The organism is Streptomyces sp. NK08204 (genome assembly GCF_020400585.1).
Lineage (GTDB): Bacteria > Actinomycetota > Actinomycetes > Streptomycetales > Streptomycetaceae > Streptomyces.
On sequence record NZ_JAINVF010000007.1, the window covers coordinates 167,891 to 224,408 of the forward strand.

Annotated in this window: 50 protein-coding genes and 3 pseudogenes (1 of these 53 only partly in view); 31 read left to right on the forward strand and 22 right to left on the reverse strand. The window is 72.5% G+C overall.

Annotation, left to right across the window (positions count from 1 at the left end; genetic code table 11):
• Positions 1–644, forward strand: partial view of an NCS2 family permease gene (locus K7G59_RS14180; RefSeq protein ID WP_225834058.1) — the final stretch only. The gene continues 808 nt to the left of window position 1, outside the view; only the last 644 of its 1,452 coding nucleotides appear in the window; its start codon lies off the left edge, out of view; it ends in the stop codon at positions 642–644.
• A 16-nt stretch (positions 645–660) separates the two neighbouring features.
• On the opposite strand, the gene K7G59_RS14185 is transcribed toward K7G59_RS14180, so the two are convergent.
• A complete protein-coding gene (locus tag K7G59_RS14185; RefSeq protein WP_225834059.1) occupies positions 661–843 on the reverse strand; it encodes a BrnA antitoxin family protein in 183 nt (60 codons plus the stop codon).
• A 153-nt stretch (positions 844–996) separates the two neighbouring features.
• Between K7G59_RS14185 and K7G59_RS14190 the strand changes: the two genes are divergently transcribed.
• Positions 997–1,434 (forward strand): MarR family winged helix-turn-helix transcriptional regulator, encoded by a 438-nt coding sequence (locus K7G59_RS14190; RefSeq protein ID WP_225834060.1) that lies wholly within the window; start codon positions 997–999, stop codon positions 1,432–1,434.
• A gap of 28 nt (positions 1,435–1,462) precedes the next feature.
• Positions 1,463–2,833, forward strand: coding sequence for an MFS transporter (locus tag K7G59_RS14195; RefSeq protein ID WP_225834061.1), 1,371 nt, complete (start codon positions 1,463–1,465; stop codon positions 2,831–2,833).
• 54 nt (positions 2,834–2,887) lie between these two features.
• Here K7G59_RS14195 and K7G59_RS14200 read toward each other — a convergent pair whose 3' ends face one another.
• On the reverse strand, positions 2,888–3,403 hold the full coding sequence (locus tag K7G59_RS14200) for a GNAT family N-acetyltransferase (RefSeq protein WP_225834062.1): 516 nt from the start codon (positions 3,401–3,403) through the stop codon (positions 2,888–2,890).
• Positions 3,404–3,443: 40 nt separating this feature from the next.
• On the opposite strand from K7G59_RS14200, the gene thpR reads away from it, so the two are divergent.
• The gene (gene thpR, locus K7G59_RS14205; RefSeq protein ID WP_225834063.1) at positions 3,444–4,016 is read left to right on the forward strand and encodes an RNA 2',3'-cyclic phosphodiesterase; all 573 of its coding nucleotides are present in this window, start codon (positions 3,444–3,446) and stop codon (positions 4,014–4,016) included.
• A gap of 197 nt (positions 4,017–4,213) precedes the next feature.
• On the opposite strand, the gene K7G59_RS14210 is transcribed toward thpR, so the two are convergent.
• Together K7G59_RS14210 and K7G59_RS14215 are read right to left on the reverse strand one after the other, a co-directional pair.
• Entirely contained in the window at positions 4,214–5,209 is a 996-nt protein-coding gene (locus tag K7G59_RS14210) for an aldo/keto reductase (RefSeq protein WP_225834064.1), read from the reverse strand.
• 292 nt (positions 5,210–5,501) lie between these two features.
• Positions 5,502–6,185 carry a GDSL-type esterase/lipase family protein gene (locus tag K7G59_RS14215; RefSeq protein WP_225834065.1) on the reverse strand — a complete coding sequence of 228 codons (684 nt, stop codon included), beginning with the start codon at positions 6,183–6,185 and terminating at the stop codon, positions 5,502–5,504.
• Positions 6,186–6,273: 88 nt separating this feature from the next.
• On the opposite strand from K7G59_RS14215, the gene K7G59_RS14220 reads away from it, so the two are divergent.
• Entirely contained in the window at positions 6,274–7,254 is a 981-nt protein-coding gene (locus K7G59_RS14220) for a WD40 repeat domain-containing protein (RefSeq protein ID WP_225834066.1), read from the forward strand.
• Positions 7,255–7,270: 16 nt separating this feature from the next.
• Here the strand turns inward: K7G59_RS14220 and K7G59_RS14225 are convergent, their stop codons facing one another.
• On the reverse strand, positions 7,271–8,791 hold the full coding sequence (locus tag K7G59_RS14225; RefSeq protein ID WP_225834068.1) for a metallophosphoesterase family protein: 1,521 nt from the start codon (positions 8,789–8,791) through the stop codon (positions 7,271–7,273).
• A gap of 320 nt (positions 8,792–9,111) precedes the next feature.
• Here K7G59_RS14225 and K7G59_RS14230 point away from each other — a divergent pair, with 320 nt between their 5' ends.
• A complete protein-coding gene (locus K7G59_RS14230; RefSeq protein WP_225834069.1) occupies positions 9,112–10,389 on the forward strand; it encodes a glycosyltransferase in 1,278 nt (425 codons plus the stop codon).
• Here the strand turns inward: K7G59_RS14230 and K7G59_RS14235 are convergent.
• Entirely contained in the window at positions 10,362–11,276 is a 915-nt protein-coding gene (locus tag K7G59_RS14235) for an NAD(P)-dependent oxidoreductase (protein ID WP_225834070.1), read from the reverse strand. The genes K7G59_RS14230 and K7G59_RS14235 overlap by 28 nt on opposite strands.
• Positions 11,277–11,489: 213 nt before the next feature.
• The gene (gene serC / locus K7G59_RS14240; protein ID WP_225834071.1) at positions 11,490–12,608 is read right to left on the reverse strand and encodes a phosphoserine transaminase; all 1,119 of its coding nucleotides are present in this window, start codon (positions 12,606–12,608) and stop codon (positions 11,490–11,492) included.
• Between the two features lie 157 nt (positions 12,609–12,765).
• Here serC and K7G59_RS14245 point away from each other — a divergent pair, with 157 nt between their 5' ends.
• Entirely contained in the window at positions 12,766–15,762 is a 2,997-nt protein-coding gene (locus K7G59_RS14245) for an FAD-binding and (Fe-S)-binding domain-containing protein (protein ID WP_225834072.1), read from the forward strand.
• A gap of 130 nt (positions 15,763–15,892) precedes the next feature.
• Positions 15,893–16,822, forward strand: coding sequence for a DMT family transporter (locus tag K7G59_RS14250; protein WP_225834073.1), 930 nt, complete (start codon positions 15,893–15,895; stop codon positions 16,820–16,822).
• A 15-nt stretch (positions 16,823–16,837) separates the two neighbouring features.
• Here the strand turns inward: K7G59_RS14250 and K7G59_RS14255 are convergent, their stop codons facing one another.
• The gene (locus K7G59_RS14255) at positions 16,838–17,596 is read right to left on the reverse strand and encodes a class I SAM-dependent methyltransferase (RefSeq protein WP_225834074.1); all 759 of its coding nucleotides are present in this window, start codon (positions 17,594–17,596) and stop codon (positions 16,838–16,840) included.
• Between the two features lie 125 nt (positions 17,597–17,721).
• Here K7G59_RS14255 and K7G59_RS14260 point away from each other — a divergent pair, with 125 nt between their 5' ends.
• The 9 genes from K7G59_RS14260 (at position 17,722) to K7G59_RS14300 (ending at position 29,282) form a co-directional block, all read left to right on the forward strand.
• Positions 17,722–18,516: a TIGR03084 family metal-binding protein gene (locus K7G59_RS14260; protein ID WP_225834075.1), complete on the forward strand. Its 795-nt coding sequence runs from the start codon at positions 17,722–17,724 to the stop codon at positions 18,514–18,516.
• Complete coding sequence (locus tag K7G59_RS14265; RefSeq protein WP_225834077.1) at positions 18,513–20,273, forward strand: acyclic terpene utilization AtuA family protein; 1,761 nt, start codon at positions 18,513–18,515, stop codon at positions 20,271–20,273. Before K7G59_RS14260 ends, K7G59_RS14265 begins: the two co-directional genes overlap by 4 nt.
• Entirely contained in the window at positions 20,270–21,868 is a 1,599-nt protein-coding gene (locus tag K7G59_RS14270) for a carboxyl transferase domain-containing protein (protein WP_225834079.1), read from the forward strand. The genes K7G59_RS14265 and K7G59_RS14270 overlap by 4 nt, the downstream gene beginning before the upstream one ends.
• Positions 21,869–21,894: 26 nt before the next feature.
• Positions 21,895–23,802 (forward strand): biotin carboxylase N-terminal domain-containing protein, encoded by a 1,908-nt coding sequence (locus tag K7G59_RS14275; RefSeq protein WP_225834080.1) that lies wholly within the window; start codon positions 21,895–21,897, stop codon positions 23,800–23,802.
• 7 nt (positions 23,803–23,809) lie between these two features.
• Complete coding sequence (locus tag K7G59_RS14280; RefSeq protein WP_225834081.1) at positions 23,810–24,970, forward strand: acyl-CoA dehydrogenase family protein; 1,161 nt, start codon at positions 23,810–23,812, stop codon at positions 24,968–24,970.
• Positions 24,971–25,073: 103 nt separating this feature from the next.
• Complete coding sequence (locus tag K7G59_RS14285) at positions 25,074–26,639, forward strand: 4-coumarate--CoA ligase family protein (protein WP_225834082.1); 1,566 nt, start codon at positions 25,074–25,076, stop codon at positions 26,637–26,639.
• On the forward strand, positions 26,636–27,373 hold the full coding sequence (locus K7G59_RS14290; protein ID WP_225834083.1) for an enoyl-CoA hydratase family protein: 738 nt from the start codon (positions 26,636–26,638) through the stop codon (positions 27,371–27,373). Before K7G59_RS14285 ends, K7G59_RS14290 begins: the two co-directional genes overlap by 4 nt.
• A 22-nt stretch (positions 27,374–27,395) precedes the next feature.
• Positions 27,396–28,001 (forward strand): TetR/AcrR family transcriptional regulator, encoded by a 606-nt coding sequence (locus K7G59_RS14295; RefSeq protein WP_225834084.1) that lies wholly within the window; start codon positions 27,396–27,398, stop codon positions 27,999–28,001.
• 249 nt (positions 28,002–28,250) lie between these two features.
• On the forward strand, positions 28,251–29,282 hold the full coding sequence (locus K7G59_RS14300; protein WP_225834085.1) for an isopenicillin N synthase family oxygenase: 1,032 nt from the start codon (positions 28,251–28,253) through the stop codon (positions 29,280–29,282).
• Positions 29,283–29,304: 22 nt separating this feature from the next.
• On the opposite strand, the gene pdxH is transcribed toward K7G59_RS14300, so the two are convergent.
• Positions 29,305–29,991: a pyridoxamine 5'-phosphate oxidase gene (pdxH, locus tag K7G59_RS14305; RefSeq protein WP_225834086.1), complete on the reverse strand. Its 687-nt coding sequence runs from the start codon at positions 29,989–29,991 to the stop codon at positions 29,305–29,307.
• Positions 29,992–30,151: 160 nt separating this feature from the next.
• On the opposite strand from pdxH, the gene K7G59_RS14310 reads away from it, so the two are divergent.
• A complete protein-coding gene (locus tag K7G59_RS14310; RefSeq protein WP_225834088.1) occupies positions 30,152–31,252 on the forward strand; it encodes a citrate synthase 2 in 1,101 nt (366 codons plus the stop codon).
• Between the two features lie 448 nt (positions 31,253–31,700).
• Entirely contained in the window at positions 31,701–32,456 is a 756-nt protein-coding gene (locus tag K7G59_RS14315) for an SIS domain-containing protein (protein ID WP_225834091.1), read from the forward strand.
• Between the two features lie 3 nt (positions 32,457–32,459).
• On the opposite strand, the gene K7G59_RS14320 is transcribed toward K7G59_RS14315, so the two are convergent.
• On the reverse strand, positions 32,460–33,881 hold the full coding sequence (locus tag K7G59_RS14320; RefSeq protein WP_225834093.1) for a PAS domain-containing protein: 1,422 nt from the start codon (positions 33,879–33,881) through the stop codon (positions 32,460–32,462).
• Positions 33,882–34,024: 143 nt separating this feature from the next.
• Complete coding sequence (locus K7G59_RS14325) at positions 34,025–34,486, reverse strand: GNAT family N-acetyltransferase (RefSeq protein WP_225834095.1); 462 nt, start codon at positions 34,484–34,486, stop codon at positions 34,025–34,027.
• A gap of 219 nt (positions 34,487–34,705) precedes the next feature.
• Between K7G59_RS14325 and K7G59_RS14330 the strand changes: the two genes are divergently transcribed.
• A complete protein-coding gene (locus tag K7G59_RS14330; RefSeq protein WP_225834097.1) occupies positions 34,706–35,398 on the forward strand; it encodes a metal-dependent transcriptional regulator in 693 nt (230 codons plus the stop codon).
• Positions 35,399–35,687: 289 nt separating this feature from the next.
• Positions 35,688–36,593 (forward strand): alpha/beta fold hydrolase, encoded by a 906-nt coding sequence (locus K7G59_RS14335; protein WP_225834099.1) that lies wholly within the window; start codon positions 35,688–35,690, stop codon positions 36,591–36,593.
• A gap of 3 nt (positions 36,594–36,596) precedes the next feature.
• On the opposite strand, the gene K7G59_RS14340 is transcribed toward K7G59_RS14335, so the two are convergent.
• Positions 36,597–37,262, reverse strand: a complete 666-nt coding sequence (locus K7G59_RS14340) for a bifunctional DNA primase/polymerase (protein WP_225834101.1) — start codon at positions 37,260–37,262, stop codon at positions 36,597–36,599.
• A 329-nt stretch (positions 37,263–37,591) separates the two neighbouring features.
• Here K7G59_RS14340 and K7G59_RS14345 point away from each other — a divergent pair, with 329 nt between their 5' ends.
• Positions 37,592–38,974 (forward strand): transcriptional regulator, encoded by a 1,383-nt coding sequence (locus K7G59_RS14345; RefSeq protein ID WP_225834103.1) that lies wholly within the window; start codon positions 37,592–37,594, stop codon positions 38,972–38,974.
• 231 nt (positions 38,975–39,205) lie between these two features.
• Positions 39,206–40,837, forward strand: a complete 1,632-nt coding sequence (locus tag K7G59_RS14350; protein WP_225834105.1) for a hypothetical protein — start codon at positions 39,206–39,208, stop codon at positions 40,835–40,837.
• 21 nt (positions 40,838–40,858) lie between these two features.
• On the opposite strand, the gene K7G59_RS14355 is transcribed toward K7G59_RS14350, so the two are convergent.
• A complete protein-coding gene (locus tag K7G59_RS14355) occupies positions 40,859–42,181 on the reverse strand; it encodes an ABC transporter substrate-binding protein (protein WP_225834107.1) in 1,323 nt (440 codons plus the stop codon).
• 117 nt (positions 42,182–42,298) lie between these two features.
• Between K7G59_RS14355 and K7G59_RS14360 the strand changes: the two genes are divergently transcribed.
• Both K7G59_RS14360 and purU read left to right on the forward strand, forming a co-directional pair.
• A complete protein-coding gene (locus K7G59_RS14360; RefSeq protein ID WP_225834108.1) occupies positions 42,299–42,799 on the forward strand; it encodes a hypothetical protein in 501 nt (166 codons plus the stop codon).
• A 46-nt stretch (positions 42,800–42,845) separates the two neighbouring features.
• Positions 42,846–43,727, forward strand: coding sequence for a formyltetrahydrofolate deformylase (gene purU / locus K7G59_RS14365; RefSeq protein ID WP_225834109.1), 882 nt, complete (start codon positions 42,846–42,848; stop codon positions 43,725–43,727).
• Positions 43,728–43,820: 93 nt separating this feature from the next.
• Here the strand turns inward: purU and K7G59_RS14370 are convergent, their stop codons facing one another.
• Together K7G59_RS14370 and K7G59_RS14375 are read right to left on the reverse strand one after the other, a co-directional pair.
• The gene (locus K7G59_RS14370; protein ID WP_225834110.1) at positions 43,821–45,200 is read right to left on the reverse strand and encodes a zf-HC2 domain-containing protein; all 1,380 of its coding nucleotides are present in this window, start codon (positions 45,198–45,200) and stop codon (positions 43,821–43,823) included.
• Positions 45,197–45,787: a sigma-70 family RNA polymerase sigma factor gene (locus K7G59_RS14375; protein ID WP_225834111.1), complete on the reverse strand. Its 591-nt coding sequence runs from the start codon at positions 45,785–45,787 to the stop codon at positions 45,197–45,199. Before K7G59_RS14375 ends, K7G59_RS14370 begins: the two co-directional genes overlap by 4 nt.
• A 347-nt stretch (positions 45,788–46,134) precedes the next feature.
• On the opposite strand from K7G59_RS14375, the gene K7G59_RS14380 reads away from it, so the two are divergent.
• From K7G59_RS14380 to K7G59_RS14395, 4 genes and pseudogenes are all read left to right on the forward strand, one after another.
• Positions 46,135–46,527: an STAS domain-containing protein gene (locus K7G59_RS14380; protein WP_225834112.1), complete on the forward strand. Its 393-nt coding sequence runs from the start codon at positions 46,135–46,137 to the stop codon at positions 46,525–46,527.
• A gap of 165 nt (positions 46,528–46,692) precedes the next feature.
• Entirely contained in the window at positions 46,693–47,205 is a 513-nt protein-coding gene (locus tag K7G59_RS14385) for an EF-hand domain-containing protein (RefSeq protein ID WP_225834113.1), read from the forward strand.
• A 67-nt stretch (positions 47,206–47,272) separates the two neighbouring features.
• Positions 47,273–47,597 (forward strand): annotated as a pseudogene (locus tag K7G59_RS14390) (acyl-CoA dehydrogenase family protein); the annotation flags it as partial.
• Positions 47,598–48,063: 466 nt separating this feature from the next.
• Positions 48,064–48,537: an ATP-binding protein gene (locus tag K7G59_RS14395; RefSeq protein ID WP_225834114.1), complete on the forward strand. Its 474-nt coding sequence runs from the start codon at positions 48,064–48,066 to the stop codon at positions 48,535–48,537.
• 322 nt (positions 48,538–48,859) lie between these two features.
• On the opposite strand, the gene K7G59_RS14400 is transcribed toward K7G59_RS14395, so the two are convergent.
• Positions 48,860–49,861 carry a GlxA family transcriptional regulator gene (locus tag K7G59_RS14400; protein WP_225834115.1) on the reverse strand — a complete coding sequence of 334 codons (1,002 nt, stop codon included), beginning with the start codon at positions 49,859–49,861 and terminating at the stop codon, positions 48,860–48,862.
• A 71-nt stretch (positions 49,862–49,932) separates the two neighbouring features.
• Between K7G59_RS14400 and K7G59_RS14405 the strand changes: the two genes are divergently transcribed.
• Positions 49,933–51,234: an MFS transporter gene (locus K7G59_RS14405; protein ID WP_225834117.1), complete on the forward strand. Its 1,302-nt coding sequence runs from the start codon at positions 49,933–49,935 to the stop codon at positions 51,232–51,234.
• Between the two features lie 29 nt (positions 51,235–51,263).
• Here K7G59_RS14405 and K7G59_RS14410 read toward each other — a convergent pair.
• Both K7G59_RS14410 and K7G59_RS14415 read right to left on the reverse strand, forming a co-directional pair.
• Positions 51,264–51,524 (reverse strand): annotated as a pseudogene (locus K7G59_RS14410) (flavin reductase family protein); the annotation flags it as partial.
• A 15-nt stretch (positions 51,525–51,539) separates the two neighbouring features.
• Positions 51,540–52,739, reverse strand: a complete 1,200-nt coding sequence (locus K7G59_RS14415; protein ID WP_225834119.1) for an NAD(P)/FAD-dependent oxidoreductase — start codon at positions 52,737–52,739, stop codon at positions 51,540–51,542.
• A 278-nt stretch (positions 52,740–53,017) separates the two neighbouring features.
• Between K7G59_RS14415 and K7G59_RS14420 the strand changes: the two genes are divergently transcribed.
• On the forward strand, positions 53,018–53,893 hold the full coding sequence (locus K7G59_RS14420) for a GNAT family N-acetyltransferase (protein ID WP_225834121.1): 876 nt from the start codon (positions 53,018–53,020) through the stop codon (positions 53,891–53,893).
• Here the strand turns inward: K7G59_RS14420 and K7G59_RS14425 are convergent.
• From K7G59_RS14425 to K7G59_RS14440, 4 genes and pseudogenes are all read right to left on the reverse strand, one after another.
• Positions 53,888–54,580 carry a hypothetical protein gene (locus K7G59_RS14425; protein ID WP_225834123.1) on the reverse strand — a complete coding sequence of 231 codons (693 nt, stop codon included), beginning with the start codon at positions 54,578–54,580 and terminating at the stop codon, positions 53,888–53,890. The genes K7G59_RS14420 and K7G59_RS14425 overlap by 6 nt on opposite strands.
• A 55-nt stretch (positions 54,581–54,635) precedes the next feature.
• On the reverse strand, positions 54,636–55,304 hold the full coding sequence (locus tag K7G59_RS14430) for a pyridoxal 5'-phosphate synthase (RefSeq protein ID WP_225834125.1): 669 nt from the start codon (positions 55,302–55,304) through the stop codon (positions 54,636–54,638).
• Between the two features lie 27 nt (positions 55,305–55,331).
• A pseudogene (locus tag K7G59_RS35330) lies at positions 55,332–55,580 on the reverse strand (acetyl-CoA acetyltransferase); the annotation flags it as partial.
• Positions 55,581–55,856: 276 nt separating this feature from the next.
• Positions 55,857–56,477 carry a LysE family translocator gene (locus K7G59_RS14440; RefSeq protein WP_225834127.1) on the reverse strand — a complete coding sequence of 207 codons (621 nt, stop codon included), beginning with the start codon at positions 56,475–56,477 and terminating at the stop codon, positions 55,857–55,859.
• Between the last annotated feature and the right edge of the window lie 41 nt (positions 56,478–56,518).

Below are 56,518 nucleotides of genomic sequence, written 5' to 3' on the forward strand. Positions count from 1 at the left end.
TGATCGGCAAGGTCAGCCTCTTCGGCGGCTTCTCCAAGGTCGGTGTGCTGACCGGGATCCTCTTCGTCTTCACGGTCCTGCTGTCGTGCTTCTTCGACGCGATGGGCACGATCATGGGCATCAGTGACGAGGCCAAGCTGACCGACGCCGAGGGCTACATGCCGGGCATCAACAAGGTGCTCTTCATCGACGGCTTCGCGGTCGCGGCGGGCGGCGCCAGCTCCTCCTCGGCGACCACCGCGTTCGTGGAGTCCACGGCGGGCGTCGGCGAGGGCGCCCGCACCGGCCTCGCGAACGTCGTCACGGGCGGCCTCTTCACGGCGGCGCTCTTCCTCACCCCGGTCGCCACGATGGTGCCGTCCCAGGCGGCCACCCCGGCCCTGGTCGCGGTGGGCTTCCTGATCCTCTCGAACTCCGTCAAGGAGATCGACTGGGCGGACTACACCATCGCGGTCCCGGCGTTCGTGACGATGCTGATGATGCCGTTCACGTACTCGATCACGAACGGCATCGGCATGGGCTTCATCACCTTCGTGGTGCTGCGCCTGGCTGCCGGGCGGCCCCGGGAGATCCCGGTGCCGATGTACGTCGTGTCGGCGGTGTTCGCCTTCTTCTACCTGATGCCGGCCCTGGGCCTGACCTGACCGGGTCGCTACGGCCTCACGTGAGGCCGTAGAACTTCTCCGTCTCCTCGACGGCGGTGTGGAACCGTTCGTCGAAGTCGTCCCGAATGAGCGTGCGGACCACATAGTCCTGCACGCTCATTCCTCTTTTCGCCGCGTGGTGCCGGAGCCTTTCGAGCAGCTCCCCGTCCATCCGCAGGCTGAGCACGGTGGTCGCCATGCCTACGAGGTTGGCCACATCCGGCCATTCCTCGCGTCACTTTCCGGAACCTCCTCACCCGTATGGGTGACCTGATGGTTCAGTGACGACCGTCACGGAGTTCGGGCGCGCTCCGGTGGTCTTTAGAGAGGGTAATGAGTTACTCTAAAGAACATGCCGGACCTTACCCATGGCGACGACGAAGCCGCCGTGAACGCTCTTCGTTCCGCAGTGATGCGGCTGTCCCGTCGGCTCAAGCACCAGCGGGTCGACGAGTCGCTGAGCCCCACCGAGATGTCGGTGCTCGGCACCCTCTCCCGCTGCGGCTCCGCCACCCCAGGCGAACTCGCGCGCAAGGAGCACGTCCAGCCCCCGTCGATGACCCGTATCGTCGCGCTGCTCGAAGCCAAGGGGCTGGTCAGGCTCGAGCCGCACCCCGAGGACCGGCGCCAGAAGGTCGTCACCCAGACCGAGCAGGCCGAGGCGATGCTCGAGGAGAGCCGCCGCAAGCGCAACGCGTTCCTGGCGCGCCTGGTCGAGGGCCTCGACGAGGACGAGTGGGTGACCCTGCGCGCCGCCGCCCCGGTACTGGAGAAACTCGCGCACCTGTAAAGGCCCTGACCCAAGGAGGCGAACCCTTTTGAGTACGGGATCCGGAGCACCTTCCGCCCCCGCACCGACCACCCCTACGACCCCCGCTTCCACCCCCGCTTCCACCTCTGTGTCCCGCACGTCCTCGATGTTCGGTTCGCTGAGGATCCGGAACTACCGCCTGTTCTTCATGGGCCAGGTGGTCTCCAACACCGGCACCTGGATGCAGCGCATCGCCCAGGACTGGCTCGTCCTCAGCCTCACCGGATCCTCCGCGGCCGTCGGTGTCACGACGGCCCTGCAGTTCCTGCCGATGCTGCTGTTCGGCCTCTACGGCGGCGTCCTCGTGGACCGCCTCCCCAAGCGCCCCACGCTGCTGGTCACCCAGACGGCCATGGCCGTCACCGGCCTGGTGCTCGCCGCGCTGACGCTCACCGGTCACGTCCAGGTCTGGCACGTCTATGTCGCGGCGTTCGCCGTCGGCCTCGCCACCGTGGTCGACAACCCCGCCCGCCAGTCCTTCGTCTCCGAGATGGTCGGCCCCGAGCAGCTGCAGAACGCGGTCAGCCTGAACTCCGCGAACTTCCAGTCCGCCCGCCTGGTCGGCCCCGCCGTCGCCGGTCTCCTGATCACCAGTGTGGGCACCGGCTGGGCGTTCCTCGCCAACGGCCTGTCCTTCGCCGCCCCCCTCGCCGGCCTGCTGCTCATGCGCACCCGCGAGCTGCACGTGGTGGAGCGCGCCCCGCGTGGCAAGGGGCAGCTGCGGGAGGGCCTGCGCCACGTCGCCGGCCGCCCCGAGCTGCTCTGGCCGATCGTGCTGGTCGGGTTCATCGGCACCTTCGGCTTCAACTTCCCGGTCTGGCTGTCCGCCTACGCCGACGACGTCTTCCACGCCGGTGCCGGCACCTACAGCCTCTTCAACACCCTGATCGCCGTCGGCTCCCTGGGCGGCGCGCTGCTCGCCGCCCGCCGGGGCACGGCCCGGCTCCGGGTGCTGATCGCCGCCGCGACGGCGTTCGGCGCGCTGGAGACCATGGCCGCGCTCGCGCCGTCGTACTGGCTGTTCGCGCTGCTCATGGTCCCGATCGGGGTGTGCGGGCTCACGGTCAACGTCACCGCGAACACGGCCGTCCAGATGGCCACCGACCCGGCCATGCGCGGCCGGGTGATGGCCCTGTTCATGATGGTCTTCATGGGCGGTACGCCGCTCGGCGCGCCCGTCGTCGGCTGGATCACCGACACCTACGGCCCCCGGGTCGGCTTCGCCGCCGGTGGCGCGGTGTCGGCCGCCGCTGCCGCCACCATCGGACTCGTCCTGGCCCGCGTCGGCGGCCTGCGCCTGTCCGTGGCCTGGCACGACGGCCGCCCACGGGTCCGCTTCGTGCCGCGCGAGCGGGAGCAGCTGGCCACGGCGGCGTGAGCGTGCGGTCGGGAGGGTGCCCGGGCGCGGGGGACGGCCACCGGCAGGGGAGAGCTACAGCACCCTGCGGGCCAGCACCTGCCCCGGCCACGCCTCCGGGCCGTGGGTGAAGGACTCCGTCGGGATGAAACCGTTCTTCTCGTAGAAGGCGACCAGCTTGCCGTCGTCGCCCGCGTAGCAGTCCACGCGCAGCAGGGAGATCCCCGCCTGCCGGGTCACCTCGGCCGCATGGGCGAGCAGCGCGGCACCGGCGCCGTGGCCCTTGAAGCGGCGGTCGGAGGCCAGCAGGTGGATGTACCGCTCGGGCTCGTCGGCGGGCTCCAGGTAGGGGCCGGGCGCGCTGCTCAGGGTGAGCGTGGCGGCCGGGACGCCGTCCACCTCGGCTATGTAAGGGGTGCCCCGGGAGACGTACCCCTCGACCATCTCCACGAACTTCGGGTTCGGTGACAGGGGCTCGCTGCCCCACTGCCGGGTCCGTCCCTGGGAGACCAGCCAGGCGACGGAGCTGTCGAACATGCCGATGATGAGAGGAACGTCGTCGAGGCTTCCTTCGCGGATGCTGATCGTCATGCCCTCAGCATGCCCCGCACGTGTCTGCGATGGTGAGCACATGAGACTCTTCGCCGCGGTGCTGCCCCCGGAGCAGGTCGTCCACGAACTCGCCGCCGCCGTCGCCGGGTTGAAGAAGCTGCCCGGCACGGAGCGGCTGCGCTGGACCAACCGGCCCGGCTGGCACTTCACGCTCGCCTTCTACGGCGAGGTCGGCGAGGACGTCGTACCCGAGCTGTCGGCCCGCCTGCAGCGGGCGGCCCGGCACACCGACCCCTTCCCGCTGGCCCTCCGGGGCGGCGGCCAGTTCGGGCGCGGTCAGGTGCTGTGGGTGGGCGCCGACGGGGACCTGCCGGTGATGCGGCAGCTGGCCGGCCGTGCGGAGGCCGCGGGCCGCAAGTGCGGGCTTGCGATGGAGGAGCACCGCCGCTACCTGGCCCACCTGACGGTGGCCCGGAGCCGGCATCCGGTGCAGGTGCGGCCGTACGTCGCCGCGCTCGCCGAGTTCACCAGCCGGAGCTGGACCGTGGCCGACCTCGTGCTGATGCGCAGCAACCTGCCGACGTCGGGGGTGGCGGGGGAGCAGCCGCGGTACGAGGCGGTTGCCCGCTGGCAACTCGGCGGGGTTGGTTAGGCTCGGTTACGTGGACCCGAAAACCCGGAACCGGATCATGGCCGGTGTGCTTGTGCTGTTGTTCGTGGTGGTGGCTTTGTCCTCCGCGATCAAGTAGGGGCCGGAGGCCGGGGAACTGCCGGCGGCCTTCGGCCGCGAACCGTGTGTGGCCGGCCGCGCAGTTCCCCGCGCCTCCGGGGTGATTCACTCCTGCGCTGTCACCAGGCGAAGGCCTCCGGGGAGGCTCCCGGACCCGGGAACGTCTCTTCCAGGGTGAGGAGCACGTCCTCGCCCAGCTCGAGCTCCACGGCCCGCAGGGCGGACTCCAGCTGCTCGGCCGTGCGCGGACCGACGATGGGCCCGGTCACACCCGGCCGGGTCAGCAGCCAGGCCAGGGCGACCTCGCCGGGCGCCAGGCCGTGCTTGTCGCACAGGTCCTCGTAGGACTGGATCCGGGCGCGGGCGGCGGGGTCGGCGAGGGCGTCGGCGGCCCGGCCGGTGGCGCGGCGACTGCCCCGCACCTCCTTCTGGATCACCCCGCCCAGCAGGCCGCCGTGCAGCGGCGACCAGGGGATGACTCCGAGGCCGTACTCCCGCGCGGCCGGAATGATCTCCATCTCGGCGCGGCGCTCGAAGAGGTTGTACAGGCACTGCTCGCTGACCAGGCCGATCGTGCCGCCGCGCCGGGCGGCGGTCTCGTTGGCCTGGGCGATCTTGTAGCCGGGGAAGTTCGACGAGCCGACGTAGAGGATCTTGCCCTGCTGGACCAGGACGTCGACGGCCTGCCAGATCTCGTCGAAGGGTGTGTTCCGGTCGACGTGGTGGAACTGGTAGACGTCGATGTAGTCGGTCTGCAGCCGCTTGAGGCTGGCGTCCACCGCGCGCCGGATGTTGAGGGCGGACAACCTGTCGTGGTTGGGCCAGGCCGACCCGCCGTCGGGGGCCATGTTGCCGTACACCTTGGTGGCGAGGACGACCTTGTCCCGCCGCTCACCGCCCTGGGCGAACCAGTTGCCGATGATCCTCTCGGTGCGGCCCTTGTTCTCGCCCCAGCCGTACACGTTGGCGGTGTCGAAGAAGTTGACGCCCGCGTCCAGCGCCGCGTCCATGATGGCGTGGCTGACGGCCTCGTCGGTCTGCGGACCGAAGTTCATGGTGCCGAGGACGAGTCGGCTGACCTTGAGTCCGGTGCGTCCTAGCTGCGTGTACTCCATGGTCGACCAGCCAACGGCTTGGAGTGGGCTCTAGGCAAGCGACTGGGTTCTAGGGCGTGTTTCGGAAGTTCCGTCTGGCCCGCGACGCCTGGCACGGCACCTCGCCGCGTTGTCGGGATCGTCCGTGTACGCCCAGTACGCGGACGACCCTCCGCCTTGCGGTGCACCGCACCAGACGCCGCGGGCCCCGCCCTTCGGGCGGACGACATCGTGGCGCTCCTCCCCGGCTGACCCGTCGGAGAATGCAGCCGCGCGGTTCAACGATGCGTGACCAGGAGACGGCGGAATTCGGTCAATCTGTTCCGGCCGCGTACGCCTGTCCGATTCCCCACGACTCCCACATCGCCCCCGCGAACGCCCCCGCGATCCGGTGCTCCCCGCTCACGCCCGGATGGGTGCCGTCGTAGGTGTCGACGTGGATGTCGTACGCCTCGGGCGGCGAGGCCAGCAGGATCGGCGAGCGGGGCTCGTCCAGGTCGGCGACCGCCTCGGCGAGCAGGTCGTTGAAGCGGTCCACCTGCTCGGCGAAGGGCGCGTCCACCTCGGCCCGGATGTTCGGTATCACCGGCAGCAGCACCATGCGGATGCGCGGCGCGGCCTCCCGGGCCTGTGCGACGAAGGCGCGCACGTTCTGCGCCGTCTGCTCGGCGTTCGTGTAGAAGCCGAGGTCGATCAGTCCGAGGGAGACCAGCAGCACGTCGGCCCCGTACGTGCGCACCGCCTCCCCGACCAGCGGGGCCATGTGCAGCCAGCCCTCGCCCCAGCCGGCCAGGTGGGCGCGCGGGAAGTCGGGGTCGGCGTACTCGTACGACGTCGGTGCTTCGGTGGTCTTGTCGTACAGCGTTTCGCGGGGGCCGACGAAGGTGAACGGACCGCCGTACGTCCGGCACAGGTGTTGCCACAGCCGGTAGCGCCACGTGTGTTCGCCCGCGCTGCCGATCGTCATGGAGTCGCCTACGGGCATGAACCTGAGCATCCGCTCATCATCGTAGATCAGGTGCCCGGCTGGCGTGTGAGGCCCGCCACCCCGGGTGAGTCACCGGCGGGGATGGCAGTCTTGGGGCATGCGTCGATCGTTCGCCCTCCTCGCCGGGGCCCTCCTCGTGGGCGCCCTCGCCGTGGCCGCCTCCGCCACGGACGGTGACGGCACCGGTGACCGGGGTTTCACGATCAAGGACCCACGGATCACCGAGTCCAGCGGCCTGGCCGCCTCCCACCTGCACCCCGGCATCTACTGGACGCACAACGACAGCGACGACGGCCCGTACATCTACGCCGTCGACAGCGCGACCGGTGAGACCGTCGCCACGGTGACGCTGCGCGGCATCGGCTCCCCGCGCGACGTCGAGGCCATCTCCATCGGCCCGGGCAACCAGATCTACGTCGGCGACATCGGTGACAACCTCGGCGGCAAGTGGCCGTTCGTGTGGATCTACAGGCTGCCCGAGCCGAAGGTGCTCAAGGACCAGACGATCACGGCCACGCAGTACGTCGTGAAGTACGCGGACGGGCCGAGGGACGCCGAGTCGCTCCTCGTCCACCCGAAGACCGGGCGCGTGTACATCGTCGACAAGAAGGAGAACGGAGGGCACCTCTACGAGGGCCCCGCGACGCTCTCCACCTCCGGCGCGAACGTGTTCAGACCGGTCGCCGCCGTCGACCTCTGGGCCACCGATGCCGCCTTCTCGCCGGACGGGCGACAACTCGCCGTACGCGGCTACTTCGGCGGTATCTCCTACGCCTGGAACGGCGGCCGGATCACGCGCGAGGGCCAGCTCGACGTACCCCTCCAGGGACAGGGGGAGTCCCTCACCTACTCGGCCGACGGTACGAAGCTGCTGTACGGCAGCGAGGGCGAGGACAGCCCGGTGCAGGTGCAGGACGCGCCGGGGGGACACGACGGCAGGACCCCGGCCGGCGGCCGGGGTCCTGCCGCGGCCGGGGGCGGTGCCGGCTCCGTCGGCGGCAGCGTGAAGGTCGGTGTCGCCCTGGTCGCCGGGATCCTGGCCCTGCTCGGGCTGCGGCGGCTGCGGCGCAGGGGCTGAGTGCCGTGCGCCCGCCTCACCGCCTCCCTTGGTGCCGGGCGTCGGTGCGGGGGCGTTCGAGGGTGAAGGTGTCCACCGGGGTGAGGTCCGCGTAGGGGCCGTCGAAGGTGTAGTAGGTGACGTGTATCCGGGTGCGGCCGGTGCGGCGGTCGCCGGGGTCGACGTCGAAGGCGGCGAAGCCGTGGGTGTGGACGCGATCCTGGACGGCGCGCCAGGGGGCGTCTTCGGTGACGAAGATCCCTTTGCGGTGGCGGCCCTGCATGTCCGAGCTCAGGTCGACGACGACGCGGCCCTTGGGTTCGTCGAACAGGTCGTCCTGGTTGGTGGCGAAGTTGCCGCCGCCCCCGATGATCATGTGGACGGTGCCCTTGCTGGTGTCGATGACATCGGTGCTGGTGGAGACCGGGATCGGGGTGAGGGCCTCGTTCGGCAGGGCACCGCGGACCGGCAGTGACCGCTCGTAGTAGTGCTCGTGCCCGCAGAGCACCAGGTCCACCTCGTACATGTCGAAGAGCGGGCCCCATGCCTTGCGGATCCCGAGGTCGCTGCCGCTGCCGCTGCGGCTGCTGGAGATCATCGGGTGGTGCATGAAGACGACGATCCAGTCGATCCCGTCGTTCCCGCGCGCCGCCTTCAGTTCCCTTTCGAGCCAACGGCGTTGTTCCCCGGCGGAGTATCCGTTCACGTAGGTGTCGCCGCTGTCCTGGATCGCCACGTCGTCGTTGGCCAGGCTGATGAAGCGGACGGCGCCGACGGTGAAGGCGTACCACAGGCCCTGGGTCTCGGGATCGGCGGCGGCCGTCGACTCGGGCAGGGTGAAGTAGGTCTGGTAACCACTCACCCCCAAGGGGCCGTTGCCCTTCTCGTTCTCGCCGTTGCCGACGCAGGGCATCCACGGACGCAGCCGCGTCGAACGGCTGTTGCTGATGAACCAGTCCGCCCAGGTGGCGACGCGGTCCTCACCGATGACGCCGGCCGCACCGGCGTAGCACAGGTCGCCGTTCACCAGGTTGAACAGCGGATCGACCCGTTCCACCGCGGCCACGATGTCGGCGGAGGCCGGAGTGCCGGCCTGGGTGCTGGTGTAGAGCGGGAAGCGTCCTGCCGGCGAAGGGTAAGGGGTGTCGCCGGTGGGCCACTTGACGACCCGCCGCAGATTGGGCGTGCCCTGGTCGCCGAAGCTGGTGAAGGTGAACGCGGTGCGACGGCGTGGCGCCGTGGTGAACGAACCGCTCTCCGGCGCGGCCCCGTCGTGCCCGGCCGAGTACAGGTAGGTGGTTTCCGGCCGCAGCCTGCTGAGGCGGGCGTGGTGGACGTACACCTCCTGCCCGGAGAGCCCGTCGCGGTAGGTGCGGGTCTCGGCGTCGATCACCTGCCCGTCGCCTCCGTCCGGGGAGCCGAGGCGCACCTGCGGACGGCGTACGGACCGGGGGCTGATCCAGGAGACGGTCATCTCGGTGGCGGGGTCGGCGCCGAACTGAAGGTGCAGCCCTGTCACGCCGGGCACGCCGAGGCTGCCCGGCGTGCGCTGGAGCAAGGGGAGCGGAGCGGACTGTGAACGGCTGGAGGCTTCAGCGCTCCCCGAGGTGCCGAATGCGGTGGTGGCCGCGGCAACCGTCGAGCCGGTCAGTAACGATCTGCGTGCGATCGGCATGTAACGCCCTTGTCGTACGACGAAGTTGGTGCCAGGCACCCTACTCGCGCACATTTCACGACACACAGCAAAGGCAAGGAGCTCGTCCACTCCTTGCCACTCTCAACGTATAGCGCACAGGGGGCCTTGCGGCAAGGCCCCCTGGGTGTCCCAGAATCGTCGGCCGAGGCGAGGAAGCCGTGGGAAATAGGGGAGTTGGGAAAATGCGCGTGCTGTTGTCCACGTATGGGTCACGTGGGGACGTCGAGCCGATGGCGGGGCTCGCCGTGCAGTTGCGGGAACTCGGCGCCGAGGTGCGGGTGTGCGCGCCGCCGGACGAGGACTTCGCCCAGCGGCTGGCCGGGGTCGGCGTGCCCATGGTGCCGGTCGGCCCGTCGGCCCGTGCGCTGACGAAGGCGGCGCTGCCCGCGTCGTCCATCTCCCAGCGCGCGGCGGCGATCATCGCCGGCCTGCTGGACGCGGTGACCGCGGCGGCCGAGGGGTGCGACGTGCTGGTGGCGACCGGCATGCTGCCGGCCACGGCCGGTGCGCTGTCGGTGGCCGAGAAACTCGGCATTCCCTCCGTGTCGGTGACCTTCCAGCAGGTCACCCTGCCGTCGCCGCACCGCCCGCCGCTTGCCTATCCGGGCCGCCCGCTCCCGCCGGAGGTGACCGACAACAGGGTGCTGTGGGACCTGGACGCCCGGACCGTCGACGAGTTGTTCGGGGAGGCGCTCAACATCAACCGGGCGTCGATCGGCCTGCCCCCGGTGGACCACGTCCGCGACTACGTCATCGGCGCCCGGCCGTGGCTGGCCACCGACCCGGCCCTCGATCCGTGGCAGGGGATGGCCGACCTCGACGTCGTGCAGACCGGCGCGTGGATCGTCCCGGACGAACGCCCCCTGCCGGACGATCTGGTGGCGTTCCTGGACGCCGGCGATCCGCCGGTGTACGTCGGCTTCGGCAGCATGCCCATGCACGCGTCGGCGGACGTCGCCCAGGTCGCCGTCGACGCGGTGCGCGCGCAGGGCCGCCGGGCCGTGGTGTCCCGCGGCTGGGCCGACCTGACCCTGATCGACGACCGGGACGACTGTTTCGTCGTCGGCGAGGCCAACCACCAGGCGCTGTTCGGGCGGGTGGCAGCCGTCGTGCATCACGGCGGCGCGGGTACCACGACGACGGCCGCCCGGGCCGGCGCGCCCCAGGTGGTGGTACCCCAGCTGGCGGACCAGCCGTACTGGGCCGGCCGGGTGGCCGGGCTGGGGATCGGCGTGGCGCACGACGGGCCGACTCCGACCTTCGAGTCCCTGTCGGCCGCGCTCAAGACCGTCCTGACCCCCGAGACCCGCGACCGGGCAAGGGCCGTGTCCGGCACGGTCCGCGCCGACGGGGCGACGGTGGCCGCCGAGCTGCTGCTCGAGGGCGTCCGGCGCGAAGACGGTCTTCCGGGGCGCTCGCGAGCAGCAGCAGTTCAGGCCAGCTCTTCGCGGAAGCCCTGACGCCACGACGGGTACCGCGGTTCCCAGCCCAGCTCCCGCCTGGCCTTGGCGTTGGAGAAGCCACGCCCCTCGGCCATCATGCCCACCAGCATCTCGCCGGCCAGCAGCCGGGCCAGCCACGCGGGGAGCCGCCGCGGTGGCTTGGCCCCGGCGCACCGCGCGAGATGGGGAAGCCAATCGCTGACCGGTGCCGGCTCGTCATCGACGATGTTGAACACACCCTGCGCCCGCTGTTCCACCGCCAGGACGGTGGCACTCGCCGCGTCGTCGAGATGTACCCAGGAGAAGTAGCCGGTGCCGCCCCCGACGATCGGGAACATCCGCTTGCGCACCATCCTGACCTGGTCGTCGTTGGCGCCCGGCCCGTAGAACGCGCCGTAGCGCAGGGCCGCGCCACCAGCCCTGACGACCGCGGCCTCCAGGTGGCCGAGGGCCTTCGTCCCCTCCACCACCTGGAGCGGGTCGTCCTCGGTCTTGACCCATCCGCCCTCGCGGATTCCGTTGGAACTGGCGTGGCTCTGCGTGACGACGTGCGAGACGCCGGTCGCCTCGGCAGCGGACAGCAGATGGTCCATCCCCTTGGTGCGGAGCTGGTTGGTGGGCGCGAAGTAACGGTCGGCGTTGCGCAGGTTGAGCTTGCCGGCGTGCGCCTCGGAAAGGCCCGTCATCTGGTTCACGATCGCGTCCGGCCGGGCCGCGGCCACCGCCTCGCCGACCGAGACCGCGTTCAGCCCGTCCATCACGACGCCTTCGGCGCCGAGCTGCGCCAGCAGGTCCAGCTTGGCCGGACTCGTCGTTGTGGCTGTCACCTGGTGGCCCCGGGCCACCAGCTGCATCACCAGCCGCCGGCCCAGGACCCCGCTCCCGCCTGCCACGAATACGTGCATGACCATCACCCTTGATCCGGAAGTCTGTCTCCGAGACCTGAGACGAGACAGCCGGGCTGCCTGTGACACGGGGGAGAAGGCCAGGCGGGAGCAGCCCCCGACTCCTCGGCGCCCCGCGGTGATTACTCCGCAGGGCGCCCTTCCCGGTCGGTCATACCGGGAGAGTGGTCAGAGCCCCTCGGGTCAGAGCCCCTCGGGTCAGAGCCCCTCGGGTCAGAGCTTCTCGATCACGTAGTCGATGCACTTCGTCAGGGCCTCGACGTCCGCCGGGTCGACCGCCGGGAACATCGCGATGCGCAGCTGGTTGCGGCCGAGCTTGCGGTACGGCTCGGTGTCCACGATGCCGTTGGCGCGCAGCGCCTTGGCGACGGCCGCCGCGTCGATCTCGTCGGAGAAGTCGATCGTGCCGATGACCTGGGAACGCTTGGCCGGGTCCGAGACGAACGGGGTGGCGTACTTGCTCTCCTCCGCCCAGGAGTACAGGCGGGTCGAGGAGTCCTTCGTACGGGCCGTGGACCAGGCCAGGCCGCCCTGTCCGTTGAGCCACTCCAGCTGCTGGTTCAGCAGGAAGAGGGTGGCGAGGGCCGGGGTGTTGTACGTCTGGTTCTTGCGGGAGTTGTCGATCGCCGTCGGCAGCGAGAAGAACTCCGGGACATGCCGCCCGCTCGCGTGGACGCGCTCGGCGCGCTCGATCGCGGCCGGGGAGAAGAGGGCGATCCACAGGCCGCCGTCGGCGGCGAAGGACTTCTGCGGGGCGAAGTAGTAGACGTCGGTCTCGGCGATGTCGACCGGGAGGCCGCCCGCGCCGGAGGTGGCGTCCACGAGGACGAGCGCACCCTCGTCGGCGCCGGTCACGCGCTTGATCGGCATGGCGACACCGGTGGAGGTCTCGTTGTGGGTGAAGGCGTAGACGTCCACGCCCGCCTCGGCCTGCGCCTCGGGGTGGGTGCCCGGGTCGGTGGCGATGACGGTCGGCTCGGCCAGCCAGGGGGCGAGCTTGGCGGCCTTGGCGAACTTCGAGGAGAACTCGCCGAAGTTGAGGTGCTGGGACTTGTTCTCGATCAGACCGTGGGTGGCGATGTCCCAGAAGGCGGTGGAGCCGCCGTTGCCGAGGACGACCTCGTAGCCGTCGGGCAGGGAGAACAGGGAGCTGATGCCTTCGCGGACCTGGCCCACCAGGTTCTTGACGGGCGCCTGGCGGTGGGAGGTGCCCATGAGGGAGGTACCGGTGGCGGCGAGGGCGTCCAGCGCCTCGGTCCGCACCTTGGAGGGGCCAGCGCCGAAGCGTCCGTCGGCGGGCTTGATGTCAGCGGGGATCTGGATGTCGGCCACGAGTCGGAGGGTATCCGCTGGGCGAAACGGGACGGAAACCGTGTCCGTCCGATGAGACGAGACCGACGCGCCGCGAACCTGTGACTTCATACGACGATATGCGTGCGGCTGTGGACAAGTCGCGGTGACTGTGTGTGATCGGATGCATCCTGGACGCATGACGGATCTCTCGGGCCTTGAAGCGGAACTGCGCAGCGCCGTCCGGGGCGAGGTCGGGTTCGACACGACGTCCCGGGCGCTGGTCACCATGGACGCGTCCAACTACCGGCGTGTGCCGCTGGGCGTGGTGACGCCCAGAGACGAGGACGACGTGGCCGCCGCCCTGGAGGTGTGCCGGACGCACGGGGTGCCGGTGGTCGCGCGCGGCGGTGGTACGTCGATCGCCGGGCAGGCGACCGGTACCGGTGTCGTACTGGATTTCACCCGGCACATGAACGGGCTGCTGGAACTGGACCCCGGCACCCGCACCGCCCTCGTCCAGCCGGGTCTCGTCCTCGACCGGCTCCAGGAGGCCGCGGCCCCGCACGGCCTGCGCTTCGGCCCCGACCCGTCCACGCACAGCCGGTGCACGCTCGGCGGGATGATCGGCAACAACTCCTGCGGGTCCCACTCGGTCGCCTGGGGGACCACCGCGGACAGCGTCCGGGAGCTGTCGGTGATCACCGTGCGCGGGCGGCGGCTGCGGCTCGGGCGGGGCTGGGCGGGCGCCCCGGACGGGCTGCGCACCCTGGTCGAGGGCGACCTGGCCCGGCTGCGCACCGGTTTCCCCGAACTGCCCCGCCGTATCTCCGGGTACGCGCTGGATGCGCTGCTGCCCGAGAAGGGAGCCGACATCGCCCGTTCCTTCTGCGGCTCCGAAGGCACTCTGGGCATTCTCACGCAGGCGGTCGTAGGGCTGGTGGAGATGCCCCGCGCGCGTGCCCTCGCCGTGCTGGGGTACGGCGAGGAGAGCGCCGCCGCCGAGGCCGCTGTGGGTCTGCTCCCCCGCTCGAGCGGAGCCGAGAGCGGGGGAGGGCCGCTGACCGTGGAGGGCATGGCGGCCGACCTGGTGCCCTCGACCGCCGGGCTGCCCCGGGGCGGCGCGTGGCTGTTCGTGGAGACCGGTGGGGATTCGCCGGCCGCGGCACACGCGCGTGCGCAGGAGATCGTCCGCGCGGCCGATGCCGTCGACTCCCTCGTGGTGACGGACCCGGCGGTCCAGCGGGCCCTGTGGCGCATCCGCGAGGACGCGAGCGGCACGGCGACACGGATGCCGGACGGCACCGAAGCCTGGCCCGGCTGGGAGGACTGCGCGGTGCCGCCCGCCCGGCTCGGCGCCTACCTGCGGGACTTCCGCGCCCTGCTCGCCGCCCACGGGCTGCGGGGCACTCCGTACGGCCACTTCGGCGACGGCTGCATCCACGTCCGCATCGACTTCGACCTGCTCACCGGGCCTGGTGTCGCCCGCTTCCGGCGCTTCTCGGAGGAAGTGGCCGACCTGGTGGTGTCCCACGGCGGCTCGCTCTCCGGGGAGCACGGCGACGGGCAGGCGCGGGCCGAGCTGCTGCCGAGGATGTACGGCGAGGAGATGGTGCGGCTCTTCGAGCGGGTCAAGGGGATCTGGGACCCCGACGACCTCCTCAACCCGGGCATCCTGGTCCGCCCGGCCCCGCTGGACTCCGGTCTCCGCTTCGCCGCCCTGCCCCGCGAGCCGGTACCGGTGGCCTTCGGCTACCCGGCCGACGGCGGTGACTTCCGCGCCGCCGTCCGCCGCTGCGTCGGCGTGGCGAAATGCCGTACGACGACGGTGTCCGGCCCCGCCGTCATGTGCCCGTCCTTCCGCGCGACCGGGGAGGAGGAGCACTCGACGCGCGGGCGGGCCCGGCTGCTGCACGAGATGCTCGCCGGTGAGCTGGTCACCGACGGCTGGCGGTCCACGGAGGTCCGGGACGCCCTCGACCTGTGCCTGTCCTGCAAGGCCTGCCGCTCGGACTGCCCGGTCGGCGTCGACATGGCCACCTACAAGGCGGAGTTCCTGCACCACCACTACGCGGGCCGCCGCCGCCCCGCCGCGCACGTGGTCATGGGCCGCCTGCCGCAGTGGCTGGGCCGGGTGTCGCTGACCCGCACGGCCCCCCTGCTCAACGTGCTCACCTCGGCACGGCCCTGGGCGTGGGCGGGGAAGCGGCTCGGCGGGATCGCACCGGAGCGGGAGATCCCCCGCCTGGCGTCGCAGACGTTCACCCGCTGGTGGCGCCGCGAGGGACGGCCGGGAGGCGACGGCCACGGCGACCTGGTCGTGCTGTGGCCGGACACCTTCACCGAGCATCTCTCCCCGTCCGTCGGCCGGGCGGCCGTCCGCGTCCTGCGGGCGGCGGGGCTGCGGGTGGCACTGCCGCCGACCGTGCGGCTGCGCGGTCGCGGGATCGCGGACGGCGGACCACGGACCCGCCCGAGACCGGCGGTCGCGCTGCAGGCGGTCCGCCGCAGCCGGGTCTGCTGCGGCCTGACGTACGTCTCCACCGGTCAGCTCGACCGCGCCCGTAAGGTGATGCGCCGCACCCTGGACCTGATGGAACCGGTGCTGGAGGCCGGGGTCCCGGTGGTCGTCCTGGAGCCCAGCTGCGCGGCGGCCCTGCGCACCGACCTCCCGGAACTCCTGCCGGACGACCCGCGCGCGGCGCGTCTGGCAGCGGCGGTCCGCACCTTCGCCGAGACCCTGCAACAGCACGCCCCGCACTGGACGCCGCCCCCCGTGAACCGCCCGGTCGCCGGGCAGACCCACTGCCACCAGCACGCGGTTCTCGGCGATGCCCCTGACCGCGCGCTGCGCTCGGCAGCCGGCCTGACCGGTGAACTCTCCGGCGGCTGCTGCGGCCTGGCGGGAAACTTCGGTTTCGAGAAAGGCCACTTCGAGGTGTCCCGCAGCTGTGCGGAGGAACACCTCCTGCCGTCCGTACGGCAGGCCCCCGAGGGAGCGGTGATCCTGGCGGACGGCTTCTCGTGCCGCACCCAGCTGGAGCACCTGGCCGGGGCGCGGGGGCGGCACCTGGCGGAGGTGCTGGCGCAGGCGCTGGAGGAGGCGGTGGAGGAGGGGGTGGAGCAGGCGGTGGAGCAAGCGGTCGAGCAGGCGGTGGAGGAGGAGAGGCCGAACGGCGGGCGAACAGAAACCTAGGCTGCACGCGGGACGGCACCCACCAGCCAGGACAGCTCCATACCTGGTTCATGCACCTGACCAGGTCTATTACCCTGGACCTGGTAGTACATCGTGATGAACGAACCCGATCAAGCACCTGGAACCGCCCGTGACCACCTCGACCGCCACCACGCCGACCCCGGTCGCCCCCGCAGGAACACCGCGCCGGTTCGGCCCACCCGGCTCGCTCGGGCCGGTCGGGCTGGTGCTGGCAGGGGGCGTCTCGGTGCAGTTCGGCGGGGCGCTCGCGGTGACGCTGATGCCGCGGGCCGGTGCCCTCGGCGTCGTCACCCTGCGGCTGCTCGCGGCGGCCGTCGTGCTCCTTGTCGTCTGCCGTCCCCGGCTGCGTGGCCACTCGCGTACCGACTGGGGCACGGTGATCGCCTTCGGGACGGCCATGGGTGCGATGAACGGCCTCTTCTACGAGGCGGTCGCCCGTGTCCCGCTGGGCCTCGCCGTCACCCTCGAAGTGCTCGGCCCGCTGGCCCTGTCCGTGCTGGCCTCCCGCCGGGCGATCAACGCCCTCTGGGCGGCACTGGCCCTCGCCGGTGTCTTCCTTCTGGGCGGTGGGGGCTTCGGTGATCTCGACACCGTGGGTGTCGCCTTCGCCCTAGGCGCGGGCGCCATGTGGGCGGCCTACATAGTCTTCAGCGCCCGCACGGGACGCCGCTTTCCGCAGGCGGACGGACTGGCGCTCGCCATGGCGGTCGCGGCCCTGCTCTGCCTCCCCGTGGGCATCGCCGACGCCGGCACCCGGCTGCTCGACCCGACGACCGTGGCCCTCGGCTCCGCGGTGGCCATCCTCTCCTCGGTCCTGCCCTACACCCTGGAGCTCCTGGCCCTGCGCCGCCTGCCCGCCTCCACCTTCGCCATCCTCATGAGCCTGGAACCGGCCCTCGCGGCCTGCGCCGGCTTCCTGATCCTCGGACAGTCCCTGTCCGTGACCCAGGCCGCGGCGATCGCCCTGGTCATCGCGGCGAGCGTCGGCGCCGTGCGGACGCAGGTCGGCCGGGGTAAGGCGGCCGTGGGGGAGGCATGAGGAGGGGGTGCACGGTCAGTCGGCCGGTTTCTCCCAGACCGACACATGGCCGCTGCTCTCGCTGGTGAAGGGCCGCCGCGTCCAGTCCTCCCAGCGGTCGCACAGCCGCATCCCGGCCAGCCGCGCCATCAGGTCCAGCTCCGCGGGCCACACGTACCGGAACGGGATCGACAGGTAGGAGCCGCGGCCGTCGGTGACCCTGACATGGTGCGAACTCATCGACTGGGTCGCGACGTCGTAGACGTCGAAGCCCAGCCGGTCGCCGCCCACATGGAACGGCACCGCGGTCTGCCCGGGCGGAAGCCGGCGCAGATCGGGGACCATCACCTCGACGACGAACCGGCCGCCGGGCTGCAGATGGTCCGCGACATTGCGGAAGCAGTCCACCTGGGCGTCCTGTGACGTCAGATTCATGACGGTGTTGAAGACCAGGTAGGCCACGGAGAATTCGCCGTCCACCCGGGTCGTGGCGAAGTCGCCGATCGTCACCCCGACCGCTTCGCCGCCCGGCTTGGCCCGCAGCCGGGCCACCATCGCCCGGGACAGGTCGATGCCCTGCACCTCGATGCCGCGCCGCGCCAGGGGCAGTGCGATGCGCCCGGTGCCGATGCCCAGTTCCAGCGCCCGGCCGTCACCGGCCAGCTCCGCCAGCAGATCGACCGCCGGTTCCACGACCTGCGCGTCGAACATGTCCGCCGCCGACTCGTCGTACGTCCCCGCGACGGACTCCCCGAAGTAGCCGTCGCCCTCTGCGTCTTCTTCGTCATGGAGCATCCGACGACCGTACGGCCTGCGGCCCGTCCGGCGCGCCCGGTTTTCCGGTGGGCCGCCGGGGCCTCCCCGGCCAAATTCATGCAAGCATGCTTGATTGTTTCTCGGGTCGCTGCCATGCTCCCCCCATGTCTGAGCCGACGCCCGTCTTCGACGACCTGCGTGAGGAAAGTGGAGAACTCGACCGCCTGGTGGCCGGGTTGAGCGAGGAGGAGTGGGCGCTCGCGACACCCGCCGCTCGCTGGAGCATCGCCCACCAGATCGCCCACCTGCACTGGACGGACCGGGCCGCGCTGCTCGCCGTCACGGACGAGGAGGGCTTCCAGGAGGTCCTGAAGCGGGCGCTGGCGGCCCCCGACTCCTTCGTGGACGAGGCAGCCGACGAAGGCGCCCGGATCCCGCCCGCGGAACTGCTGTCCCGCTGGCGGGAGGGCCGGGCCGCGCTGGACCGGGCGCTCCGGTCCGCCCCGCACGGCGCCCGCTTCCCCTGGTTCGGGCCACCCATGTCGGCCGCCTCTATGGCCACCGGACGTCTTATGGAGACCTGGGCCCACGGCCAGGATGTGGCGGACGCCCTCGGCGTGGTGCGCACACCCACCGACCGGCTCAGGCATGTGGTCCGCATCGGGGTACGCGCACGAAACTTCGCCTTCGGGGTGCACGGGCTTCCGGTACCCGGGGAGGAGTTCCGCGTCGAGCTGACGGCCCCCTCCGGAGCCCTGTGGACGTACGGCCCCGAGGACGCGCCCCAGCGGGTCACCGGCCCCGCCCTCGACTTCTGTCTCCTCGTCACCCAGCGCGCGCACCGCGCCGACCTCGCCGTCCGGGCCGAGGGCCCGGACGCCGACCGCTGGCTCGGCATCGCCCAGGCCTTCGCCGGTCCGGCCGGCACCGGCCGCCCGCCCAAGGAGGCCGGACGGTGACGGCGGGCGCCGGCCCCCTGCGCATCGGCAACTTCTCCGGCTTCTACGGCGACCGCTTCGACGCCCTGCGCGAGATGCTCACCGGCGGCGAGGTCGACGTCCTCACCGGCGACTACCTCGCCGAACTCACCATGCTCATCCTGGGCCGGGACCGGCTGAAGGACCCGGCCGCCGGATACGCCCGCACCTTCCTGCGCCAGCTGGAAGACTGCCTCGGCCTCGCCCACGAGCGCGGCGTACGGCTCGTCACCAACGCCGGCGGACTCAACCCGGCCGGACTCGCCGACGCCGTGCGGGAGCTGGCCGGCCGGCTCGGCATCCCCGTCCGGGTCGCGCACGTCGAGGGCGACGACCTCACCGCCGACCACCCCCACACCCTCGCCGCCCACGCCTACCTCGGCGGCTTCGGTATCGCCGAGTGCCTGCGGGCGGGCGCGGACGTGGTGATCACCGGCCGGGTGACCGACGCGGCGCTCGTCACCGGGCCCGCCGCAGCCCGCTTCGGCTGGCGCCCCGGGGAGTACGACCGTCTCGCGGGCGCCGTCGCCGCCGGGCACGTGCTGGAGTGCGGGCCACAGGCCACCGGCGGCAACTACGCCTTCTTCGCGGAGCGCGGGCAGGGGGCCGTACGCCGTCCCGGCTTCCCGATCGCCGAGATCCACGCCGACGGCAGCAGCGTCATCACCAAGCACCCCGGCACCGGAGGATTCATCGACGTCGGCACCGTCACCGCACAGCTGCTGTACGAGACCGGCGGCGCCCGGTACCCCGGGCCCGACGTCACCACCCGGCTGGACACCGTACGGCTGAGCCAGGAGGGGCCCGACCGGGTGCGGATCGAGGGGGTGCGCGGGGAGGCGCCGCCGCCCACGCTCAAGGTCGGCCTGAACCGGCTCGGCGGCTTCCGCAACGAGGTCGTCTTCGTCCTCACCGGGCTCGACATCGAGGCCAAGGCGGCGCTCGTGCGCGAGCAGCTCACCGACGCGCTCGCCGAGTCACCGCCCGCCGAGGTCCGTTGGGACCTCGTGCGCACCGACCGTGCCGACGCCGACACCGAGGAGACGGCCAGCGCCCTGCTGCGGCTCGTCGTACGGGACCCGGACGAGCGGACCGTGGGGCGGGCACTGAGCGGGGCAGCGATCGAACTGGCGCTGGCCAGCTACCCCGGCTTCCATGTACTGGCGCCACCCGGGAAGGGCACCCCGTATGGGGTCTTCGAGGATGTGTATGTCCCCCATGGTGCCGTCGACCATGTGGCCGTCCTTCACGATGGACGCCGGGTGCCTGTGCTCTCCGCCCGGGACACCCTCGTACCTGACACCCCTGACACCCCTGACACCCCCGACACCCCCGACGTCCCCGACACCCCCGGCGACCTGCCCCACCCGCCGCTCCCCGAGCCGCTCCCGCCCGCCCCCACCCGCCGCGCCCCCCTCGGCCTGGTCGCCGGGGCCCGCAGCGGGGACAAGGGCGGCAACGCCAACGTGGGGGTGTGGGTGCGCTCCTGCGCGTCCGACGCGGCCTGGCGGTGGCTCGTGCACGAACTGACCGCCGACCGGCTGCGGGAACTGCTCCCGGAGACCCGGCACCTGCCCGTCACCCGGCACGTACTGCCGAACCTGCGCGCCCTCAACTTCGTGATCGAGGGGATCCTCGGTACCGGCGTCGCCTCCCAGCACCGCTTCGATCCGCAGGCCAAGGCCCTCGGCGAATGGCTGCGCTCCCGCCACCTGGACATCCCGGAGGCCCTCCTGTGACCGTCCTGACCTCCGCCCTCGACACCACCGGCCCCGACTACCGGTCCCACCGCGAGGCCATGCTCGCCAAGCTCGCCGACCTGGAGGCCGAGCACGCCAAGGCCCTCGCGGGCGGCGGCGAGAAGTACGTCGCACGGCACCGTGGACGCGGCAAGCTGCTCGCCCGCGAGCGCATCGAGCTGCTGGTCGACCCCGACACCCCCTTCCTGGAACTGTCCCCGCTGGCCGCCTGGGGCAGCGACCACCCCGTCGGCGCCTCCGTGGTCACCGGCATCGGCGTGGTCGAGGGCGTGGAATGCCTGATCACCGCCAACGACCCGACCGTGCGCGGCGGCGCCAGCAACCCCTGGACCCTGAAGAAGTCCCTGCGCGCCAACGAGATCGCCCTCGCCAACCGGCTGCCCTGCATCAGCCTGGTGGAGTCCGGCGGCGCCGACCTGCCCTCGCAGAAGGAGATCTTCATCCCCGGCGGCGCCGTCTTCCGGGACCTCACCCGCCTGTCCGCCGCCGGTATCCCCACCGTGGCCGTCGTCTTCGGCAACTCCACGGCGGGCGGGGCGTACATCCCCGGCATGTCCGACCACGTGATCATGGTCAAGGAGCGGGCGAAGGTGTTCCTCGGCGGGCCGCCGCTGGTGAAGATGGCGACCGGCGAGGAGAGCGACGACGAGTCCCTGGGCGGCGCCGAGATGCACGCGCGCGTGTCCGGCCTCGCCGACTACTTCGCCGTGGACGAGCAGGACGCGCTGCGCCAGGCCCGCCGCGTGATCGCCCGCCTGAACCACCGCAAGGCCTACCGCGATCCCGGCCCGGCGGCCCCGCCCGTGCACGACCCGGAGGAACTGCTCGGCATCGTCCCCGGCGACCTGAAGACCCCGTTCGACCCGCGAGAGGTCATCGCCCGCCTGGTCGACGGCTCCGACTTCGACGAGTTCAAACCCCTGTACGGGACGAGCCTGGCGACCGGCTGGGCGAGCCTGCACGGCTACCCGGTCGGCATCCTGGCCAACGCGCAGGGCGTGCTGTTCAGCGAGGAGTCGCAGAAGGCAGCCCAGTTCATCCAGCTCGCCAACCAGCGCGACATCCCGCTGCTCTTCCTGCACAACACCACCGGCTACATGGTCGGCAAGGAGTACGAACAGGGCGGGATCATCAAGCACGGCTCGATGATGATCAACGCGGTCAGCAACTCGAAGGTCCCTCACCTGTCGGTGCTCATGGGGGCGTCGTACGGCGCCGGGCACTACGGCATGTGCGGGCGCGCCTACGACCCGCGCTTCCTGTTCGCCTGGCCCAGCGCCAAGTCGGCCGTCATGGGCCCGCAGCAGCTCGCGGGCGTGCTGTCGATCGTCGCCCGGCAGTCGGCGGCGGCGAAGGGGCAGCCGTACGACGAGGACGCCGACGCCGCCCTGCGCGCCATGGTGGAACAGCAGATCGAGTCCGAGTCACTGCCGATGTTCCTGTCCGGGCGGCTGTACGACGACGGCGTCATCGACCCGCGCGACACCCGCACCGTCCTCGGCCTGTGCCTGTCCGCCCTCCACACCGCCCCTTACGAGGGTGCGCGCGGCGGCTTCGGCGTCTTCCGGATGTGACGGTCATGACGGATGTGAGGGACCACGTGATTTCGACTCTGCTGGTGGCCAACCGGGGCGAGATCGCCTGCCGGATCTTCCGCACCTGCGCCGAGCTGGGCATCCGGACGGTCGCCGTGCACTCGGACGCCGACGGCCACGCGCTCCACGCCCGCGTGGCCGACATGGCCGTACGGCTGCCGGGGGCGGCGCCCGCCGAGACCTATCTGCGCGGCGACCTGATCGTGAAGGCTGCCCTGGCCGCCGGCGCGGACGCCGTGCACCCCGGCTACGGCTTCCTGTCCGAGAACCCCGACTTCGCCCGTGCCGTCCGCGACGCCGGCCTGGTCTGGATCGGGCCGCCGCCGGAGGCGATCGAGGCGATGGCGTCCAAGACGCGCGCCAAGCATCTGATGGGCCTCACGCCCCTGGATGCGGCCGACGTCACCGAGGCCGACCTGCCGGTCCTGGTGAAGGCGGCGGCGGGCGGCGGCGGGCGCGGCATGCGCATCGTGCGCCGCCTGGACGAGCTGCACGCCGCCCTGGAGGCCGCGCGCGCCGAGGCCGTGAGCGCCTTCGGCAACGGCGAGGTCTTCGTGGAGCCGTACATCGAGCACGGCCGCCACGTCGAGGTGCAGATCCTCGCCGACGCCCACGGCACGGTGTGGCCGCTCGGCACCCGCGACTGCTCCCTCCAGCGCCGCCACCAGAAGGTGATCGAGGAGGCCCCGGCGCCCGGGCTGTCCGATGCGCTCACGGTGGAGCTGCACGCGCTGGCCGTACGCGCCGCCCGCGCCGTCGACTACGTCGGCGCGGGCACGGTCGAGTTCCTGGTCGCAGCAGGCCGCGCCCACTTCCTGGAGATGAACACCCGGCTCCAGGTCGAACACCCCGTCACCGAGGCCGTGTTCGGCATCGACCTGGTCGCCGAACAGATCCGCGTCGCCGAGGGCCGGCCCCTGGACACCGCCCCGCCGAGCGCGCGCGGGCACGCCGTCGAGGCCCGCCTGTACGCCGAGGACCCGGCCCGCGACTGGGCCCCGCAGACCGGCACCCTGCACCGCCTCGCCGTACCCGATGGAGTCCGCCTCGACACGGGGTACACCGACGGTGACACCATCGGCGTCCACTACGACCCGATGCTCGCCAAGGTCGTCGCCCACGCCCCCACCCGCGCGGAGGCGATCCGCAAGCTCGCCGGAGCCCTGGAACGGGCGGCGGTGCACGGGCCGGTCACCAACCGCGACCTGCTCGTACGCTCCCTGCGCCATCCGGAGTTCGCCGCCGGCCGCATGGACACCGGCTTCTACGACCGCCACCTCACCGAACTGACCGAGCCCGCCCCCGACCCGTACGCCCACCCGTCTGCCACCACCGCCCTCAACGGAGTCGCTGCGCGACCACCTCTGGTCGCGCTGGCCGCCGCGCTGGCCGACGCGCACGGCCGCTCCCGGTTCGGCGGCTGGCGCAACGTGCCCTCGCAGCCGCAGGTCAAGCGGTACGAGATGGCCGGAGTGGAACACGAGGTCCACTACCGGCACACCCGGCAGGGACCGGCGGCCGACGGGGTCCGCGTCGTCCACGCCGACGCGCGTCTGGTCATCCTCGAAGCGGACGGCGTACAGCGCCGGTTCGAGGTGGCGCGGTACGGCGACCGGGTGTACGTGGGCGCGACCGCCCTCACCGCGCTGCCCCGCTTCCCCGACCCCGCCGCCCAGCTCGCCCCCGGCTCCCTGCTCGCCCCGATGCCCGGCACGGTCGTCCGCATCGCCGAGGGCCTGACGGAGGGAGCCGCCGTGCAGGCAGGTCAGCCGCTGATCTGGCTGGAGGCGATGAAGATGCAACACCGGATCTCGGCACCGGCCACGGGCACACTGACGTCCCTGCGGGTCGAGCCGGGACAACAGGTGGAGCCAGGAACGCTGCTCGCCGTAGTGCAGGAAACCCCGTCCTAGGAGTCCCATGACCCCCGTCATCGAATCCGAAGAGCACAAGGCCCTCCGCGCCGCCGTCGCCGCCCTCGGCAAGCGCTACGGACGCGACTACATCACCCGCACCGTCGCGGAAGGCCGCCACCCCGCCGAACTGTGGTCCGAGGCCGGCAAGCTCGGCTACCTCGGCGTCAACCTCCCCGAGGAGTACGGCGGCGGTGGCGGTGGCATCACCGAACTGTCCATCGTGCTGGAGGAGCTGGGCGCCGCGGGTTCCCCGCTGCTCATGCTGGTCGTGTCGCCCGCCATCTGCGGCACGGTCATCTCCCGCTTCGGCACCGAGGAACAGAAGCGGGCCTGGCTGCCCGGCCTCGCCGACGGCACCCGGCTCATGGCCTTCGGCATCACCGAACCCGACGCCGGCTCCAACTCCCACCGCATCACCACCACGGCACGCAAGGACGGCACCGACTGGCTGCTCACCGGCCGGAAGGTCTTCATCTCCGGGGTCGACATGGCCGACGCCGTGCTGATCGTCGGCCGCACCGAGGACGCCCGCACCGGACGTCTCAAGCCCTGCCTGTTCATCGTCCCGACGGACGCCGAGGGCTTCGAGAAGCGGCCCATCGACATGGAGATCAACGCCGCCGAGAAGCAGTTCGAGCTGGTCCTGGACGATGTACGGCTGCCCGCGGAGGCGCTCGTCGGCGACGAGGACGCGGGCCTGCTGCAACTGTTCGCCGGACTCAACCCCGAGCGGATCATGACGGCCGCGTTCGCGATCGGCATGGGCCGCTACGCGGTCGCCAAGGCCGTCGAGTACGCCCGCGACCGCAGCGTCTGGAAGACCCCGATCGGCGCCCACCAGGCCATCGCCCACCCCCTCGCCCAGGCGCACATCGACCTCGAACTGGCCCGCCTGATGATGCAGAAGGCCGCCCACCTCTACGACGCCGGGGACGACATCGGCGCGGGCGAGGCCGCCAACATGGCCAAGTACGCGGCCGGGGAAGCCTGTGTGAAGGCGGTCGACCAGGCCGTGCACACCCTCGGCGGCAACGGCCTGACGCGCGAGTTCGGGCTCGCCTCGCTGATAACTGGCGCGCGCGTGGCTCGTATCGCCCCGGTGAGCCGCGAGATGATTCTCAACTACGTGTCCCACCAGACCCTGGGCCTGCCCAAGTCGTACTAGGGCGCGTTTCGAAAGTAGCGTGGCGGGCCAGACGGGACTCTCGAAACACGCCCTGGGCCGCCGCACAGTCGCCCGCAGCCGCCAGCCGCCGCTTGGAGGAACCATGTTCCGCAGCGCGTACGCAGACGTCCCGCCCGTAGAACTCCCCATCCACGAAGCCGTCCTGGGCCATGCCGCCGATTTCGGTGACCAGCCGGCCCTCGTCGACGGCACGGACGGCACCACCCTCACGTACGAGCAAGTGGACCGGTTCCACCGGCGGCTGGCCGCCGCGTTCGCCGACGCGGGCGTCCGCAAGGGCGACGTCCTCGCCCTGCACAGTCCCAACACCATCGCCTTCCCGACCGCCTTCTACGCCGCCACCCGCGCCGGTGCCTGTGTCACCACCGTGCACCCGCTCGCCACACCCGAGGAGTTCGCGAAGCAGCTCCGCGACAGCGCCGCCCGCTGGATCGTCACCGTCTCCCCGCTGCTGCAGACCGCCCGCCGGGCCGCCGAACTCGCCGGCGGAGTAGGGGAGATCTTCGTCTGCGACAGCGCACCCGGACACCGGTCGCTGATCGACATGCTCGCCACGACCGCGCCCGAACCCGAGATCGCCTTCGACCCGGCCGAGGACATCGCCGCACTGCCGTACTCCTCCGGCACCACCGGCACCCCCAAGGGCGTGATGCTCACCCACCGGCAGATCGCCACCAACCTCGCGCAGCTGGAGCCCGCGATCCCGGCCGGCCCGGGCGACCGTGTGCTGGCCGTGCTGCCGCTCTTCCACATCTACGGCCTGACCTCGCTGATGAACGCCCCGCTGCGCAAGGGCGCGACGGTCGTCGTCCTGCCCCGCTTCGACCTGGAGACCTTCCTCGCGGCCATCGAGAACCACCGCATCACCAGCCTCTACGTCGCCCCGCCGATCGTGCTCGCCCTGGCCAAGCACCCGGCGGTCGCCCGCTACGACCTCTCCTGCGTCGAACACGTCATCAGCGCCGCCGCCCCCCTGGACGCGGAGCTCGCCACCGCCTGCGCCGCCCGCCTCGGCCTGCCCCCCATCGGCCAGGGCTACGGCATGACCGAACTCTCCCCCGCCACCCACGTCGTCCCCCTGGACGCCCTGCACCAGGCGCCCCCCGGAACGGTCGGCAAGCTCGTCGCCGGCACCGAGATGCGGATCGTCTCCCTGGACGACCCCGGCAAGGACCTCGGCCCCGAGGAGGCCGGGGAGATCCTCATCCGCGGTCCGCAGGTGATGAAGGGCTACCTGGGCCGCCCCGACGCCACCGCCGCCATGATCGACACCGAGGGCTGGCTGCACACCGGGGACGTCGGCCGGGTCGACGAGGACGGCTGGCTGTTCGTCGTCGACCGGGTGAAGGAACTGATCAAGTACAAGGGCTTCCAGGTGGCCCCCGCCGAACTCGAGGCCCTGCTCCTCACCCACCCCGACATAGCCGATGCCGCCGTGATCGGCACCTACAACGACGACGGCAACGAGATCCCGCACGCCTTCGTCGTCCCCCGGCCCGCCACCGACCTGAGCGAGAACGAGATCATGCTGTACGTCGCCGAACGCGTCGCCCCCTACAAACGCATCCGCAAGGTCACCTTCGTCGCGGACGTGCCCCGCGCCGCCTCCGGGAAGATCCTGCGCCGACAGCTCCGGGAGCGCGCATGACCGCACTGATCGGGCGCACGCGCGCGCGTGCCGTCGAGACCCTCAGCCTGGACGCCACCGACACCCGCAACGCCCTGTCGGCGGCCCTCGTCGGTGAACTCGCCAGGGGCCTCGCCGAGTGCGGCAAGGACCCGGACATCCGTGCCGTCGTCCTCACCCACACCGGCAACACCTTCTGCGCGGGCGCCGACCTGCGCGACCCGCCCGACCCGGACGCGCTCGTCGGACTGCTCCGGCAGATCCTCGACCTGCGCAAACCCGTGATCGCCCGGGTCACCGGGCACGTCCGCGCGGGCGGACTCGGCCTGCTGGCCGCCTGCGACATCAGCGCCGCCGGGCCCGCCGCCACCTTCGCCTTCACCGAGGTCCGCATCGGTGTCGCCCCCGCGGTGATCTCCCTGCCGGTGATCCCGCGCGCCGACCCGCGCGCCCTGGCCCGCTACTACCTCACCGGCGAACGCTTCGACGCGCGCGAGGCCGTACGCGTCGGGCTGCTCACCGTCACCGCCGACGACGTCGACGAGGCCCTCGCCCCCGTCCTCGACGGCCTGCGCCGCTCCTCGCCGCAAGGCCTGGCCGAGACGAAACAGCTGCTCACGACTAGGGTGCTGGAGACATTCGACCGGGACGCGGCGGACCTGACCGCGCTCTCGGCCCGGCTGTTCACCTCCGCCCAGGCCCGGGAGGGGATGACGGCCTTCCTCCAGAGACGGGATGCGGCATGGGTGGTGTGAGCAGATGGGCGGTGCGAGCGGCATGGCCGGCGTGAGTACGGCCGAACGCGACCGCGTGCCCAAGCAGGACCGCAGCCGGGCCACCCGGCAGCGGCTCCTGGAAGCCGCCGTGGCCTGCCTCGCCGAGCACGGCTGGGCCGGCTCCACCGTCGCCGTCGTCGCCGAACGGGCGGGCGTCTCCCGGGGCGCCGCCCAGCACCACTTCCCGACCCGGGAGGACCTGTTCACGGCCGCCGTCGAGTACGTCGCCGAGGAACGCTCCACCGCCCTGCGCGCCCTGTTCCCGGAGGGCGCCGCCGACCGCCCGGCCGTCGTCCGCGCCCTGGTCGACCTCTACACCGGCCCCCTCTTCCGCGCCGCCCTGCACCTGTGGGTCGCCGCCTCCGACGAGGAGCAGCTGCGGCTGCGGGTGACCGAGCTGGAGGCCCGCGTCGGCCGAGAGACCCACCGCATCGCCGTCGAACTCCTCGGCGCCGACGAAACCCGCCCCGGCGTCCGCGAGACCGTGCAGGGCTTGCTGGACATGGCCCGGGGCCTGGGCCTCGCCAACCTCCTCACCGACGACACCGCCCGCCGCGAACGGGTCGTGGCCCAGTGGGCGTCCCTGATGGAGGACGCCCTCGGCTGAGGGAGGGCCGTGTCACGTACGGTGCGGGACAGCCGACGTGGCAGTTGAAGGAGCAACCATCCGGGCGCGTTACCCTTGGCGCATGCTTCCGATGCTCGTTCGCCGCCGCCACGTGGACTACGTGCGCGTCACGAGCATGGGCTGTCGGCGTTCCGCCTGACCCAGCCCCCACTTCCTTTTCCGGCACCCGGGGGACGGCCACACCCCTCGGCGGCCCCCTGTGCCCCGTACACCCAGCGGACGCACCACATGACGACCCACACTGCGACGAGCCCGTCGTACGACCAGCTCCCGATCATCGACCTGTCGGCCGCCGACCGCGGACCCCAGGCCCGCGCCCTGCTCCACACGCAGCTGCACAGCGCCGCACACGACGTCGGCTTCTTCCAGCTCGTCGGCCACGGGGTGACCCGGGCGGAGACGGACGCACTCCTCACCGCCATGCGCGCCTTCTTCGCCCTGCCCGAGGCCGACCGGCTCGCCCTGGACAACATCAACTCGCCCCACTTCCGCGGCTACACCCGCACCGGCGACGAACGCACCGCCGGCGCCCGCGACTGGCGCGACCAGCTCGACATAGGCGCTGAGCGCCCCGCCCGTGCCCCCGCCCCGGGTGAGCCGCCGTACTGGTGGCTGCAGGGTCCCAACCAGTGGCCGGCCGCTCTCCCCGAGCTGCGCACCGCGGCCCTGGCCTGGATCGACAGGCTGAGCACGGTCGCCGAGCGCCTCCTGCACGAACTGCTGACCGCGATCGGCGCGCCCGCCGACTTCTACGACCCGGTCTTCGGCGCACACGCCCACCCGCACCTCAAGCTCGTGCGCTACCCCGGCAGCGCGGGTGACGGCACCGACCAGGGCGTCGGCGCGCACAAGGACTACGGCTTCCTCACCCTGCTCCTGCAGGACACCGTCGGGGGCCTCCAGGTCCAGCGCGAGGACGGCCGCTTCCACGACGTCCCGCCCATCGAGGGTGCCTTCGTCGTCAACCTGGGCGAACTGCTGGAGGTGGCGACCAACGGCTACCTGCTGGCCACCAACCACCGCGTGGTCAGCCCGCCCGGTGCCACCGAGCGCTTCTCGGTGCCGTTCTTCTACAACCCGCGCCTGGACGCGAAGGTCGAACCGCTGCCCTTCCCGCACGCCTCGACGGCCCCGGGCATCACGAGCGACCCGGCGAACCCGCTGTTCGCCGAGTACGGCTACAACGAGCTGAAGGGCAAGCTGAGGGCCCACCCGCTGGTGGCCGAACGGCACCACGCGAATCTGCTGACGCCGGCCTGACGGGCCCGCTCACCGGCGGGTCTCAGGGGCTGAGCCGCTCCACGGTCCAGCCGCCGTCCGGCTGGGCCGTGTACCGCAGACGGTCGTGCAGGCGGTTCTCCCGGCCCTGCCAGAACTCGACCGTCTCCGGAGCGATCCGGAAGCCGCCCCAGTGCGGCGGCAACGGGACCGACTCGCCCTCCGGGTAGCGCGCTCCCAGCTCGGCATAGGCGTCGTCCAGCTCGGTGCGGGAGGCGATCACGGACGACTGGGCGCTGGCCCAGGCGCCGATCTGGGAGCCGTGCGGACGGCTGCGGAAGTACTCGGCGGTCTCCTCCCGGCCGGTGCGGCGGGCGACACCGGTGACGATGACCTGGCGGGCGATCGGATGCCAGGGGAAGAGCAGCGAGGCGTGCGGGTTGACGGCCAGCTCGCGCGCCTTGCGGGAGTCGTAGTTGGTGTAGAAGACGAAGCCGTCCGTGTCGAACTGCTTCATCAGGACCGTGCGGGAGCTGGGCCGTCCCCGGTCGTCCGCCGTCGAGACGACCATCGCGTTGGGCTCGTACAGCGTGCCGTGGACGGCGGCCCGCGCGGCGTCCTCGAACCAGCGCGTGAACTGGTCCATCGGATGCGCCGCGAGGTCCGTCTTTTCGAGTCCCGCGGCCTGGTACTGCTTGCGCATGGCGGCGGGGTCGAGGGCCGGGTCGAGGAAGCGGTCGCGGTCGGTCACGCGGTCATCTTGCCGTATCGACGCATGGCACTCAGTGCCGCATGGTCTCCCCAATCATGGCACCCGGGGTTATCGTGCTGGTCCGCACGCGGTTGGGTGACCACTGGCCGATCGGGGCATCACCGGGGTGACCGCCGCCGACACTGACGAGGAGCCGCTGATGTCCGACTTCGTACCCGGACTCGAAGGAGTCGTCGCGTTCGAGACGGAGATCGCCGAACCGGACAAGGAGGGCGGCGCCCTGCGCTACCGGGGCGTCGACATCGAGGACCTGGTCGGCCACGTCTCCTTCGGGAACGTGTGGGGGCTGCTGGTCGACGGCGCCTTCAACCCCGGCCTGCCGCCCGCCGAGCCCTTCCCGATCCCCGTCCACTCCGGTGACATCCGGGTGGACGTGCAGTCGGCGCTCGCCATGCTCGCGCCGGTGTGGGGCCTGCGGCCCCTTCTGGACATCGATGTGGAGCAGGCCCGCGACGACCTCGCCCGCGCCGCCGTCATGGCCCTGTCCTACGTCGCCCAGTCCGCACGCGGCCAGGGCCTGCCGATGGTGCCGCAGCGCGAGATCGACAAGGCCGGCTCGGTCGTGGAGCGGTTCATGATCCGCTGGCGGGGTGAGCCGGACCCCAAGCACATCGCGGCCGTCGACGCCTACTGGACGTCCGCCGCCGAGCACGGCATGAACGCCTCCACCTTCACGGCGCGGGTGATCGCGTCGACGGGGGCGGACGTGGCCGCGGCCCTGTCGGGAGCGGTGGGCGCGATGTCCGGCCCCCTGCACGGCGGAGCACCTTCCCGCGTCCTCGGCATGATCGAGGAGATCGAGCGCACGGGCGACGCCGAGGGGTACGTCAAGAGGGCCCTGGACCGCGGCGAGCGCCTGATGGGCTTCGGCCACCGCGTCTACCGTGCGGAGGATCCCCGCGCCCGCGTCCTGCGCCGCACCGCGCGGGAGCTCGGAGCGCCGAGGTTCGAGATCGCCGAGGCGTTGGAGAGGGCCGCCCTGGAGGAGCTGCACAACCGCCGCCCCGACCGCGTCCTGGCCACGAACGTGGAGTTCTGGGCCGCCATCATGCTGGACTTCGCCGAGGTCCCGGCCCACATGTTCACGTCGATGTTCACCTGCGCCAGGACGGCCGGCTGGTCGGCACACATCCTGGAGCAGAAGCGGACGGGCCGACTCGTACGGCCGTCCGCCCGGTATGTGGGCCCGGGGCCCCGCAGGCCGCAGGAGATCGAGGGGTATGCGGACATCGCCCGCTGATCTGCTGATCGCCTGCTGACCGCCCACCGAAACAGGTCCGGTGAACGCAGACGACCCGCGGGCCTGGTCCTCGAAGGAGGAGCCGGTCGGACGTACCGGCAGCCCGCGGGTCGGGTGACTGCGTTGGATTAGGCCGGCTGCATGTGTCTCGCACACGCTGGTCCGGCACCGCACTCGGTGTGGTGGCAGGCCGTCAGCCCGCAGCCACCTCGCGCGTCCGGGTTTCACTCATGTACCCGATCACCTCCTCTCTCACGTGAGAGACACACTAAGAAGCGTCCGGGCACGGCTCAACTGTTTTTTTGAAGATGCGGCGCAGGCGAAGGACGTTCATCCGGTCGGCCGGGGTCCGCGCGCCCCCCGCACACTGCCGTGACGGTCGTATTGACACCGCATTGGTCCAGACCGCAGGGTGATCCGCGACACAGACGCTGCGAAGGGGCACCGCATGAGCGACGGCACGCCTGCCGACCTGTTCTTCGACGCCGCCATCGGCCTGCTGCAACGGGTCCGCGAGGAGGAGGCCGAGGCGATCGCCGCGGCCGGCGGCCTCCTCGCCGACACCGTGGCGGCCGGTGGCCGCCTGTTCGCCTTCGGCGCCGGGCACTCCTCCCTGGCCGCCCAGGACGTCGTCTACCGCGCGGGCGGACTCGCCCTGATGAACCTGCTCGCCGTCCCCGGAGTCGTCGGCGTCGACGTCACCCCGGCGACCCTCGGCTCCGCCCTCGAGCGCGTCGACGGGCTCGCGAGCGCCGTCCTCGACACCTCCCCGCTCCGTGCCGGCGACGCCCTGGTGATCATCTCCCTGTCCGGGCGCAATGCCCTGCCCGTGGAGATGGCGGTGCACGCCCGCGCTCTCGGTGTGCGGGTCATCGGCGTGACATCGGTGGCCTACGCCGCGCAGACGAGTTCCCGGCACGCCTCGGGCACCTTCCTGAAGGACCACTGCGACGTCGTCCTCGACTCGAAGATCGCGGTCGGCGACGCGGAACTCACCCTCGACACCATCCCGGCCCCCTTCGCCCCCGCCTCCACGGTCGTCACCACCGCCCTGATGCAGGCCGTCCTGGCCACCACGGCCGCCGTCCTCGCCGACCGCGGCATCGAGCCCCCGCTGCTGCGCTCCGGCAACGTGGACGGCGGCCACGAGTGGAACGGCCGTGTCATGGAGGAGTACGCGGACCGGATCTTCTACCGGAACTGATCCCTACGGTTTCACCGTCTGCGCCAGGTCCAGGGCCGTGGCGATGCGGGCCGCCACGTCCTCCGCATAGGCCGCGTCCGCGCGCTCGAAGCGGCTGCGGGCCGCGCCGCGCAGGAAGGTGACCACGCCCACCGTCCGGCCCCGGCTGCGCAGCACCGCGCACAGGGCGTGTACCGCGTCCGCGGGCCACTGGCGGGCCAGCGCCCACTCCCGGGCCTGCTCGGGCGGCACCGAACCGGCGTCGGCCCGCACGGTTCCGGCCCGCTCGACGCAGCTCAGCGCCGGGTGCCCCGGCTCGTACCGCAGCGGCAGCCCGGCCGCGCCCGTGAACCGGCTGGGGCCCGGCGCCCCGGCGGGCGTGGCAGCGAGCCGTACCAGCCGTACCGGAGCCGTCTCGTCGACGTCCGCGCGCGGGGCGCCCGCCACGCGGTCGAGCAGGGCGTGGTCGGCGAAGCCGGCGAGGGCGAAGTCCAGGTGGACGGTGGCCGCCTCGGCCGGGTCCTCGCACTCGGCGGCGGCGCGCGCCGCGCGGTGCAGCTGGTTGGTGCGGAAGCGCAGTACGTCAGCCTCCTGCTCGCCCTGCTTGGCCTCGGTGACGTCCTGGAAGAGCCAGCCGACCCCGAGCGGCACCGGTTCCTCGGCGAGCGGCGAGGCCAGCCGCAGGAATCCGCTGCGCCAGCAGCGCCGCTTCTCGCCCTCGGGCGCGCGCACGGTCACCCACATCTCGGCGGGCGCGGGCGGGGCGCCCTCGGCCAGCACATGGGTGAGGGCGCTCTCCAGCTCCTCCACGCCCTGGGCGAGCAGTTCGCCGAGCGGCCGGCCCAGCGCCGAGGTGCGGCCGGTGCCGAGCGCGCGGGCCGCGTGCGCGTTCACCACGGCGGGCCGCAGGTCGGCGTCGACGAGCACGACACCCCAGGACGCGTCGTCCAGCAGGGCCTCGCTCAGGGCGATGGAGCGCTCCAGGTCGATCTGCGCGTGCACCTCGCTGAAGGCGCAGTACACGCCCGCGGGGCTGCCGTCGGGCCCGCGCACCGCGGCGGACTGGGTCCGCACCAGCACCCGGCCGCCGTCCTTGGTGACCAGGGCGAACTCGTGCACCTGGCGGCCCGGGGCGTGCATGACGGACATCAGCCGCGCCTCGACCTCCTCGGCGTCGGCACTGCGCACCGCCCAGCCGGCGAACCCGGTCCTGCCCACCGCCTCCGCGGCGCTCCACCCCAGAATGCGTTCGGCCTCGCGGTTCCAGTGGGTGACGACCCCTTCGGCGTCGAAGGCGCACAAGGCCGCGTCCATGCCGTCCAGCAGTGCGGCGAGCAGGTCGGAGCCGCCGGACTCGTCCGGACCGTGCGGGTCGCCGGGGCCGCGTGGCTCGGGCTCGTCCGGCCCCAGCTCATCGGTGGTCCCACTCCGCCGGGAAGCACTCACCTGGACCCCCTGGAGGCTGCGTCGGCGCGCCTGCGGCGCTCGATTCGCTCACTGGCCTTCACAGGCCTTCACTGGTCATCATTCAACTGGAACGTGACGCAGCACACATCCTGTTCCGCCAATATTCAAGGAAACCGAAGGAATCATCCGGCGCTGTCCGTGGCCTTTCCCCAGCGCAGATCCACCCATTCGTCACACTCGCCGTCCAGCACGTACCGGTCGGTCTCCACGAACCCGTTCCGCACGGCGAACCTCAGTCCGTCCTCGTTCACCGCCAGTACACACGTCTCGATCTCCCCGGCGCCGAGCGCCCGCGCGTGGGCGAGCCCGTCCGCGTACAGGGCGGTGCCGAAGCCGCGCCGCCGGTACGCGGGCAGCACCCGCGCGATGACGGTCGCCACGGCCTGCTCCCCGGCCGGCGGGCGGACGGTGGAGCAGCCGACGAGCACGTCACCGAGGTAGGCGTTGGCCAGCCGGTAGCGCTGCTGCCGCTCGCGGGCCTCGGCGAGGGACATGGCGGCGGGCGGGACGATCGCGTTGTGCACGTGCCGCCACTGTTCGAGCGCCGGGTCACCGGCGACGGGGACGATCCGCAGGTCGGTCATGCGACGGCAACGTACGGGCGACGGGGGCACCCCGTCCACCGCATTCGGCGCCGGGTGCCGGGGCCCGCCCCGCTGCGTCGCCCTACGGCGAGCAAGGGGCGGCGCAGCTGCGCGGGTTTGTGCGGCGGCGCCCGCTTGTCAGTGGGATCCGGCAGAATTGGGGCCAGGGCCAGCGCACGCGCCGGGCGACCTTCCGGCAGAGGTAATCGAGGGGCACGTATGTCCGGACTGATCGACACCACGGAGATGTATCTCCGCACCATCCTCGAGCTCGAAGAGGAAGGCGTTGTCCCCATGCGCGCCCGCATCGCGGAGCGGCTCGACCAGAGCGGGCCGACGGTGAGTCAGACCGTGGCGCGCATGGAGCGTGACGGACTGGTGGCCGTGGCGAGCGACCGGCACCTGGAGCTGACCGAGGAGGGCCGCCGGCTGGCCACCCGCGTGATGCGCAAGCACCGGCTCGCGGAGTGCCTGCTGGTCGACGTGATCGGCCTGGAGTGGGAGCAGGTGCACGCGGAGGCCTGCCGCTGGGAGCACGTGATGAGCGAGGCGGTGGAGCGGCGTGTGCTGGAGCTGCTGCGTCACCCGACCGAGTCGCCGTACGGCAACCCGATCCCGGGCCTGGAGGAGCTGGGCGAGAAGGACGGCGCCGACCCCTTCCTGGGCGAGAACATGGTGTCGCTGGCCGAGCTCGACGCGGGCAGCGAGGGCAAGAACGTGGTCGTCCGACGCATCGGCGAGCCCATCCAGACGGACGCGCAGCTGATGTACACGCTGCGGCGGGCGGGTGTGCAGCCCGGCTCGGTGGTGAGCGTGACGGAGTCGCCGGGCGGGGTGCTGGTGGGCAGCGGCGGCGAGGCGGCCGAGCTGCAGCCGGAGATCGCCTCTCACGTGTTCGTGGCCAAGCGCTGACACGAGAGGGCCCCGGCGCCGTGCGGCGCCGGGGCCTGTCCTCCCCTGTCCGACCCGGAGCCCCGAGCTCTCAGGGTCATTCCCCTCGGACCGTTTTTCCCCGAGCGGTCCGCCTCCCGCCAGAAGAGATCCCCTCGACGGCGGCGATCATTCCTCGGGGAGTGTCACTCGAATGAGGGGTGTTGTCCGCAGAGACAGCTTTATCGAATGGCCATTCGATAATCTGCGGCGCAGTGGCAGTGCGACAGCGACAGCGGTACGAGGCAGGCGGAGCTGGGGGGTGCCAGGCATGGCACGGCGGATCGATGTGACGGGAACCGGCGGGGTGCGGCTGGCGGCCTGGGAGTTCGCCGACCCTCCCAAGACGGACCCCGGGGACCTCCCGGATCCGGCGGCCCTGCGGGATCCGGCGGATCCGGATCCTGGAATCGCCGGGGTGCTTTTACTCCATGGCCTGATGGGCCGCGCCTCCCACTGGGCGTCCACGGCCCGCTGGCTCGCCGAGCGCCGCCGCGCCGTCGCCCTCGACCAGCGCGGGCACGGCCAGAGCGACAAGCCCCCGCGGGCCGCCTACACCCGGGAGGCGTACGTGGAGGACGCCGAGGCCGCCCTCGAACAGCTCGGCCTCGCCCCTGCCGTCCTCGTCGGCCACGCGATGGGTGCGCTGACCGCCTGGCAGCTGGCCGCCAAGCGCCCGGACCTGGTGCGCGGCCTGGTCATCTGCGACATGCGCGCATCCGCGCTCGGCGCCGCCTCGCAGCGCGAGTGGGACGACTGGTTCCGCTCCTGGCCCGTTCCCTTCGCCACCCTCGCCGAGGTCCGCAAGTGGTTCGGCGAGGACGACCCCCGCCTGGAGCGCCCCAGCCCCGCCCGCGGCGCCTTCTACGCCGAGGTCATGCACGAGACCGCCGACGGCTGGCGCCCCGTCTTCGAACCCGACCAGATGCTCCGCTCCCGCGAGACGTGGGTGTACGACGCCCACTGGGAGGAGCTGGCGCAGGTGCGGTGCCCCGCGCTCGTCGTCCGCGGCCTCGACGGCGAACTGGGCCGGGCCGAGGCGCAGGAGATGGTCCGTGTCCTGCCCCGCGGCGAGTACGCCGAGATCGCCGACGCCGGCCACCTGGTCCACTACGACCGCCCGGAAGCCCTGCGGGCAGCCGTCGAGCCTTTTCTGGACCGGATCCTGCTGGGCTGACGGCTACCGGTCCCGTCCGCACGCGTAGGCGAGCGGCGAGACCAGTTCCTCCGCGTCCGGCAGCCACCGGTTCGCCGGGGTGGGCCGGCAGGCCCACTGCACGGCACCGCGCGAGCCGAAACGGGTCGGAGGGGCGGCCACGTACCCGCCCTCTCCCAGCGGCACCAGGTCCAGCGAAGCCGGCGACCAGCCCAGCTTCCGGACCAGCTCGGGAACCTTCGCCGCGGCCCCCGGCAGCACGAAGAAGTGCATGCGCCGGTCCGGAGTGAGCGTCACCGGGCCGAGGGTCAGCTCCATCCGCTCCATCCGGGCCAGCGCCAGGAACCCGGCGCTCTCCGGGACGGACAGCGTGTCAAAGGTCCGCCCCGTCGGCAGCAGGATCGACGCGGCCGGCTGCCGCTGCCACATCCGGCGCGCGACGGTCGCACTGCCGGTCGCCTGCGTCGCCCAGTCGGGGCGCCCGGGGTGCGCGCCCGGCGCGGGGCAGGCCGCGTCACCGCACGAGCAGCGCTGCATCCCGTCGACGGCTTCCAGCCAGGCACCCGGGAACACGTCCCAGTGCCGCTCCTCGGCGTAGCGTACGGCGGTCTCCAGCAGCGATTCCCCGCGTTGCTGGGGAATGCGACCGGCAATCTGAGTGTCTTCGGCGCCCGCGATCGTCTCTTCCACGCCCCTCTCAACTTCCGCACCCACCTCGGGTTACGGCCCTGGTGCCGGGCCGTCAACCTCCTGCCCCACGGGTCCCGGGCCTCCCGCGCGCGGGGAAGGAGCACCGATCCGGCAGCCGGGGCGCATGGGTGCATGGGCGGGGCGCGCGAGAGGAAGGGGGGAGTGGGCTGGGTAGCCACGAGGGGGGTGGCATCAGCCTTTACCCCGGCAAACCGCACATGTCACGCATTGACGGTATGTCAGCTGGGCAGTGATCGTCCGACCGGATCTTCCCGACCGGATCGACCCGGCCGGATCTTCACGCTCCAGGGGTTCGCAGGGGGTAACACATGGCCGCAAGGCCTCTCGTCGCGAGGCAGCCGAACGAACGGCTGCAGGCACTCATCCAGGAAGCGGGGTGCTCGAACGCCGGGCTGGCCCGGCGGGTCAACATGTGCGGCGCCGAGCACGGTCTCGACCTGCGCTACGACAAGACGTCCGTGGCCCGCTGGCTGCGCGGGCAGCAGCCGCGGGGCCGGGCCCCGGCGATCATCGCGGAGGCGCTCGGGCGCAAGCTCGGCCGTACGGTCACGATCGACGAGATCGGCATGGCCAACGGCAAGAACCTCGCCTCGGGGGTCGGTCTCCAGTTCTCGCCGACGGTACTGGGGGCCATCGAGCAGGTCTGCGAGCTGTGGCGCAGCGACGTGGGCCGGCGGGACTTCCTGACCGGCTCCTCCGTCGCCGCCTCCGCGCTGGTCGAACCCAGCCGCGACTGGCTGATCTCGGCACCGGACGCACAGGTCGCCCGGCAGGCGGGGCCGCGCGTGGGCCAGTCCGACGTGGCGGCCGTACGGTCCATGACCCAGGCGCTCGTCGATCTCGACCACCGGTTCGGCAGCGGCCATGTGCGGCCGGTGGTGGTGCATTACCTCAACAGTGTCGTCTCCGGGCTGCTCGCGGGCTCGTACCGGGAGGCCGTCGGCCGTGAACTCTTCGCTGCCGTGGCGCGGTTGACGGAACTGGCCGGATACATGGCGGTTGACACCGGGCAACCCGGGCTCGCCCAGCGGTACTACATCCAGTCGCTGCGCCTCGCGCAGGCCGCCGACGACCGCGGCTACGGCGGCTATGTGCTGGCCGCCTCCATGAGCCATCTGGCCGCGCAGCTCGGAAACCCGCGTGAGATCTCCCAGTTGGCGCGGGCGGCGCAGGAGGGGGCGCGGGGGCGGGTGACTCCGCGCGCGGAGGCGATGTTCCATGCCGCCGAGGCACGCGGACACGCCCTGCTCGGTGACGTACGCGCCGCGCAGGCCGCCTCCGGGCGGGCGATCACGGCGATGGAGGCGGCGGACGCGGCCTCGGGCGACGACCCGGTGTGGATCGCGCACTTCGACGAGGCCTATCTCGCGGACGAGTTGGCGCACTGCCACCGTGACCTGGGGCAGGCCGATGCGGCGGCCCGGTACGCCGAGCAGTCGCTGGCCGGACACCCCGAGACCCGGGCCCGGCGCCGCGCTATCGGCTACGTGCTGCTCGCCACGGCCCAGGTGCAGCAGCGGGAGATCGAACAGGCCTGTCACACGGGCCTGAAAGCGGTGGGACTGCTGGAGACGCTCCGCTCCGACCGGGGTGCGGAGTACCTGGAAGACCTCCAGCAGCGGCTGGACCCGTTCCGGGACGAAGCGGTGGTGAGGGAGTTCGGAGCCCGTCTCGACCTCCAGGCCGCCTGAACACCGGCCGCATCGGCGCCACCGGGCCGCAAGGCGCGGTGAACAAGCGGGAAACGGCACCCGACATGCGGTACGGGTGCCGTTCGGACGCCGGAAACAGCGTGCGACGGGCCGGTTTTGTTACCGCTGTCACAAGGAGGAAGATCGCGCCACCGACTGCGTGGCACCCGACTCCGGGGACCCGGTAGCGTGAGCCGACGATTCCGAAGTCCCCCCTACGTAGGAGTCCCGGTGACGCAGAGTGGACAGGGCGAGGAGCCCTCGGCGCAGCGCGCGCACGAAGGCATCGTGCTGCCCTCGGACGGAGGCGAGCCCGTGCTGCCGGGCATGAACGGCGGCGCACCCGCATCCCCGGCGCCGGCCGGCGGGCAGGCCTGGGACGGCTCCTGGGGCCCCGGCGGGCAGACACCCGGGCCCGGCCGGAACCAGCCCGCGCCGCAGGGCCACCACTGGGGCGCGGACCAGCAGCCCCCGTCCGCCACCGGCCCCGGCCCGCTGCCCCCGGAGGGCGCACCGGCTCCGTCGTACGGCGGCCAGGCGTACGGCGCTCCGTCGTACGGCGCGGGCGGCCCGGGGCAGGCATACGCCTCCCACGGCCACGATCCCGCGTACGGCTTCGGTCAGCAGCCCGCGTACGGCACTCCGGACCCGTACCAGCACCACCAGCAGCAGTACGACGCGTCCCCGCCCGCCGCCGCGCCCCTGCCGCCCGCCCTGCCGGACGGCTACCCGGCGCAGAACGCCCCGCAGCCCTCGGCGGCCGACGGTGCCACCCAGTACATCCCGCCGGTCCCGGCCGCGCCGGCGGACGGTGCCACCCAGTACATCCCGCCGGTCCCGGCGGCGCCGGCCGACGGTGCCACCCAGTACATCCCGCCGGTCCCGGCGACGCCGGGCGCGCTGCCGCCCGAGTCCGGCGCGGACGAGACGCGGTACCTGGGGCTGACGCCCAAGCAGCCGGCGCCCGCCTCCGACGCGGACGCCACCCAGCTCATCCCGCCGTACTCCGGGCCGGCCCAGGGCGGCCCGGCACAGGGCGCGGACCGGCAGCCGCCCGCCGAGTTCGACAACCTCTTCCGCAGCGGGCCCCCCGCCGACGGCCCGGCCGGCGCCACGCAGCAACTGCCGCGCATCCAGCGGCCGGACGCCTACCCCGGCCCGGTCCAGCCGCCGCACACCCCGCCCCAGTCGTCCCACAGCTCGCGGTACGACGACGAGGACCACGACCGGCGCGGCGGCGGGCGGTCGCGCGTGCCGCTGATCGCCGCCGTCGGCATCGGCCTCGCGGTGCTCGGCGTCGGCGCCGGCGCGCTGCTCAGCGGCGGTGGCGGCGGGGACAAGGGCGACGGGGCCGGGAACCCCGCCGCGTCGGTCCCTGCCCAGGACTCCGCCTCGCCCAGCGCCGACCCGGCCCGGCAGCAGGCGGTCGCCCTGGACGAGCTGCTCTCCGACAGCGGCAGCAGCCGCGCCTCGGTGATCAAGGCGGTGTCCGACGTCAGGCAGTGCGACAACCTCGATGACGCCGCCTCCAGCCTGCGAGAGGCGGCCAAGCAGCGCAATCAGCTGGTCACCCGGCTGGGCAAGCTGTCCGTCGACAAGCTGCCCTCCAGCGCGGAGCTGACCACCGCCCTCACCAAGGCCTGGCAGGCCTCCGCGTCGGCCGACAGCCACTACGCGCAATGGGCCGACCAGACCGGCGGACACCGCGGCTGCCGCCACGGCCACGCCCGCATCACCAGCCAGACCCAGGCAGGCAACCGGCAGAGCGGCGTCGCCAGCGAGCAGAAGGTGAAGGCGGCGGCGCTGTGGAACACGATCGCCAAGAAGTACGGCCTGACGCAGCGCCAGCCGACCCAGCTGTGACGCCGGGCCGGGGCGCGGGCGTCAGCTCAGGTCGGCGTTCTCCAGCGTCCGCGTCACGTCCATGTTGCCGTCGCGCCCGCCGATGCCGTTGCGGGCCGCGACCAGCCTGCCGCCCTGGACGACCTGGAGGTTGACAGCGGCGTTGACGAGCCGCGGGAAGCCGACCGAGGCGAGCTTGCTCTCGTAGGGCCAGCTCAGGGTCGGGGTGAGGCCGCCGGTGGTGATCTTGAGGCCGTCGTCGAGGATGTGCCGCACGCTGTCGGCGGTCACCTCGCCGCTGCCGATCTTTTCCACGGCGGCCTTCAGCACGGTGTAGGCGATCCAGGTGGTCTGCACCCCGGCGTCGGCGGGGTCGATGTCGTTGTCGCCGAAGGCCTCTTCGTTGATGACCTTCTTCATCGGGTCCCAGCGGGGGTCCGAGGCCACCGGGTACCAGCTGGTGATGTACGCCCCCTCGTACGGCCCGGACGCCCCGCCCGTCGCGTTGATCACCGTCTGGTCGACGCTGCCGATCGTGGTCGCCGTGCGTACCGTCGGGAAGCCCTCGCGGGCCCGGCGGAAGGAGTCCATGAAGGTGTCGGTGCGGTCCCCGAGCGCGGGCACCGCGCAGCCGCGGCGTGCCGCGTCCCGGGACGCGTACCGGAGGGCCTGCTGAGCCTGGTCGCCGTACTCGGTGGCGTCCTCGGCGGCCAGCTGGTCGTTGGCCGCCGGGTGCCCGCCCGCCTTCAGCCCGGAGTCGAGCAGGGGAGGCAGCTCGTCGCCCGCGATGCTGTCGGGGCGGATCAGGGCGACCGGGCCGCAAGGGGCCGCGAGGGCCCTGCCGAGACCGGCCAGGAGGACGGGCTGGCCGCCGTTGACCGGGTACGACATGGAGCCGGTGAACTCGTCCTTGGTGACGCCGTAACCGCCGATGTAGGGGATGCCGGCGCTCTCCAGCGGGGCGAGGTAGGAGTCGCCGAACTGGCTGTAGGAGCCGACGACCGCGACCACGTCCTCGGCCGCCGCCCAGCGGGCGCACTTCGCGGCGCCCACGCTGTCGTTGTGGTCGTTGCAGGTCAGCACGCGGAGCTTGCGGCCGTTGATGCCGCCGTGCGAGTTGATCCACTTCGCGTAGGCGCGGGCCATCGCGGGCATGCCGGGCTTGTTGGTGGCGTCGGTGTCCTGGGGCGCCCAGGTCATCACCTTGATCGGACCGTCCCCGGAGCCCCCCGTGGCTCCAGGGATGGCCCCGCATCCGGCGGCGAACGACGCACACAGGGCCGCCGCGCCCACGGACAGAAGGGTTGCGCGGACGGATCGGGAGAAGTGAGGGAAGAAGGTGCTGCGGGTGTGCCTGCCGGTCATGTACACGCACGATTCCCGCACACCGCTAACCGGGAAGTGATCTCTGGCCAACGGAAGGTGACCCCAGGGTGAATTGCGGGGGCCGGTGAGGCCGGTGGGGCGGAGAACGTACGATCGATGACCGTGCAAGGTTCGGAGAACACTTCCCGTCGCGGCCGTCGCTCATCCACCATGGGCGGTATGCCACTGAACGACATGCCGTGGTGGCGCTGGCGCAGCAACGTGCGTTCCGCGCTGCACATGCTCTCCGACCCGGTGTTCCAGCGGGACGTCTGGCTGGCCGGTGCCGACGGCTTCGGCGACGTCACGGACGCGGTGTACCGGTTGGTGGAGGACACCTGGCTGGACAACTGGTCGGCGGAGAAATACGTCGGCACGATCTTCCGGGACTCCCAGGAGGCGGCGCTCGTGGACACCGCAGTGCTGCGCGTGCTGCGGATCATGCACCAGGTCGGCCCGGACGCGCCGGTCGCCGCCTACCTCGACCACCACGGGTGGCCGGAGGCGGTGCGGGCGGCGCGGGACGCCCATGTGCGCATGGCGACGAGCGACGGGGACGACCCGGACGCGCCGCCGCAGAGCCTCGAGGTGCTGCGGATACTCACGCGGTCCGCGTAGCGGACGGCGCCCCTCGGGCTGGTCCGGACATGAGACGCTGTGGTGCATGAACGAGCAGCCCGCCCCCGCCGCCGCGCCGGCCGACCAGTACGTCCTCACCCTCTCCTGCCCGGACAAGAAGGGCATCGTGCACGCGGTGTCCAGCTACCTGTTCATGACCGGCTGCAACATCGAGGACAGCCAGCAGTTCGGCGACCACGACACGGGTCTGTTCTTCATGCGCGTCCACTTCTCGGCGGAGTCGCCGGTGACGGTGGACAAGCTGCGGGCGAGCTTCGCCGCGATCGGTGACTCCTTCCACATGGACTGGCAGATCAACCGGGCCGACGAGAAGATGCGCATCGTCGTGATGGTCAGCAAGTTCGGCCACTGCCTGAACGACCTGCTCTTCCGCGCCCGTACCGGCGCTCTGCCGGTGGAGATCGCGGCCGTGGTGTCGAACCACACCGACTTCGCCGAGCTGGTGGGCTCGTACAACATCCCCTTCCACCACATCCCGGTGACGAAGGAGACCAAGGCCGAGGCCGAGGCCCGGCTCCTGGAGCTCGTGCGCGAGGAGAAGGTGGAACTGGTCGTCCTCGCCCGTTACATGCAGGTCCTCTCGGACGACCTGTGCAAGGAGCTGAGCGGCCGGATCATCAACATCCACCACTCCTTCCTGCCGAGCTTCAAGGGCGCCAAGCCGTACCACCAGGCGCACGCGAGGGGCGTGAAGCTGATCGGCGCGACGGCGCACTATGTGACGGCCGACCTGGACGAGGGCCCGATCATCGAGCAGGAGGTCGAGCGCGTGGGCCATGACGCCACTCCCGACCAACTGGTCGCCGTCGGCCGCGACGTGGAGTGCCAGGCGCTGGCACGTGCGGTGAAGTGGCATGCGGAGCGGAGGATCCTGCTGAACGGCCGCCGGACGGTGGTGTTCGCCTGACACCGCGGCTGCGGGCGGCCGTGCCTCCCGGGGCTTCAGCGAGCGAACCCCGCCCCCGGCCCGGCTGCGGCACCGGAAGCACCGCCGCGCGCCTCACCTCCGGCTCAGCGCCGCCGCGGCGGCCAGCACCTCCCTGATCGCCTCCCGGTCGCCGTCCTGCCCCGCCGCGGCCTCCTGCGGCGACACGTGTCCTGCGGCCAGCCGGCAGAACTCGGCACCGTCCAGGGCGACATGGGCCACCTCGAACTCCGCGGAGGCCACTGCGGCGGGCGAGTCCAGCGGGATCAGCCACTCGCCGCCCGCCGCGCCCTCGATCTCCAGGCGCAGGCTGCGCCCCGGCGTGCCCGCCGCCACCAGATGCGGGCTCCGGCCGGGCGCGGACAGCCCCGCCCGGCGCCGCTCGGCCAGCGTGCCCGGCAGCATACGGACCGCCAGGTCGATCATCTTCCTCAGATGGCGCGGCGCGGGCGGCTCGTACGGGTAGTCCACCGCTTCCGCGATGTCCTCCGCGTGCGCCCAGCACTCGAAGGCGCGGTCCAGCATCGCGTCGTGCAGCGGCAGCGCGAAGTCGCCGTACGGCACCTCGAGCCCGTCGGCGCTGCCGCCCGTGAACGACACGGTCCGCACGAGGGCGTGGCTCTGCTCCCGCCAGGGCTCCCGCACCGACCGGGTCTGCGGGAAGCGGGTGGCCCGCCAGAACGCCTCCGTGCGTGCGGCCGGCCCCCGCGCGGCGTCCTCGGCGCCCTGTCCGGCCCCGGCGGCCCCTGGTCCCTCGGCCGGCGGGGCCGTCAGGCCGAGCGCCGCCGCGACGAGCCCGTCCACCGCCAGCAGGTGCGCGATCACCCCGGCCACAGTGGTACGGCGGCTCTTCGCCGCGTCCGCCTCGAACCACCGCAGCTGCACCGGCGCTTGCCACTCGGCGTCCCCGAAGTCCTGCAGCAGCGCGTCGAGCCGCGCGGTCTCGGCGTCGTACGGCGCCGCCCACGCGGGCACCGGGATGCGCGGCGGCCGGCGGTCCAGGCAGCTCTCCAGAACGCGGTGGCGCAGCCGCGGGTCCAGGTCGAGGCTCTCCGGCTGGTGCAGCAGGCCGACCGCCTCGCGCAGCCGCCGTGCCTCGTCCGCGCACGCTCCGCAGGTGCCGAGGTGCTCCTCGACGGCCGCGGTCTCGGCGGCCGAGCAGGCGGCCAGGGCCCAGGCACCGAGGAGCGACTTCAGGACGTCGTGCGGCAGGTCGATCGGCACGGGTGTGGGCTGTCCCAGGCCGGCGAGGCCGGGCAGCGACAGTCCGCTGTCCTCGACGGAGGCGCGGGGCACCCGGACGCGCGGCGACCGGTCCGGTTCGCGACCCCCGTCGCCTCCGGGCACGGCACCGCCGCCACGCCCGTCCTGCCCCCGCCTCGTCCGCTCCTCGTTCCTGTTCCCGTGCCCGTCGTCGCAGCCGTCGTGTGCCCCGAAGCGTCCCGCCCCGCTCACACCGCACCCCCGTACCCCGGAGGTGCCCCCATGTCATGGGCGGTGGACAGCAGTTGCAGACCGAGGCGGAGCCGGCGGCGGGCCTCGTCCTCGGTGACGCCGAGGTCGGCGGCGGTCTGGCGGTAGTCGCGGCGCTGGAAGTAGGCCAGCTCCAGGGCGGCGCGCAGCGGGGCGGGCATGGAGTGGACGATGTAGTCGGCGCGGGCGGCGACCGAGGCGTGGCGCACCTTGTCCTCCACCACCCGCGCGGCGCTCTGCCGCTCGTCGGTGGCGCCGCTGCCCCGGGACAGCGCGGCGGTCTCGCTGTCGCGCAGCCGCTGCACGGCCAGCCGGTGGGTCAGGCCCGCGACCCAGGAGCGCAGCGGGCCCTGCTGGGGGTTGTAGGTCTCGGGGTGTTCCCAGACGTGGGCGAAGACCTCGCGGGTGATGCTGTCGGCGCCCTGCTCGTCGCCGAGGACGCGGTGGGCGAGGCTGTGCACGAGGGAGGCGAACCGGTCGTACAGCTCGCCCAGGGCGGCGGCTTCACCGCGGGCGAGCCGCTGCTGCATCTTGCGGTCCCAGCGGGGTGGTACGTCCTTCTCGGCCATGCGGTTCCTCCCCTCGCCCGTGTCCGGCCAGTCCAGCGTGTCGGTGCCGTGATCTCGAATGTAGTCGGCACGTCTGACAACGCACGCCCCTTTATGCCAATACGCGCCCCCCGAAGGGCCGCACGTGATAGTGCCCCCTTCACACGTCCTTCACGGGGTGGGTGCCCAAGTCTGACCGAAGACTGATCGAACTGGACCGATAGTGACCTGAACAAGTCCCTAGTCGATCACCGTCGGTTTGTCGCCCGACGTTTCGGGGAACGGCCGCTGGGCAGCCGCGCGGAAAGAAACGTAGGAACTGCTTCCGTTTTCCGGGCGGTTCCGGAACATCCGGCGAGCGGAGGGGCATGGCTGTGGCATTCAAGGTGACCGGCACGGAACACGGTGACTGGGCCGTGCTCCGGGTGTCGGGCGAGCTGGACCTGATCACATCGCCGGTGCTGCGCCAGCGGGTGCACGACGCGGTCGCCGAGGGCCATCACCGCCTCGTGGTGGACCTCTCCGACGTCTTCTTCTGCGACTCCAGCGGCGTCGGTGTCCTCGTCGCCGCCCGCAGACTGATCCGGTCCTGCCAGGGGCGGCTGCGGCTGATCCTGCCGGACCGGGGCGCGAACGACGGCTCGCACGTCAACCGGGTACTCGGCGCGCTCGGTGTCCGCCGCCTGTTCGACGTCCGCGCCGACGTGGAGTCCGCGACGGCGGACGGACCGACGGCCGAAGCGGGCCCGCTCTCGGCCTGACCGCCCGCCCCCGGCTGCCGCGCCGAGGTCCACGGCATGCCACACAGTTGTCGCAGTATTCCCCCGGTCTTGGCACAACGGCGGTGTTCCCGCCATCTGCCGGCCCGCCGCGTCGTACGCTCCGTGCCAGATCAACCCACGCACACTAAGGCGGCCCGAACAGACATGGTCAGTACCGAGTACGAGCGCAGGATCGCCGCCCGATTCGACACCCTGGACCAGGACGGCAACGGCTGGATCGCCCGCGAGGACTTCAGCGCGGCGGCCCAGGTACTGCTCGCCGAGTTCGCCGTGACCGCCCGGTCCGACAAGGGGCAGGCGCTCTACGCCGGTGCGGAGGCGTTCTGGCAGGGCATGGCGGGCATCGCGGACCGGGACGGCGACCAGCGCATCACCCGCGAGGAGTTCGTCACCGGCGCGGTCAAGCGTCTGCGTGACAATCCCGACCGCTTCGCCGAGATCGCCCGCCCCTTCCTGCACGCGGCCCTCGCGGTGGCGCGCCCCGACGCCGACGGCCACACCACGGTCGCCGACGCCGTGCGTGTCCTGCGCGTCCTGCACGTCCCGGAACACACCGCCCACGCGGTCGCCACGGCGCTCGACACCGACGGTGACGGCAGAATCGGCGAAACGGAGATCGTCCCGGCGTTCGCGCGCTACTTCACGGTCCCGCAGTAGCGCCTCTCGGTCAGCCCACGCACGGCTCGAGGTCCCCGTACGGCCGAACGCGAGCGCGGGCCAACTCCTCCAACACGCCCGGCCGCGGGAACAGTTCGCGCAGCCGATCGGGGGGTTCCAGGCCGTCGGACACCTGTGCGCCGACCCGCCGGGGCGAGGGCCGAGACCGCCCGCGCGGCCGTCTACGCGTCGGCCGTGACCGCCGGCTCCGCGGACAGCGCCGCCGCCCGGCTGCTCGCCGACGCCGCCGCCGTACGCGGCGCCCGCGACTGCCGCCCGGCGCACGGTGACATGGGCTTCACCTGGGAGGCGGACGGGCGTCTGCGTCCGAAGGGGCCCGGGTGCGGGCCGGACGCGCGCGCGGAGGCGCGCAGCGCGAGGAGATCCTCGCTGGCCGACCTGCCGACCTGCCGACCTGCCGATCCGCCGGCCTGAACCGCCGGCCGGTGTCGCGGATCGTGGCATGCCGGAACCACGGAGCGTCGATACCGGCTTGTGTCCTTCGCGGGAGTCGTCACAGCCCGGAGTCGGGTGTCCGCTCCGGTACCTTGTGTGGGATGCGACTGGTTCTACCTGTTCGACTCCCCGGCACAAGCGTCGCACAGTATGCCTCTGAGGTACTCCTTCGCGCGGGAATATGCCCGAAGCGCTTGTTGGCGTGACTGTACGTCAACCATGCTTTCCCGTAAGGGAGTCACGTTCCGTGACCCTTGCTTCTAGCCGTTGTCCTGGCCATGCAGAAAATGGCTACGATCGTGGCCCTCGCCGTGATCGTCGCCGCGCACCGCGGTGGCGTTCGGGCGGCGCGGCGTCATGTGTCCGCCGGTTCGGATGGTGTGAGCGGTGCAGGTGCTTCAAGTGCAGCTGGAAATCCGGCCCGACCCCGCGGAGGTGGGGCGGGCGAGGAGATGGGCCCGCTCCCGGCTCGCCGGGTTCGGGGTGGCGGCCGACGAGCCGTTGGCCGAGACCCTGATCCTGCTCGTCTCCGAGCTGGTGACCAACGCCGTGGTGCACACCGGCCGCCCGGCCGTGCTGCGGCTCCTGCTGCCGGGCGCCCCGGCCGAGTCGGCCGCCTCGGCCACCGTGCGCCTGGAGGTGGCCGACAGCAGCACCCGGGCGCCCGTCCCGCGCTGTGTCGGCGGTGACGCCACCGGCGGCCGGGGCCTTGCGCTGGTCGACTGCCTAGCCGACCGCTGGGGCTGGACCCCCGAGGGTGCCGGAAAGAGCATCTGGTGCGAGCTGGACCGCTGCTCACAGTCCCGCGAGAGCGCAGCGGTGGCGTACGGAGGCGGACTGTCCGCGTACGAGGGCCTCGCGTTCGAAGCCGTGTAGATCCCGGGTGCGCCGGTGCGCCGGGGGTGCACCCGTGCGCGGTCGGCGCACTTGGGACATAAGCGATAAATCGTCCTACCTGTGTTGACGGGTTGTGACCGGTTGAACACGCTTAGGGGGCGACGATTCGCCGTGAGGGGACGGCGAGGGGCCGGCGACGGCAGCCCTCGTCGAGTGTGGGTCGCGGCCGGGCGGCGGCGCGGGGAGAACCGGCAAGGGGGGCGCGCCGCCAACCGGCTCGGGCGTCGCCGACGGCAGGAACGCGCACCGCCCCTCTTCTCCACAGGCTGTGGACAACTCCCCGGACCCCCACGTGAGCGTGTCATGTCGCTCGCGACCGCCCCGTCCGGAAGGTGCGCCGGTACGCCGTGGGGGTCACCCCCAGCGCCTGCTGTAGGTGCTGCCGCATCGACTGGGCCGTGCCGAAACCGGCGTCCCGCGCCACCTGGTCCACGGACAGGTCGGTCGACTCCAGGAGGTGGCGGGCACGTTCGACGCGCTGCTGGGTGAGCCACTGGCCGGGGCTGACGCCGACCTCCTCACGGAAGCGGCGGGTGAAGGTGCGTACCGACATGGCCTCCTGCCCGGCCATGTCGCGCAGCTGGATCGGCTCGTGCAGGCGGCCCAGGGCCCAGGCGCGGGCCGCCGTGGTCGTGGAGAGCTGGGGGTCGGGGACCGGGCGCTGGATGAACTGGGCCTGCCCGCCGTCGCGGTGGGGCGGTACGACGGTGCGCCGGGCCACGTCGTTGGCGACCGCGGTGCCGAAGTCGCGGCGCACGATGTGCAGGCACAGATCGATCCCGGCGGCCACCCCGGCCGAGGTCAGCACATCCCCGTCGTCGATGAACAGCACGTCCGCGTCGACCCTGATCCGCGGGAACATCCGCTGGAAGCGCTCGGCGTCCGACCAGTGCGTGGTCGCCGGGCGGCCGTCGAGCACTCCGGCGGCGGCAAGGACGTACACCCCCGTGCAGATGGAGGCGAGCCGGGTGCCGGGGCGGATCCGGGCGAGCGCGGCGGCCAGCTCCTCGGTGAGCCGGCCCTCCTCGTACACCGGGCCGAGTTCGTACGACGCCGGGACGATCACCGTGTCGGCGGTGGCCAGGGTGTCGGGGCCGTGCGCGACCTGGATCGCGAAGTCGGCGTCCGTCTCGACGGGGCCCGGTGGCCGGACGGAGCAGGTGACGACCTCGTACAGTGGCCGCCCCTCCGCGTCCCGCGGACGCCCGAAGATCCGGTGCGGTATGCCCAGCTCGAAGGGGAGCAGGCCGTCCAGCGCGAGGACGGCGATCCGGTGCGGGCGGTGATCCTGGCCGACGGTCATGGCCCGATCCTAGCGAACACTGTCCCCCGGGCCACTCGCTCGGCGGAGCAGCGTCCCGGAGGCTCTATGACGTGACTCAGACAAGCCCAGCAGCAGTCCCCGTCCAGGCCCCGCCCGCCCGGCGCAGCCGCGTGCACCGTGCCTGGTTCGTCGCCGCCGTCACGTTCGTCACGATCGTCGGTGCGGCGGCCTTCCGCTCCCTGCCCGGCCTGCTCATCGACCCGCTGCACCAGGAGTTCGGCTGGTCACGCGGCACGATCGGCGCGGCCGTCTCCCTCAACCTCGTGCTCTACGGCCTCACCGCGCCCTTCGCCGCCGCGCTCATGGACCGCTTCGGCATCCGCCGCGTGGTCGCGGTCGCGCTGACCGTGATCGCGCTCGGCTCCGGGCTGACCGTGTGGATGACGGCGGCCTGGCAGCTGCTGCTGTGCTGGGGTCTGCTCGTCGGCCTCGGCTCCGGCTCCATGGCGCTGGCCTTCGCCGCGACGGTCACCAACCGCTGGTTCACCGAGCGACGCGGCCTGGTCAGCGGCATCCTGACCGCCGGGTCCGCTTCCGGCCAGCTGATCTTCCTGCCGTTGCTGTCCTGGATGGTGGAGACGCACGACTGGCGTCCGGCCGCCGTGACGGTGGCCCTGGCCGCCCTCGCCGTCGTCCCGCTCGTCTGGCTCCTGCTGCGCGACCACCCGGCCGACGTGGGCCTGAAGCCGTACGGCGCCACGGAGTTCGTACCCAAGCCACCCCCGGTCACCGGCGCCGCCCGCCGCGCGCTGACCGTCCTGTCCTCCGCGGTGCGCACCGGCCCCTTCTGGCTGCTCGCCGGCACCTTCGCCATCTGCGGCGCCTCCACCAACGGCCTGGTCCAGACGCACTTCGTGCCCGCCGAGCACGACCACGGCATGCCGGTCACGACGGCGGCCTCGCTGCTCGCGGTCGTCGGCGTGTTCGACGTGGTCGGCACGATCGCCTCCGGCTGGTTCACCGACCGCTTCGAACCGCGTCGCCTGCTGGCCGTGTACTACGCCCTGCGCGGCATCTCGCTCCTGTTCCTGCCCATGCTGCTGGGCCCGGCGGTCCATCCCCCGATGATCTTCTTCATCGTCTTCTACGGCCTCGACTGGGTGGCCACCGTCCCGCCCACCCTCGCCCTGTGCCGGGAGCAGTACGGCGAGGACAGCGCCATCGTCTTCGGCTGGGTGCTCGCCTCCCACCAGGTCGGCGCGGCCCTCGTCGCCTTCTTCGGCGGCGTCGTCCGTGATGTCTTCGGCAGCTACGACATGGTCTGGTACGCATCCGGCGCCCTGTGCGCGGCGGCGGCCCTGATGGCCCTGGTGATCAGGCGGACCCCGACGGCTCCCGCACTGGCCGTGTGAACCGGCGCGGTCGTCACCGGTGTGCAGACCGTCATGCCCGGCGGCGAGTACGCCGACGCGGAAGACGCCGGCAGGGGGATGCGTGGCCAGGTCGTGGACGTACGGCCCGCCAGGAAGCAGACGGGGGGCGGGCCGGGGGAGAGGGAGGAGAAGGGCCGGCAGGCGAAACCCGCGGGGCCCGGCGCGGCGGGCGGCGCCGTGATCACGGTGACGCCGGTCGCGGAGGCGCCCGGCACCCGCCGGAACCCGGCCCGGACCACCGGCGCCCGCTCGTCCTGGCGGACACACCGGTCAGAACGGCAAAGCTACCGCCCGGTGCGAAGCCCCTTGGTCACGGACTTCGCGATCTTCTCGGCGTCGACGGCCAGCTCCCGGAGCATCCCGCTGATCGGATTGGTGAACCCGGTGAAGTACAGACCGGGCGCGTTCGCGGGCGCCCGACCGCCGTGCACCACCGGCCTCCCGCGCCCGTCCAGTACGCCGAGGTGCCCGACCAGCCCCTCCAGGGCGCGCGTGTATCCCGTCGCCGCGATCACCGCGTCCGGCTCGATCCGCGCGCCGTCGGCGAGGACCACCTTCCCGTCCTCGAAGGACTCGACGGCGGCCACGATCTCGACCTTCCCCTTCCGTACGGCGTCGATCAGGCCGACGTCCTGGACCGGGATCGCACCCTGCCTGACCCTGCTGTACAGGCCGGTGTCCGGGCGGGGCAGGCCGTGGGCGGACAGGTCCGGCACGCCGACCCTGGCCTGGAGCCGGCACAGCTGGTCCACGAGCCGCACCGGCAGCCGCCGTACCAGCACGCCCGAGTACTGCGCGGGCCAGCCCAGGGTGGAGCGGCGCACGATGTGCGGGACCGTGCGCACCGCCAGCCGCACCCGCGCGGCGCCGCCTTCCACCAGGTCCACGGCGATCTCGGCGCCGGTGTTGCCGACGCCGACGACGAGCACGTCCCGGCCCGCGTACGGCTCGGCGTTGCGGTACTCGCAGGCGTGCCGGAACTCCCTGCCGTCCTCCCGGCCGTACGCCCCGCGGCCGGGCCAGTCGGGCACGCGCGGGGTGTGGTTGAAGCCGGTGGCGACGACCACCGCGCGGCCGGTCAGCTCCCGCCCGCCGGAGGCGTGCAGCAGCCAGCCGTCTGCGTCCTCGGCCCGCTCGATCCGGGACACCTCGACCCCGGTGACGATCTCCAGCTCGTGGTGCTCGGCGTACTTCTCCAGGTAGCGGACCAGATTGTCCCGGGACACCCAGCGCCCGAACCTGCGGGGCAGTGCAAGACCAGGCAGCGCGGACAGCCGGCGGGTGGTGTGCAGGCGCAGCCGGTCGTAGTGGCGCCGCCAGGACGCCCCGACGTGGTCGGCCTTCTCCAGGACCACCGCCCGCACGCCGCGCGCCCGTAGCGCGTACGCGGCGGCGAGACCGCCGGGACCGGCGCCGATGACGTAGACGGGGCGGTCGTCGGTGATCCGCGCCAGGGTCGCGGCGGAAGGGCGGAAAGCTGCCATGAGCGCGAGCGTAATCACGCACCCGGCTGTTGGGTCTCGGTCAAGACCGGAATCGGTTGCGGATCGGTCACGGACCGTCGCCTGCCCGAGATCGCTTCCCACAGCGCATGCCTGACGGACCGTCACCTCCAGGGGTTGCGGCGGTGCCGGATGGCGCGCCGCGGCCCGGTCGTGCCGCGGACCGGCCTCGCCCTGTGGCGGATGGAGGGCCGGCGGCGCAGGGCAAGGGCGAGCGAGCCTGGGTGTCCGGCCCCAGGGCCGGACCTGATGATGGCCGTATGGACCCCACTGACTGGCAACTGACCGGCGACCTGGACGAGTTCCTCTCCCGTGCGGCAGCCTTCCTGCACTCCCACCCGGCGCTGCACACTGTCCCGCTGACGGTGGCGGACGCGCTGCGGCGCCGCGGCCTGCACATCTTCGGCGACGAGCCCCCGCTGTTCGGGACGCTGGGCGGGCTGGGCGGGGGCCCGGTCCGCGCGGCGCTGTTCCACACGCCTCCCCTCCCCGTCCACATCACCCCGGTCACCGACGGGGAGGCCGACGCGCTGGCGGCCCGCCTCGCGGACCGCGGTCACCCGGTCCCCGGCGTCGTCGCCGCGCGGGACACGGCCGCCGCCTTCGTGCGGTCCTGGCAGCGGCACACCGGAGCCCCCGCCGACCTCCACCAGCGCCAACGGCTTTACCGGCTCGCCGAGTTGGTGATGCCCGCGCCCCCGCCGCAGGGGCGTGCACGGACCGCAGGCCCCGCGGACCGGGAGCTGGTGGCGCGCTGGTACGGGGAGTTCATGCACGCCGTCGGACTGCGGGCGAACGAGGACGCCGGAGCCTGGGCCGACGCCCGCATCTCCTACGGCGGCATCACCCTCTGGGAGTCCCCCGACGGCACCCCCGTCTCGATGGCCGGCGTGACCCGGGACATCGCCGGCCAGACGCGGGTGGCCCCGGTGTACACCCCGGCGCACCTGCGCGGCCACGGCTACGCGGGCGCGGTGACCGCCGAGGTGAGCCGGGCCGCGCTGGAGCGCTCGGTGGGGGAGGTGCTCCTCTTCACCGACCTCGCGAACCCGACGAGCAACGGCCTCTACCAGCGGATCGGCTACCGGGGCGTGGCGGACTTCGCGGTGTACGGGTTCGGGGGACGGGATCTATGACTCCAGGGGATGAACGGTGACCGACCAGGGCCCGTCCGCCCGCGCGTAGATGAGGCAGGGGCCGGGCAGCGGGGCCTCCCCCGTCCAGGGGCCGACGTGGTTGGCCAGTTCGTCGAGGAACCCGGAGCCGTCGGGCTCGAAGGTGTCCGTGAGGAAGTAGCCGCCGTCCGAGGAGCGTGGGGCGCCCGTGTATCGCAGGAGTGCGACGGCCGGGCCGCCTTCGTAGCGCAGGACGTCCGAGGCGGCGCGCTCGGCGTGGCCGTCGAGAACGACCGCATCGGCGAGGCCGGTCACCTCGACCGTCCACGGTCCGTCCGCCTGGATCCGCAGCGCACGCACCGGACGGTCGTCCGCATGGGCCAGCGCCCGGCAGGCGAAGGCGCCTTCGGTGTGGACGAGCTGACTTCCGGAGCGCATCCTGCCGTCCAGCGCGTCCACCACGAAGTGGCCCGGGCCCCGGTGTGTGATGCCCAGGATCACCGGCTCCGCACCGGTGGTCAGCGCCACCACCCGGCTCCCGTCGCCGGACGCCCGTTGGAGCACCGGCCCGCCCGCTGTGACGAGCCCCGGCGCCGCCAGGGCCGCGACCGGGCCGGGCTCGGTCGTCTTGGCCACGCCGGTCAGCGGCACGGGCCCCGCTGCCGGGACGTCCTGTGTGCGCGGCCTGCGCCGCAGCGGCCACTTCATGCCGTTCCCCTTCGCTGCGTGTGCGGCCGTACGGCGCCTCGGCGGCACGCGGGTGTCACGGCCACAGCAGCCCCCTGCTCCAGCCGAACTCCGTGCGGCGGTACTCCAGCCGTACGTGACGCCGCTCGGCGTCGCCCTGGAAGAACTCCACCGTCTCCGGCCGCAGCCGGTACAGGGTCCAGGTCGGGCAGGGCGCTGCCGGGTTGCGCCGGGCCTGCTCCCAGGCGGCCTGCGACGCCTCCCGCAGTTCGGCGACCGAGGACAGCTCCTCGCTCTGCCGCCCCGTGAGCGCCGCCGCCAGCGCCCCCGTGGAGCGTGCGTGCAGGTCCGCCTGGCTCTGGGGCGAGGGGGCCGCCGTCACCGGGCCGCGCACCCGCACCTGGCGCGCAAGCACCGGCCAGTAGAAGGCGAGGGCCGCGTACGGGCGGGCGGCCAGCGCGCGGCCCTTGCGGCTGGTGGCATGGCTGGCGAAGGTCCAGCCGTCCGCGTCGGCGCCGTGCAGCATCACGATCCGCACGTCCGGCCTCCCCTCCGCGTCCGCTGTCGCCAGTGACATCGTGTGCGGCTCCGGCTGCCCCGCCTCCACCGCCTGCGTGAACCAGCTCGTGAACAGAGGCAGCGGTGTCGGAGGTGCCTTGTCCGGGTCGAACGGCCGTAGCTCCGTCACCCCGGGCGACCACACCCGCAGGGACCGGAGCATGTCGTGGAGATCCTCTTGTGCCATGGGCCGAGTATCACCCCGGCCCGTGGCTCAGTCCCTGCCCAACACCACGGTTCCCGAGGAGCAGAACCAGCCCCCGTGCCGGAGGCGGCACCGCGGCGGGGCAACCCGCCGCCGTATCGCCGCACTTGGCGCCCGCCCGCCTCCCGCCCGGCTGCCGCGCGGCCTCTACGGGCAGGAACCGGCCGCGCACGCCCAGGTGTTGGGCCGACAGGCCACCACCGCCATGGGCACCGGGAGTTCTCCGGACACCGGCAGCCGGCCCTTCCCCACGAAGGCCGCCCTCGCCGCAGTCGGTGACGGCACCGCCGCCGAGGCCCTGGTGCGCCGACCGCGTGCCGGAGCGGACCGTGGAGTACGTCGGGCGGCGAGCGGTCCGGGCATTCCGTCGGCTCTTCCCGGGCGGTGGAGCACCGGCTGGCGGACCACTGCGTGGCCGTGCGGGAGGCACGGTCGGCCGCGGACCGCTGCCCCCTCCCGAAGGACTCCGCCGCGGGCCCGCTGAACGCCGGCTGCGGATCACCTCGTAGGACGCCACGGACCCTCGGTGCGGCCTCAGAGCGTGGCCAGCCGCTCCACCAGCAAGAACGCCCCGATGCCGAGCATGGCCGCGCCCGAGGTCCGGGTGAGTGCGCGGGCCGCCGCCGGCCGGGCCGCGAGCAGGGCACGGGCGAGCACGCCGACGGTGAGATAGACCGCCGCGCAGCACGCCATGTGCAGCAGGCCCAGGGATGCCGTCTGTGCCGGGACGGGCAGCCGGTCGCCGCGCAGGGTCAGGAACTGGGGCAGTACCGAGAGGTAGAGCAGCAGGCCCTTGGGGTTCAGGCCGCTGATCGTGGCACCCCGCAGGAAGAGGCTCCGGTCGGTGCCTGGGGTCCCGGCCGCCGCGTCCGGGACCACCGGGCGGCGCAGCACCCCCCACCCCAGCCACAGCAGATACCCGGCGCCCGCCACGGTCAGCGCGGTCAGCAGCCGCGGCGAGCCCGCCACCAGCACCGTGAGGCCCGCCGTCGCCAGGACCGTGTGCAGGGCGTACCCGCTGACCAGGCCCGCCACCGCGCGGGGGACCGGACGGCCGCGCAGGGCGGTCGCGATGACGTAGGCCCAGTCGGCGCCCGGCACGCACACCAGCAGCAGGTCGACGGCGAGGAAGGAGAAGAGCAGTCCCGAGTCCATGAGGGGGACATTAGGCGTGAATGGCCCAAAGGTGTTTCCGA

What these genes read in the sequence shown, in the direction of transcription:
- K7G59_RS14335 (WP_225834099.1), top strand. Translation starts at nt 35,688, where the DNA reads ATGGCACGGCGGATCGATGTGACGGGAACCGGCGGGGTGCGGCTGGCG.
- K7G59_RS14310 (WP_225834088.1), top strand. Translation starts at nt 30,152, where the DNA reads ATGTCCGACTTCGTACCCGGACTCGAAGGAGTCGTCGCGTTCGAGACG.
- K7G59_RS14215 (WP_225834065.1), bottom strand. Translation starts at nt 6,185, where the DNA reads ATGCTCAGGTTCATGCCCGTAGGCGACTCCATGACGATCGGCAGCGCG.
- K7G59_RS14385 (WP_225834113.1), top strand. Translation starts at nt 46,693, where the DNA reads ATGGTCAGTACCGAGTACGAGCGCAGGATCGCCGCCCGATTCGACACC.
- K7G59_RS14430 (WP_225834125.1), bottom strand. Translation starts at nt 55,304, where the DNA reads ATGGCACAAGAGGATCTCCACGACATGCTCCGGTCCCTGCGGGTGTGG.
- K7G59_RS14345 (WP_225834103.1), top strand. Translation starts at nt 37,592, where the DNA reads ATGGCCGCAAGGCCTCTCGTCGCGAGGCAGCCGAACGAACGGCTGCAG.
- K7G59_RS14210 (WP_225834064.1), bottom strand. Translation starts at nt 5,209, where the DNA reads ATGGAGTACACGCAGCTAGGACGCACCGGACTCAAGGTCAGCCGACTC.
- K7G59_RS14285 (WP_225834082.1), top strand. Translation starts at nt 25,074, where the DNA reads ATGTTCCGCAGCGCGTACGCAGACGTCCCGCCCGTAGAACTCCCCATC.
- K7G59_RS14255 (WP_225834074.1), bottom strand. Translation starts at nt 17,596, where the DNA reads ATGCTCCATGACGAAGAAGACGCAGAGGGCGACGGCTACTTCGGGGAG.
- K7G59_RS14415 (WP_225834119.1), bottom strand. Translation starts at nt 52,739, where the DNA reads ATGGCAGCTTTCCGCCCTTCCGCCGCGACCCTGGCGCGGATCACCGAC.
- purU (WP_225834109.1), top strand. Translation starts at nt 42,846, where the DNA reads ATGAACGAGCAGCCCGCCCCCGCCGCCGCGCCGGCCGACCAGTACGTC.
- K7G59_RS14375 (WP_225834111.1), bottom strand. Translation starts at nt 45,787, where the DNA reads ATGGCCGAGAAGGACGTACCACCCCGCTGGGACCGCAAGATGCAGCAG.
- K7G59_RS14280 (WP_225834081.1), top strand. Translation starts at nt 23,810, where the DNA reads ATGACCCCCGTCATCGAATCCGAAGAGCACAAGGCCCTCCGCGCCGCC.
- K7G59_RS14200 (WP_225834062.1), bottom strand. Translation starts at nt 3,403, where the DNA reads ATGACGATCAGCATCCGCGAAGGAAGCCTCGACGACGTTCCTCTCATC.
- thpR (WP_225834063.1), top strand. Translation starts at nt 3,444, where the DNA reads ATGAGACTCTTCGCCGCGGTGCTGCCCCCGGAGCAGGTCGTCCACGAA.
- K7G59_RS14230 (WP_225834069.1), top strand. Translation starts at nt 9,112, where the DNA reads ATGCGCGTGCTGTTGTCCACGTATGGGTCACGTGGGGACGTCGAGCCG.
- K7G59_RS14425 (WP_225834123.1), bottom strand. Translation starts at nt 54,580, where the DNA reads ATGAAGTGGCCGCTGCGGCGCAGGCCGCGCACACAGGACGTCCCGGCA.
- K7G59_RS14235 (WP_225834070.1), bottom strand. Translation starts at nt 11,276, where the DNA reads ATGCACGTATTCGTGGCAGGCGGGAGCGGGGTCCTGGGCCGGCGGCTG.
- K7G59_RS14380 (WP_225834112.1), top strand. Translation starts at nt 46,135, where the DNA reads ATGGCTGTGGCATTCAAGGTGACCGGCACGGAACACGGTGACTGGGCC.
- K7G59_RS14315 (WP_225834091.1), top strand. Translation starts at nt 31,701, where the DNA reads ATGAGCGACGGCACGCCTGCCGACCTGTTCTTCGACGCCGCCATCGGC.
- K7G59_RS14290 (WP_225834083.1), top strand. Translation starts at nt 26,636, where the DNA reads ATGACCGCACTGATCGGGCGCACGCGCGCGCGTGCCGTCGAGACCCTC.
- K7G59_RS14325 (WP_225834095.1), bottom strand. Translation starts at nt 34,486, where the DNA reads ATGACCGACCTGCGGATCGTCCCCGTCGCCGGTGACCCGGCGCTCGAA.
- K7G59_RS14245 (WP_225834072.1), top strand. Translation starts at nt 12,766, where the DNA reads ATGACGGATCTCTCGGGCCTTGAAGCGGAACTGCGCAGCGCCGTCCGG.
- K7G59_RS14420 (WP_225834121.1), top strand. Translation starts at nt 53,018, where the DNA reads ATGGACCCCACTGACTGGCAACTGACCGGCGACCTGGACGAGTTCCTC.
- K7G59_RS14295 (WP_225834084.1), top strand. Translation starts at nt 27,396, where the DNA reads ATGGCCGGCGTGAGTACGGCCGAACGCGACCGCGTGCCCAAGCAGGAC.
- K7G59_RS14440 (WP_225834127.1), bottom strand. Translation starts at nt 56,477, where the DNA reads ATGGACTCGGGACTGCTCTTCTCCTTCCTCGCCGTCGACCTGCTGCTG.
- K7G59_RS14355 (WP_225834107.1), bottom strand. Translation starts at nt 42,181, where the DNA reads ATGACCGGCAGGCACACCCGCAGCACCTTCTTCCCTCACTTCTCCCGA.
- K7G59_RS14330 (WP_225834097.1), top strand. Translation starts at nt 34,706, where the DNA reads ATGTCCGGACTGATCGACACCACGGAGATGTATCTCCGCACCATCCTC.
- K7G59_RS14300 (WP_225834085.1), top strand. Translation starts at nt 28,251, where the DNA reads ATGACGACCCACACTGCGACGAGCCCGTCGTACGACCAGCTCCCGATC.
- K7G59_RS14190 (WP_225834060.1), top strand. Translation starts at nt 997, where the DNA reads ATGCCGGACCTTACCCATGGCGACGACGAAGCCGCCGTGAACGCTCTT.
- K7G59_RS14260 (WP_225834075.1), top strand. Translation starts at nt 17,722, where the DNA reads ATGTCTGAGCCGACGCCCGTCTTCGACGACCTGCGTGAGGAAAGTGGA.
- K7G59_RS14360 (WP_225834108.1), top strand. Translation starts at nt 42,299, where the DNA reads ATGACCGTGCAAGGTTCGGAGAACACTTCCCGTCGCGGCCGTCGCTCA.
- K7G59_RS14185 (WP_225834059.1), bottom strand. Translation starts at nt 843, where the DNA reads ATGGCGACCACCGTGCTCAGCCTGCGGATGGACGGGGAGCTGCTCGAA.
- K7G59_RS14400 (WP_225834115.1), bottom strand. Translation starts at nt 49,861, where the DNA reads ATGACCGTCGGCCAGGATCACCGCCCGCACCGGATCGCCGTCCTCGCG.
- K7G59_RS14220 (WP_225834066.1), top strand. Translation starts at nt 6,274, where the DNA reads ATGCGTCGATCGTTCGCCCTCCTCGCCGGGGCCCTCCTCGTGGGCGCC.